Annotated in this window: 50 protein-coding genes and 1 tRNA gene; 42 read left to right on the plus strand and 9 right to left on the minus strand. The window is 64.9% G+C overall.

Annotation, left to right across the window (positions count from 1 at the left end; genetic code table 11):
* Positions 1–325 precede the first annotated feature (325 nt).
* The 3 genes from BMX57_RS18000 (at position 326) to BMX57_RS18010 (ending at position 3,551) form a co-directional block, all read left to right on the plus strand.
* On the plus strand, positions 326–805 hold the full coding sequence (locus tag BMX57_RS18000) for an Lrp/AsnC family transcriptional regulator (protein ID WP_092370578.1): 480 nt from the start codon (positions 326–328) through the stop codon (positions 803–805).
* A 138-nt stretch (positions 806–943) separates the two neighbouring features.
* Entirely contained in the window at positions 944–2,401 is a 1,458-nt protein-coding gene (locus tag BMX57_RS18005) for an NAD-dependent succinate-semialdehyde dehydrogenase (RefSeq protein WP_092370581.1), read from the plus strand.
* 208 nt (positions 2,402–2,609) lie between these two features.
* Positions 2,610–3,551 carry a response regulator gene (locus BMX57_RS18010; RefSeq protein ID WP_092370584.1) on the plus strand — a complete coding sequence of 314 codons (942 nt, stop codon included), beginning with the start codon at positions 2,610–2,612 and terminating at the stop codon, positions 3,549–3,551.
* Positions 3,552–3,835: 284 nt separating this feature from the next.
* On the opposite strand, the gene BMX57_RS18015 is transcribed toward BMX57_RS18010, so the two are convergent.
* Positions 3,836–5,233, minus strand: a complete 1,398-nt coding sequence (locus BMX57_RS18015; RefSeq protein ID WP_092370586.1) for a sensor histidine kinase — start codon at positions 5,231–5,233, stop codon at positions 3,836–3,838.
* Between the two features lie 200 nt (positions 5,234–5,433).
* On the opposite strand from BMX57_RS18015, the gene BMX57_RS18020 reads away from it, so the two are divergent.
* Both BMX57_RS18020 and BMX57_RS18025 read left to right on the plus strand, forming a co-directional pair.
* Positions 5,434–6,561, plus strand: coding sequence for a response regulator (locus tag BMX57_RS18020; protein WP_092370589.1), 1,128 nt, complete (start codon positions 5,434–5,436; stop codon positions 6,559–6,561).
* A gap of 349 nt (positions 6,562–6,910) precedes the next feature.
* Positions 6,911–8,284 (plus strand): cytochrome P450, encoded by a 1,374-nt coding sequence (locus BMX57_RS18025; RefSeq protein WP_229724282.1) that lies wholly within the window; start codon positions 6,911–6,913, stop codon positions 8,282–8,284.
* A gap of 16 nt (positions 8,285–8,300) precedes the next feature.
* Here BMX57_RS18025 and BMX57_RS18030 read toward each other — a convergent pair whose 3' ends face one another.
* The 3 genes from BMX57_RS18030 to BMX57_RS18040 all read right to left on the minus strand — a co-directional run bounded on the left by BMX57_RS18030 (position 8,301) and on the right by BMX57_RS18040 (position 11,377).
* Positions 8,301–8,552, minus strand: coding sequence for a hypothetical protein (locus tag BMX57_RS18030; RefSeq protein WP_092370592.1), 252 nt, complete (start codon positions 8,550–8,552; stop codon positions 8,301–8,303).
* A gap of 308 nt (positions 8,553–8,860) precedes the next feature.
* A complete protein-coding gene (locus BMX57_RS18035; RefSeq protein WP_092370595.1) occupies positions 8,861–9,610 on the minus strand; it encodes an acyl-homoserine-lactone synthase in 750 nt (249 codons plus the stop codon).
* Positions 9,611–9,787: 177 nt separating this feature from the next.
* Positions 9,788–11,377, minus strand: coding sequence for a GMC family oxidoreductase (locus tag BMX57_RS18040; protein ID WP_092370598.1), 1,590 nt, complete (start codon positions 11,375–11,377; stop codon positions 9,788–9,790).
* 166 nt (positions 11,378–11,543) lie between these two features.
* On the opposite strand from BMX57_RS18040, the gene BMX57_RS18045 reads away from it, so the two are divergent.
* A complete protein-coding gene (locus tag BMX57_RS18045) occupies positions 11,544–13,334 on the plus strand; it encodes a caspase family protein (RefSeq protein WP_092370601.1) in 1,791 nt (596 codons plus the stop codon).
* A 48-nt stretch (positions 13,335–13,382) separates the two neighbouring features.
* Here the strand turns inward: BMX57_RS18045 and BMX57_RS18050 are convergent, their stop codons facing one another.
* The 3 genes from BMX57_RS18050 to BMX57_RS18060 are packed head-to-tail and all read right to left on the minus strand — an operon-like array spanning position 13,383 to position 15,846.
* Entirely contained in the window at positions 13,383–14,309 is a 927-nt protein-coding gene (locus BMX57_RS18050; protein ID WP_092370604.1) for a hypothetical protein, read from the minus strand.
* On the minus strand, positions 14,306–14,776 hold the full coding sequence (locus BMX57_RS18055) for a hypothetical protein (RefSeq protein ID WP_229724283.1): 471 nt from the start codon (positions 14,774–14,776) through the stop codon (positions 14,306–14,308). Before BMX57_RS18055 ends, BMX57_RS18050 begins: the two co-directional genes overlap by 4 nt.
* Positions 14,773–15,846, minus strand: a complete 1,074-nt coding sequence (locus BMX57_RS18060; RefSeq protein ID WP_229724284.1) for a glycosyltransferase — start codon at positions 15,844–15,846, stop codon at positions 14,773–14,775. Before BMX57_RS18060 ends, BMX57_RS18055 begins: the two co-directional genes overlap by 4 nt.
* Here BMX57_RS18060 and BMX57_RS20490 point away from each other — a divergent pair.
* The 32 genes from BMX57_RS20490 to BMX57_RS18220 all read left to right on the plus strand — a co-directional run bounded on the left by BMX57_RS20490 (position 15,827) and on the right by BMX57_RS18220 (position 48,351).
* On the plus strand, positions 15,827–16,303 hold the full coding sequence (locus BMX57_RS20490) for a hypothetical protein (RefSeq protein WP_143057944.1): 477 nt from the start codon (positions 15,827–15,829) through the stop codon (positions 16,301–16,303). The genes BMX57_RS18060 and BMX57_RS20490 overlap by 20 nt on opposite strands.
* A gap of 28 nt (positions 16,304–16,331) precedes the next feature.
* On the plus strand, positions 16,332–19,232 hold the full coding sequence (locus BMX57_RS18070; RefSeq protein WP_229724285.1) for a caspase family protein: 2,901 nt from the start codon (positions 16,332–16,334) through the stop codon (positions 19,230–19,232).
* 10 nt (positions 19,233–19,242) lie between these two features.
* Complete coding sequence (locus BMX57_RS18075; RefSeq protein WP_092370613.1) at positions 19,243–19,707, plus strand: hypothetical protein; 465 nt, start codon at positions 19,243–19,245, stop codon at positions 19,705–19,707.
* Positions 19,692–21,950, plus strand: a complete 2,259-nt coding sequence (locus BMX57_RS18080) for a glycosyltransferase family protein (RefSeq protein ID WP_229724286.1) — start codon at positions 19,692–19,694, stop codon at positions 21,948–21,950. The genes BMX57_RS18075 and BMX57_RS18080 overlap by 16 nt, the downstream gene beginning before the upstream one ends.
* Before the next feature lie 311 nt (positions 21,951–22,261).
* On the plus strand, positions 22,262–23,581 hold the full coding sequence (locus BMX57_RS18085; protein WP_092370616.1) for an ABC transporter substrate-binding protein: 1,320 nt from the start codon (positions 22,262–22,264) through the stop codon (positions 23,579–23,581).
* A gap of 115 nt (positions 23,582–23,696) precedes the next feature.
* Positions 23,697–24,644: a carbohydrate ABC transporter permease gene (locus BMX57_RS18090; RefSeq protein ID WP_092370619.1), complete on the plus strand. Its 948-nt coding sequence runs from the start codon at positions 23,697–23,699 to the stop codon at positions 24,642–24,644.
* Positions 24,641–25,579, plus strand: coding sequence for a carbohydrate ABC transporter permease (locus BMX57_RS18095; RefSeq protein ID WP_092370623.1), 939 nt, complete (start codon positions 24,641–24,643; stop codon positions 25,577–25,579). Before BMX57_RS18090 ends, BMX57_RS18095 begins: the two co-directional genes overlap by 4 nt.
* On the plus strand, positions 25,576–25,887 hold the full coding sequence (locus tag BMX57_RS18100; protein WP_092370626.1) for a hypothetical protein: 312 nt from the start codon (positions 25,576–25,578) through the stop codon (positions 25,885–25,887). Before BMX57_RS18095 ends, BMX57_RS18100 begins: the two co-directional genes overlap by 4 nt.
* Positions 25,887–26,984, plus strand: a complete 1,098-nt coding sequence (locus tag BMX57_RS18105) for an ABC transporter ATP-binding protein (protein ID WP_092370629.1) — start codon at positions 25,887–25,889, stop codon at positions 26,982–26,984. The genes BMX57_RS18100 and BMX57_RS18105 overlap by 1 nt, the downstream gene beginning before the upstream one ends.
* Positions 26,977–27,975: an ABC transporter ATP-binding protein gene (locus tag BMX57_RS18110; protein WP_092370632.1), complete on the plus strand. Its 999-nt coding sequence runs from the start codon at positions 26,977–26,979 to the stop codon at positions 27,973–27,975. The genes BMX57_RS18105 and BMX57_RS18110 overlap by 8 nt, the downstream gene beginning before the upstream one ends.
* Positions 27,976–27,989: 14 nt before the next feature.
* Positions 27,990–29,612, plus strand: coding sequence for a dihydroxyacetone kinase subunit DhaK (locus tag BMX57_RS18115; protein ID WP_092370635.1), 1,623 nt, complete (start codon positions 27,990–27,992; stop codon positions 29,610–29,612).
* A gap of 4 nt (positions 29,613–29,616) precedes the next feature.
* Complete coding sequence (locus BMX57_RS18120) at positions 29,617–30,672, plus strand: LacI family DNA-binding transcriptional regulator (RefSeq protein ID WP_229724287.1); 1,056 nt, start codon at positions 29,617–29,619, stop codon at positions 30,670–30,672.
* 23 nt (positions 30,673–30,695) lie between these two features.
* Positions 30,696–31,751, plus strand: coding sequence for a sugar phosphate isomerase/epimerase family protein (locus tag BMX57_RS18125; RefSeq protein ID WP_092370638.1), 1,056 nt, complete (start codon positions 30,696–30,698; stop codon positions 31,749–31,751).
* On the plus strand, positions 31,751–32,593 hold the full coding sequence (locus tag BMX57_RS18130; protein ID WP_092370641.1) for a sugar phosphate isomerase/epimerase family protein: 843 nt from the start codon (positions 31,751–31,753) through the stop codon (positions 32,591–32,593). The genes BMX57_RS18125 and BMX57_RS18130 overlap by 1 nt, the downstream gene beginning before the upstream one ends.
* 25 nt (positions 32,594–32,618) lie before the next feature.
* On the plus strand, positions 32,619–33,749 hold the full coding sequence (locus tag BMX57_RS18135) for a Gfo/Idh/MocA family protein (RefSeq protein WP_092370644.1): 1,131 nt from the start codon (positions 32,619–32,621) through the stop codon (positions 33,747–33,749).
* Entirely contained in the window at positions 33,749–35,188 is a 1,440-nt protein-coding gene (xylB, locus tag BMX57_RS18140) for a xylulokinase (RefSeq protein WP_092370647.1), read from the plus strand. Before BMX57_RS18135 ends, xylB begins: the two co-directional genes overlap by 1 nt.
* Positions 35,185–36,486 carry a xylose isomerase gene (gene xylA, locus BMX57_RS18145; RefSeq protein ID WP_092370650.1) on the plus strand — a complete coding sequence of 434 codons (1,302 nt, stop codon included), beginning with the start codon at positions 35,185–35,187 and terminating at the stop codon, positions 36,484–36,486. The genes xylB and xylA overlap by 4 nt, the downstream gene beginning before the upstream one ends.
* Positions 36,487–36,507: 21 nt before the next feature.
* Positions 36,508–37,281: an MOSC domain-containing protein gene (locus BMX57_RS18150; RefSeq protein ID WP_092370653.1), complete on the plus strand. Its 774-nt coding sequence runs from the start codon at positions 36,508–36,510 to the stop codon at positions 37,279–37,281.
* A 206-nt stretch (positions 37,282–37,487) separates the two neighbouring features.
* Positions 37,488–38,960, plus strand: a complete 1,473-nt coding sequence (locus BMX57_RS18155; protein WP_092370656.1) for an NAD(P)-binding domain-containing protein — start codon at positions 37,488–37,490, stop codon at positions 38,958–38,960.
* Positions 38,957–39,436, plus strand: a complete 480-nt coding sequence (locus BMX57_RS18160) for a hypothetical protein (RefSeq protein ID WP_092370659.1) — start codon at positions 38,957–38,959, stop codon at positions 39,434–39,436. The genes BMX57_RS18155 and BMX57_RS18160 overlap by 4 nt, the downstream gene beginning before the upstream one ends.
* Positions 39,433–40,020 (plus strand): peroxidase-related enzyme, encoded by a 588-nt coding sequence (locus tag BMX57_RS18165; RefSeq protein WP_092370661.1) that lies wholly within the window; start codon positions 39,433–39,435, stop codon positions 40,018–40,020. Before BMX57_RS18160 ends, BMX57_RS18165 begins: the two co-directional genes overlap by 4 nt.
* A complete protein-coding gene (locus tag BMX57_RS18170; RefSeq protein WP_092370664.1) occupies positions 40,017–41,123 on the plus strand; it encodes an NAD/NADP-dependent octopine/nopaline dehydrogenase family protein in 1,107 nt (368 codons plus the stop codon). Before BMX57_RS18165 ends, BMX57_RS18170 begins: the two co-directional genes overlap by 4 nt.
* A 47-nt stretch (positions 41,124–41,170) precedes the next feature.
* Positions 41,171–42,277, plus strand: coding sequence for an ABC transporter substrate-binding protein (locus BMX57_RS18175; protein WP_092370667.1), 1,107 nt, complete (start codon positions 41,171–41,173; stop codon positions 42,275–42,277).
* Positions 42,278–42,352: 75 nt separating this feature from the next.
* A complete protein-coding gene (locus BMX57_RS18180; RefSeq protein ID WP_092370670.1) occupies positions 42,353–43,339 on the plus strand; it encodes an ABC transporter permease in 987 nt (328 codons plus the stop codon).
* The gene (locus BMX57_RS18185; RefSeq protein WP_092370673.1) at positions 43,336–44,124 is read left to right on the plus strand and encodes an ABC transporter permease; all 789 of its coding nucleotides are present in this window, start codon (positions 43,336–43,338) and stop codon (positions 44,122–44,124) included. The genes BMX57_RS18180 and BMX57_RS18185 overlap by 4 nt, the downstream gene beginning before the upstream one ends.
* Positions 44,124–45,206, plus strand: a complete 1,083-nt coding sequence (locus BMX57_RS18190) for an ABC transporter ATP-binding protein (protein WP_092370676.1) — start codon at positions 44,124–44,126, stop codon at positions 45,204–45,206. Before BMX57_RS18185 ends, BMX57_RS18190 begins: the two co-directional genes overlap by 1 nt.
* 25 nt (positions 45,207–45,231) lie before the next feature.
* Positions 45,232–46,122, plus strand: a complete 891-nt coding sequence (locus tag BMX57_RS18195) for a carbon-nitrogen hydrolase family protein (RefSeq protein WP_092370679.1) — start codon at positions 45,232–45,234, stop codon at positions 46,120–46,122.
* 70 nt (positions 46,123–46,192) lie between these two features.
* Positions 46,193–46,411, plus strand: a complete 219-nt coding sequence (gene infA, locus BMX57_RS18200) for a translation initiation factor IF-1 (protein ID WP_005620785.1) — start codon at positions 46,193–46,195, stop codon at positions 46,409–46,411.
* Between the two features lie 10 nt (positions 46,412–46,421).
* Complete coding sequence (locus BMX57_RS18205) at positions 46,422–47,000, plus strand: Maf family protein (RefSeq protein ID WP_092370682.1); 579 nt, start codon at positions 46,422–46,424, stop codon at positions 46,998–47,000.
* Positions 46,997–48,019, plus strand: coding sequence for a ribonuclease E/G (locus BMX57_RS18210; RefSeq protein WP_092370685.1), 1,023 nt, complete (start codon positions 46,997–46,999; stop codon positions 48,017–48,019). The genes BMX57_RS18205 and BMX57_RS18210 overlap by 4 nt, the downstream gene beginning before the upstream one ends.
* Positions 48,016–48,198 carry a DNA gyrase inhibitor YacG gene (locus BMX57_RS18215; RefSeq protein WP_092370688.1) on the plus strand — a complete coding sequence of 61 codons (183 nt, stop codon included), beginning with the start codon at positions 48,016–48,018 and terminating at the stop codon, positions 48,196–48,198. The genes BMX57_RS18210 and BMX57_RS18215 overlap by 4 nt, the downstream gene beginning before the upstream one ends.
* Before the next feature lie 78 nt (positions 48,199–48,276).
* Positions 48,277–48,351 (plus strand) — tRNA-Phe (locus tag BMX57_RS18220).
* 66 nt (positions 48,352–48,417) lie between these two features.
* On the opposite strand, the gene BMX57_RS18225 is transcribed toward BMX57_RS18220, so the two are convergent.
* Together BMX57_RS18225 and BMX57_RS18230 are read right to left on the minus strand one after the other, a co-directional pair.
* Positions 48,418–49,596, minus strand: coding sequence for a tyrosine-type recombinase/integrase (locus tag BMX57_RS18225; protein WP_092370691.1), 1,179 nt, complete (start codon positions 49,594–49,596; stop codon positions 48,418–48,420).
* Positions 49,597–49,607: 11 nt separating this feature from the next.
* The gene (locus BMX57_RS18230) at positions 49,608–50,147 is read right to left on the minus strand and encodes a hypothetical protein (RefSeq protein ID WP_143057945.1); all 540 of its coding nucleotides are present in this window, start codon (positions 50,145–50,147) and stop codon (positions 49,608–49,610) included.
* Between the two features lie 125 nt (positions 50,148–50,272).
* Here BMX57_RS18230 and BMX57_RS18235 point away from each other — a divergent pair, with 125 nt between their 5' ends.
* From BMX57_RS18235 to BMX57_RS18245, 4 genes are all read left to right on the plus strand, one after another.
* On the plus strand, positions 50,273–50,521 hold the full coding sequence (locus BMX57_RS18235; RefSeq protein ID WP_092370697.1) for a helix-turn-helix transcriptional regulator: 249 nt from the start codon (positions 50,273–50,275) through the stop codon (positions 50,519–50,521).
* Positions 50,522–50,531: 10 nt separating this feature from the next.
* A complete protein-coding gene (locus BMX57_RS21120) occupies positions 50,532–51,038 on the plus strand; it encodes a helix-turn-helix domain-containing protein (RefSeq protein WP_177175495.1) in 507 nt (168 codons plus the stop codon).
* Positions 51,013–52,089, plus strand: coding sequence for a site-specific integrase (locus BMX57_RS18240; RefSeq protein WP_177175496.1), 1,077 nt, complete (start codon positions 51,013–51,015; stop codon positions 52,087–52,089). Before BMX57_RS21120 ends, BMX57_RS18240 begins: the two co-directional genes overlap by 26 nt.
* Before the next feature lie 83 nt (positions 52,090–52,172).
* Entirely contained in the window at positions 52,173–56,987 is a 4,815-nt protein-coding gene (locus tag BMX57_RS18245; protein WP_092370703.1) for a DEAD/DEAH box helicase, read from the plus strand.
* The last annotated feature ends 50 nt before the right edge of the window (positions 56,988–57,037 follow it).

A 57,037-nucleotide genomic window follows, 5' to 3' on the forward strand; every position in this document is an offset into this window, starting at 1 on the left:
CGTCCATTTTGCCGTCCAGTCCTCTGCCTAATCTCGACAGCAGGACTCGCACAGACAGCCTCAGAGCGGCAGGAGGGGATCGGCGAGGCGCTTACTCATCAGTCGTCCAACTTCAAGCTGAACCGCGCCGCTGCTCTGGCCGGGTGGCGCGGCCTCTGCGTTGAATAAGGGACAGCCATCCTGTCCTTTGCGAGACTGGTTCGCATTCGTCTGGCAGCACCACCAATGAAATCGGATCGTTGATGTCGGTTTGCGTCGGCTACGCGCGCCGAGGCAACCATCCGACCAGATTGACAAACGCGCCGCCGCGCTGAACAAGCGTGGAATGCAACCACCCCGCCTGGACGACAGAGACATCGCCATCCTGGCCACGCTGTGCCGCGAGGGGCGCATCGCCAAGACCCAGCTTGCCGCGCGCGTGAACCTTTCGCCCACGCCCTGCTGGGAACGGATGACGCGCCTTGAAAAGGCGGGCCTGATCCGTGGCTACCGCGCCGAGATCGACCTGGAGAGGCTGGGCCCGCATGTGCAGGTCTTTGTCACCGTCGAACTGGAAAGTCACCGCGCCGAGAATTTCCGGACCTTCGAGCGGACAATGGATCGGCTGGACGAGGTCACGGGCTGCTGGGCCATCGGCGGCGGCTATGATTACCTCATGCAGGTGGTCGTGCGCGATGTCGCCGCGTTTCAGGAGTTGATGGACGGTCTGCTGGAGCGTCGCGCCGGCGTCCGCCGCTATTTCAGCTATATCGTCACCAAGCCGGTCAAGACCGTGCCGCCTGCGCTGGCCTTGTTGCGGGGCTAGCGCCGGCCGCCGCCTAAACCCCGAGAAACCCTCGGCCCGGGATCCCCGGAACAGAGAGATCCTCTGCGTTGCGGGGCGAGGAAAGAGGGTAACTCTGCCTCCGCCATGTCAGGATGCGCGGCAAAGGAGGGCCGAAGAATGAACGATCTGTCGAACTTGGCCAGGGTCGGGATCACCGATGCCGATTTGCTGCAGACCGAGGGCGATTTCGCCGGGCAGGGCCGGCTGGCCGTGCGCGACCCGGCCAGCGGCGATCTGGTGGCGCAGGTGGCGATGAGCGATGCACGGGGCGCCCGGGCCGCCGTGGACGCCGCGGACGGAGCCTTTCCCGCCTGGTCGACGATGCTGCCGCAGGACCGCGCCGCGTTGCTGCACCGCTGGCACAGCCTGATCGTCGAGGCGGGCGAGGACCTGGCGCGGATCATGGTGGCCGAGCAGGGCAAGCCGATCGGCGAGGCACGGGGCGAGATCGACTATGCCGCGAGCTTCGTCCGGTTCTATGCCGAGGAGGCGCTGCGGCCGAATATCGAAGGGGTCACCAGCCATCTGCCGGATGCCGAGATGGAGCTGTGGCGCGAGCCCGTGGGCGTTGCCGCGCTGATCACGCCGTGGAACTTCCCCACCGCGATGATCACCCGAAAGGCCGCCGCCGCGCTGGCCGCCGGCTGCACCGTGGTGATCCATCCCTCGGCCGAGACGCCGCTGTCGGCGCTGGCGCTGGCCGAATTGGCGCGCCGCGCGGGCTTCCCCGAGGGGGTGGTGAACACGGTGGTGGGCGACGCGGCCACCATCGTCGGCGAGTGGACGGCCGACGCGCGCGTGCGTGCGCTGTCCTTTACCGGATCGACCGAGATCGGGCGGCTGCTCTACCGCCAGTCGTCCGATACGATCAAGCGGCTGGTGATGGAACTGGGCGGGCATGCGCCATTCATCGTCTTCCAGGGCGCCGATCTGGATCGCGCGGTGTCCGAGGCGGTGAAGGCCAAGTTCGCGACCTCGGGTCAGGACTGCCTGGGGGCCAACCGCTTCTATATCCAGCGCCCGGTCTATGACGAGTTCTGCGCCCGGTTCACCAAGGCGGTCGGTGATCTGACGCTGGGACGGGGCCTGGACGATCCCGATATCGGCCCGCTGATCAATGAACGTGCGGTGGCCAAGCAGCTCGCGCATGTGGAGGATGCCGTCGAACAGGGCGCCCGGCTGCTGACCGGAGGATGCGCCGACACGGCGCTGGGGCCGCTCTTTTTCCGCCCGGCCGTGCTGGCCGATGTGCCCGATACCGCGGCGATCATGTCGGAGGAGACCTTCGGACCGGTCGCGCCCTTGACGCCCTTCGACACCGAGGAGGAGGTCGTCGCCCGTGCCAACGACACCGAATACGGGCTGGTCGCCTATCTGCACAGCAGCGATCCGCGGCGGATCTATCGAATGACCCGGTCCCTGCAATTCGGGATGGTCGCGGTGAACCGCACAAAGGTCACGGGCGCGCCGATCCCCTTTGGCGGGGTCAAGCAGTCCGGCCTCGGCCGCGAGGGCGCGCGCCAGGGGCTGGAGGCGTTCACCGACATCAAGTATGTCTGCCGGGATTGGGGCTGAACCCTCACGCCGTGCCGGTGGCGGAAGGGCGCCAGGTTCGGCTTTTCGGCGTGTTCAGGTTGGCAAAACAACAAGAACACGCCATGAATTCGCCTTGTTTTTCGGACATCTTGGAAACTGATGTTAACCTTTCCGCGTAATATGCGGAGCAAATCCCGCGCCCGGTTCCAGCCGGACCGGCGCAGAGTCAATAACGCGGTGACCGACAATGAGACTACTTGCGGTAGACGACGACGCCAGCATCCTTGAACTGCTGAAGCATATCCTGTCGGCCTTCGGGTACGACGATGTGACCACCGCCCGCAGCGGTCCGGACGCCCTTGCGATCATAGCCCAGGCAGAGCGGCCGTTCGATTGCCTGCTTCTGGATGTCCAGATGCCCGAAATGAACGGGATCACGCTCTGCGAGGAGATCCGGACGCTGCCGGACTACCAATTCACGCCGATCATCATGCTGACCGCAATGGTGCAGAAACACTATATCGACGAGGCGTTCGAGGTAGGGGCGTCGGACTATGTGACGAAACCCTTCGACTTCGAGGACCTCAAGCAGCGCCTGTCCGACGCCCATCGCATGGCGGCCGAGCGCCGGGCCTCGATCGAGGCCGTGACCGGCATGGACGAGACGGCATGCCTGGCCACCGATTTCCCAAGCCTGGTGTCCAACGGGCCGGTTCCCGCAAAGGGAATGGCCGGTTTCTTCGGTCTGCCCGAGTTCGAGAATTACGCGTTCCAGATCTCGACGACACACCCGCTGACATCCTCGGTGGTGGCGGTCAAGGCCGAGAACCTGGACAAGACCCTGGGCGCCGGCGACCTGGACGGTGCGCGGCAGTTCGTGTCGTCGGTCGGCACGGCCCTGCTGGACAGCTCGCAGGCGATGTGCCGTTTCGTCAGCTACTGGGGCAACGGCGTCTTCGTTTTGACCCGCGAAGCCGGCAAGGCACTTGACGCCAATGCGCTCGCGGATGAACTGAAGCAGCGCTCTGCCGCGGCACGCGGCGCATCCAACGGTGCCGTGCGCGCGGTCGGGTTCCGCGTCGGCGAGGAAGTCGCCCTGAACGCGGGCACCAAGCTCGAGGCGATCTATCTGATCGAGAAGACCGTCGAGTCCGTGGAAGAGCCCGCGGCGGAGCCTCTGGCCGTCTGATCCCGACCACCCGTTTTTTGACAGACCTGCAGCAGGCACCAACATGGCGCCTGCTGCAGGTCTTTTGGTCTGAGCGACGGCCGTGCGTGATCCGTCAACGACGGGGTCGCGGCGTCGCGGTGCGAAGTTGCGCGGCACAGACATCTCCCATGAGCGGTCAACTCAGGGAACCTCGGTTCTTGATACCCGCCTCATACGGCGCGCCACCGGTGGCTGGCCGGTCCGAATGTCCATGATGAATTGAGACGTGCCCAACCTTGTGGACCGCCTTGGCCCGCGACCGGCTACGCCGCCCCGGAATCACGCTGTTCGGACGTATCCAGCACCGGCAATTCGATGTAGAACTCGGTGCCCGATCCGACGCGGCTGGTGTAGTCGATCAGGCCGCCCAGGCTCTCGATGATCTCCTTGGAGATGTTCATGCCCAGCCCGGTGCCACCGGCGTGGCGCTCGTCCGAGGAATCCACCTGTGTGAAGCGGTCGAAGACCGTCTCCTTCGAGCCTTCGGGAATCCCGATGCCATTGTCCCTGACATAGATGCGGACGCGATCGCCCTGCTGCTGGTGGCCGACGATCACCTGCCCGCTGTCGAACGAGAATTTCACCGCATTCGAGATCATGTTCGCCAGAACCTGCATGAGGCGCGAGGAATCGCCCATGACAAAAACGGGCTCCTGCTCTGCCTCAGCATCCGTACCGATCTCGACATTATGGGCGGTAGCATACCCCAGGTTGCTGCCCACCGCCTCCCTTACCAGCTCGCCGACTTCGATCGTCTCGCGGCGGTTGACCAGCTCTCCGGCCTCGATCTTCTGCAGGTCCAGAAGGTCGTTGATCAGCGACGACAGGCGCTTGCTGTTCTTTCCCGCCATGTCCAGAAGCCCCTCCATCCGTTCCGGCACCTCGCCCAGCGCGCCGGAATTGATCAGGTCGATGGACCCCTTGATGGATGTGAGCGGCGTCCGAAGTTCGTGGCTGACGGTGGAGACGAATTGCGACTTGGCGATATAGGCGGCCTTGGTCCGCTCATGTTCCTCCCGCAGCTTCTCCAGCTGCGCAAGGTTTGTCTTGTAGAGCTTGAGGAAGACGAAAGAGCAGTCGATGAGGAAGTACATGACGAACACGACGGTGAAGAAGTGCAGCCAGAGGTCGGGCGACGGGTCCGGCCACTCCGTCCACAGGTCCTTGACCACGATCAGCATGAACGAGACCGCGTACATGGCCAGCCTGAGCGCCAGTGCCCAGACCAGCTGATGGTTGTTCATTGCCGCGAACAGCGCGGCGGCGAACAGGAAGAACAGCGGGGTGAAATACGCGCCGGCCGGTTGCTGGAAAGCCACGGAAACCGCGTAGATGCAGATCGCGCCGGAACTCAGAACGGTGTTCAGCAGGATCCAGATCAGGTTGACGGTGACGGCCTGCCGCTCGTGGCTCCTCAGGCCGGCGACGCGGCGGGCCAGCATGAGGTCCTGGACCTCGCACAGCAGGATCGTGATGTAGAACACCAGGGCCTGGAACGGATCGAAGAAGAAGGCCGTGAGCACGGTGACGGCCAAGAAGATCGCCTGACGCTGCCACAGGAGCTCGAAGCTCATGGCAGTGTAATCCTTCATGTTCTTCAGCAGCCGGTCTTCGGGGATGTCGATCACCGGTTCCGGCTGCGGCAAGTCATAGACCGTCATACTCACATCTGCACTGTTCGAGGCGCCTGCGCCCTTCTACCGCCGCTTTGAGGAAGCAGTAGGCCGCGATTGCGTTCACAATTTGGCACGCCCCGCCAAAAGCCGCCCGGTCAGAAAACACAACTCCTTCATTGCCGCTCCCATTTTTGGACACACTGGCCGCGCATCCTGTCGCGGCTGCCATTTGCCGGGGATACGCAATGCCGAAACAGTTCTGGTCGAGGAAAGATCGTGCAGGTTCCGACCGGTCCGCAGGCGGCACGGCCGTGCTGCGCGTTCTGGTCGTGGATGACGACCCTGGCATTCTGCAACTCCTGGAGGCCACCTTGCGCGCCTTCGGCGGCTACGAGGTGCAGACCGCCAGGAACGCCGATGCCGCGCTTGAGGTCGTGGCGGCGCAGGTCGAGCCTTTCGACGGCGTGTTCCTGGACATCCAGATGCCCGGATGCTCGGGGATCGTGCTGTGCGGTCGACTGAGGCAGATGCGCGGCTATGCCGACATTCCAATCATCATGCTGACGGCGATGAGCGAACAGAAATACCTCAACCAGGCCTTTGCCCTGGGCGCCAGCGATTACATCACCAAGCCGTTCGAGTTGAACACGTTGCGGATGAGGTTTGCCAGGGAACGACGCAACGGGCGCGTTCACGGGATAAACGCGGATCGACCGCACGATGGCGCGCAGGGCGATGGGTCACGCGAAGACCCGCGCTGCCTGTCCGAGGCCTTTCCCGTCGCCGGCTTCGAGAGGTGTGTCCGGAAAGAGGCGTTCGAGAACCTCGTCTTTCAGTCATCCGGCCTGGGGCGGGGGCTGCTGAATGTCCGAGCGGTCAAGCTCATCCGGCCCGACATCTTCTTCTCCCGGCTCAGTGCCAGGGGATTCCGGCACCTCATGGACGACCTGGCACTTGCGGTGTCGATCGCCACGGAAAGCAGCGGCGATCTGATCACCCATTGCGGCAACGGCATTTTCCTGTGCCTCGGCACCGGCCCCAGCGACCTGGACCCGGCGGCGCTTGCGGTGATGCTGCAGTCGAACGCCAGGATGCAGGCGGCCGCGGATCGTGCCGGCCTGTCCTGCCGCGTCGCGGTCGGCCGGCAGGTGCCGCTGGCGGGCCTTGACCGCACCAATGTCCTGTTCGGGCTGGAACAGGCCGTGACCCTGGTGGAAGAGGCCGAGGCCCGCGCGGACGGGTGGGCCAACTACGCCGACTGGAAGGACTCCGCGCAATCCCGCGGCCGCGAGCAGTCGCGACTGGAGCAGCGGGCCTATGAGCGGATGCTGCGCGAACTCATGTCGGGCGACGAGCGACCGGACGCGCCCTGACGCCGGATCCCGGAGCTGCGTGAGCGCCGTCTGGTGCTTTGCGGCAACAAAGTGGCACGAATCTGGCCTTTGAAGGGCGGCAATGCTGCGCTGCCCCCTTGCGTTGCCCCCGATAATCATTGTGTTATCGCCCCAAAGTTGCGCCGTGTCCCGAAAACAGGACAAAAAGAAACCCGGCGTGTGTCGCGTGTCAGTGCATCAACGTAAAAGCGACTTTCTCGGGCAGGATCGTGATTGCAGTAGCCATGCATGACTTCCTCCATCGGACAAGAGCGGCCGGCCCGTCCGTTGTGCCGATGACGCGCGTGGCCGCGTCGCGATCAGTGCCCGGCCGAATGGGATCGAAACCTTGAAACACAGCCCCCTCCAGCCGGCTCGGTCCGACGAGATCCCGAAGCAGCCCATCACGCCGGTTTCGGCACAGCTTGCGGAGAAACCCGTCAGCCTGATCGGTTTCGCGAAATCCGCCGGTCGGAACATGCTGGAGGTCATACCGGCCGAAACGCTGCGCCAGACCTATGTTCGCGGACCGCTCAACATCCACTATATCTGTGACCCCGAGATCATCACCGAGTTGCTGGTCGGGGCGGGCCGGTCCTTTCCCAAGGCCAAGTTCACCAAGGACATCATCGGCTCGGCGGTGGGCAACGGCCTGATCCTGTCCGAAGGCGAGAAGTGGCGCAAGCAGCGCCGGCGGTATTCCCCGTTGTTCGCGGCGCGGAATATCTCGGCACTGGCGGGGTATTTCGCCGAGACCGGGATGGAAGTCGCCGAGTCGCTCGCGGCGCAACAAGGGCCGGTGGACGTATCGCAGATCGCGCCGGCGTCGACGCTTGCCAATATCTCGCGGGTGATCTTCTCGGGCAATGAAGAGGTCAGTTCGGAGCAGATCCGGACCGGGCTGATCGCCTATTTCGAGTATATCTCGAAGCTGTCGCTGTTCGACCTGATGGGATTGCCGAAATGGCTGCCCAGGGTGAAGTGGCTCAGAAGCAAGGCGCCCGTGACCGACATGCGCGAGCTGGCCCGGCAGGTGATCGACCAGCGCCGCAGCGAGAACCGGGCCGAGGCGCGGGACTTCCTCGATTTCATGATCGAGGCGCTGGATGCGGATTTCGAGGATCCCGAGACGACGATCGACAACCTGCTGACCTTTGTGGTCGCGGGGCATGAAACCTCGGCGAATGCATTGGCGTGGGGATACTACCTGCTGGCCCTGGACCAGGACATGCAAGAGCGGATCCGCCACGAGATCCGGTCGGTTCGCCCCGAGGGCGGCATCGCCTTCGACGACCTGCAGCAGATGCCCCTGCTTCGGGCGCATATCAAGGAAACGCTGCGTCTCTATCCCTCGGCCGCGTTCTTTGCCCGCGATGCCGCCAGCACGGTGACCGTCAAGGGGATTACCTTCGAGAAGGGCGATGCCCTGTTCTTTCCGGTCTATTCCCTGCACCGGAATGCCGCGTTGTGGGATGAGCCTGACCAATATGATCCGAGCCGGTTCATGGGGGAGCCGCCGCAGCGCGGGCAGTATATCCCCTTTGGCGCCGGCCCCAGGATCTGCATCGGCGCGCAATACGCGGAAACCGAAATCATGGTGTTGATGGCGTCGGTGCTGCGCGATGTCCGGTTCTCGCTGTCCTCGGCCGCGATACCCACCCCGGTTCTGACATTCACCATGCGCACCAGCGGCCCGCTGATCCTGGAGACCGAGCGGGCCTGATCGGCGCCGGGCGACCCTATTTCCGGCGCAGGCAATTCCTGTCGCCGAACATTTCGGACATCACGGTTTCGAACAGGTTTTCGCGGGATCGCTGGCCGGCGGCCGGCGCATCATCGCAATCAGGGCGTGACGCAATCTGCGTATCCGGCTGACGCTCGGCCTTCTGTGGCGGGGTGCCCTTGGCATCGGGCCGCCGTGCGCCGCGAGGCCGGGCACCGATGTCGTGTTGCTCGCGATGAACGGGCGTTGCCTCCAAAATCTCGCGCATGAAATACCTTTCCCGCACATGGCGCAGTATGCCGCCCTCTTGACGTAAGGGCAATCTCAAGCCGCTCGGGACAGAGCGGTCGGTTTTCGCGTTTTCGGACACGCAGGGCGCGTCCGTTCCTAGCGGGGAAGGTAGAGATCAACTGCGTCGAAACCGCGGCGGGAAAGCCGCGTTTCCCGTTGAATTCCGTCATTTTCTGGACGATTTTCGGGCGCTTGACTTGGAGGGGCCGTAGCGGTCGCCTGGGCCGGCCCCGACAATCAAATGCAGGTTTTTGCGGCGCGGCAGGGCCGGTCAGCAACGGGGGCTCAGGACGCCGGCTTGTTGATGTTGAACAGGACCGACTGGCTGTAGCCCCCGTCGACAGGAAACTTCGCCCCGGTGGGGGTGGCCTTGACGTTCAGGCGCCGCGCCCATCTTGCCCAGACCGCCGAGACGATGCCGAGGATCTGCGACGCCCCGGCCTCCTTCGCCGCTGTGGTCATGCCGTTGAACAGCGCGTGCTGGATGGCCGCGCGGCGCACGGCGGGCACCTTGTCGGTCACGAAGAAGCGGGTGGCTTCCCAGACCTTCTGGTTCACGGGGGCCTCGAAGAACAGGATGTCGGTCGGCAGATCCTGAAGCAGCCCGCGCTGGGCATCGCGCAGCATGTAGCTGTAGCACCCGCAACTTGCCGTGGTCGGCAGCAGGCGGACACCGCCCAGAACCTCGCCGAATTCATGCAGCACGACCCAGCGGCAGGCGGGCGTGTCGTACTGGTCGAACTCCATGCCGTCGGCCTCGGACACGTTCCAGTTCAGACGGTCGATGAAGATCGACTTGCGCGCCTCCATGTATTTGGTCAGCAGGGTGCCGCGCTCGTGCTGGTTGCGGAAACTGAGAGTAGTGATCTTGATGTCACCGACTGCCGCGGCGCGTGCGTTTCCGAAACGGTTGAGCAGCGCAAGTTTGCGCCGCGGCGTGAAATCACGCGCTATCGACCCGCCGTTGGCGGGTTCCAGATCCGGAAAAATCGTCGATGCCGGAGTGATTTGCGCCCGCCTGGCAGACTGGTTCATTAACCGCTCTCATTTTTGCCACAGTATTGCCAAGGTTTCGTGAACCAAGTCCAGACCGAAACGCGACTCGCTTCAAACGTGTGCGTTTTCGGTCACTTTCTCAAGCGCTTTCTGCGCCCGGTCGCGGGGAAGTTCACGCAGGGGTTGGATGATACTTCGTTTGCGTCGCGCGGGCTGTCACCGATCGGGCGACTTGATGAAATCGGCGCAGCGTTCGGCGATCATGATCGTCGCGGCATTGGTGTTGGATGAGATCAGCGACGGCATGACCGACGCGTCGCAGATGCGCAGCCCGTCGATGCCTTTGAACCGCAGTTGCAGGTCCACAACCGCCGCCTCGTCGCTGCCCATCCTGCAGGTGCCGACCGGGTGGTGATCGGTCTTGGCGGTGCGACAGGCATAGTCGATCAGCGCGGCGTCGGTCCCGACGCCACAACCCGGCAGAACCTCGCGCGCGACATAGGGCGCAAGTGCCGGCTGGCCCATGATGGCCCGCGCCATGCGAAGCCCGCGCAGAGCGTTGTCGCGGTCGCGCGGATCGCTCCAGTAGTTCGGGTCGATCAGGGGCGGCGCGCCGGGATCGGGCGCGGACAAGCGGACCGTGCCGCGCGAAAAGGGCCGCGTCACCGCCGAGTTGAGCGTGACGCCTGCGTTGCGCAGCTTTTCGACACCGGCCTCTATCCCCGAGCCGAGGCCGAGGTGGAATTGAATGCCGGGCTCGGTGTCGCCCTCCGCCAGCGGCGCAAAACCCCCGGTCTCGAACAGGCTCGAAGCCGCGGGCCCGGTCCTGGTCAGCAGATACCGCAACCCGGCCAGTGCGGCACGGAACGGAGAGGCATAGGTGTCATAGGTATGCGGGCCGGTGCATTCCCAGATCGTGAACAGGTCCAGGTGGTCCTGCAAGTTGGCGCCCACCGATCCGTTGTCATGGACGACCTCAATTCCCAGTTCGGCCAAATGTGCCCCGGGTCCGATCCCTGACTGCATGAGCAGCTTGGGCGAACCGATCGCGCCTGCGGACAGGATGACCTCTCGCCGTGCCTTGAGCTGGTGTCGTTGTCCGCCCTCGGTGATCTCGACGCCCGTGGCCCGGCCATCCGTAACCAGAATCCGCGCTACACGGCAGTTCATCCGGACCTTCAGGTTGGCCCGATGCAGCGCGGGCCGCAGAAAGGCGCTGGCGGTGGAGGCCCGGCGCGCCTCTCGCTGCGTCAATTGGTAGTATCCGACCCCGAACTGAGATCCCCCGGCCAGATCGGGGTTGCGGGGCAGGCCATACTCTTCCGCGGCCGAAAGGAAGGCATCGCAGATCGGCAGGGGCGCCGCCGGATCGGAGACGCCCATCGGGCCGTCGGCGCCGTGGAATTCGTCGGCGCCGCGGCTGTTGCGCTCGGACTTGCGGAAGTAGGGCAGGACATCCCGATAGGTCCAGCCGGGGCAGCCTTCCTGGTTGGCCCAGCGGTCATAGTCCGCCGCGGTGCCGCGCGTGTAGATCTGTGCGTTGATCGAGGATCCGCCGCCGATCACCCGGGCCTGGGTATAGGTCAGGACGCGGTTGCCCAGGTGGGTCTGAGGCACCGTGGACCATCCCCAGCTGCCGATGCCCTTGGTCATCTTCGCGAACCCGGCAGGGATGGCGTAGAAAGGGTGGCGGTCTCGCCCGCCGGACTCGAGAAGCAATATGCGCGCATCGGGCATCTCGCTCAGCCGGGCGGCCAGGACGCAGCCGGCCGATCCGCCGCCGATGATGATATAGTCGAAGTCCATGCCGCCCCGAACGCCGCCTCGTCGAAGGCTACATCACCCGCCCTTGGACCTGTCAATCTCCCCGGCCAGCTCCGTGTACACAAAAGGCGTGATCGCCCGCTGCTTGTGTCGTACAACCTTTGCGTCGGCACATTGTGTCCGGTCCATGCGGTAAGGGAGCGTTGTCATGTTTCGAACCGGCCGTCGAATGCTCGGCGCGATGTTCCTTCTGCTGGTCTGCGCGGGAGCAGTCGGGGCGGAAACCCGCAAGGCGTTCCTTGTGGGCAACGGCGCCTACATACATGCAGGCAATCTCAAGAACCCCTCCGCGGACGTGCGGTTGATCGGCCAGGTGCTGGAGGGCCTGGACTTCGAGGTGGACCTGCACGAGGACCTGACCCGAGCCGAGATCGGCCAGAAGCTGTCGCAGTTCCTCGACACCAGCGCCGAGGCGGATGTCACGTTCGTCTACCTGGCCGGTCACGGCATGCAATACGAAGGCCGCAACTACTTTCTGGGCACTGACGCCAAGCTGGCGACCGAGTTCGACATCCTGTCGGAGACCACGCCGATCGATTCCGTCATCAGGGCGGTCCAGACCCGGTCGCGCGCGCTGCTGGTCTTTATCGACGCCTGTCGCGACAACCCGCTTGCCAATGCGTTCTACACCAACAACTTTTCCGAAAGCCGCGCATTGCAGACCCGGGGCCTTGTTCCGCTGACCACGCCCGCGCAGGGAGCGATGGTCGTGTTTTCCGCCTCGCCGGGTCAGGTCGCCTATGACGGGACGGGCTCGAACTCGCCCTTCGCGGCCTCGCTGGCCCGGCATCTGGATACGCCGAATTCCGAGATCCTGAGCGTCATGAAACGGGTCATCGGCGACGTGAAGCTGGAGACCGAGGACAAGCAGACACCGATCATCAACAACGATCTGGCCACCGAGGTCTATCTGAAGATCGGCGAGGGCGAGGCCGGACAGAGCCTGGCCTTTCAGCGCGAACAGGCGCTGTTCGACGCGGCCAGCGACATGAACTCGCGGCGCGCCTGGTCGGTGTTCCTCGAACGCTTTCCCGACAGCCAGTTCGCCGACCTGGCGCGGCAGGAACGCGACACGCTGGCACGATCCGAAAACATTGTCGTCGCAAATCTGGCAACCGCCCAGAACGAACGGGGCGCCGAGACCGAAACGCTGGGTTTGACACTGCCGGACGTGCGCCTGATCCAGACCAAGCTGGGAACGCTGGGCTATGAGGCCGGGCTGGCCGATGGCGTAATGGGCGAGGCCACCCGGAAGGCGATCGCCGATTTCCAGCAGGCCAACCAACTGCCATCGACGGGCGTGATGACCGAATTCACCGCCCGCGCGATGGGAATCGAGCTGTCGGGAATGGAGGTCAGCGCGGTGCCGATCTACTCGTCGCTCGACGCAAGGAACTGGAGCCCGTCAGCCCTGGCGCAGGTCGAGTCCGACCCGAGGCTGATCCGCGCGGCCGAGGTTTTGAAGGATTGGGAGATCCTGTATGGCTGGTATGACGACCATCTCTATATCGGCGTCCTGGGATGGCGGATGAAATGGCCCGACGCGCAGGCCCTGGCCGAGCGTGCCGGCGGTTATCTGGCGGTGCTGGGAACCGAAGAGGAGAACCGGTTCGCCTATGAGCTGGTCAGCCGCGACGACCGGTTCTGGACGGTCAGCAATGCCGGGCAGGGGCGGCACAGCTATGGCCCGACCTTCGGCCTCTACCAGAAAGAGGAAGGCCGCGAGCCGGATGGCGGCTGGAGCTGGGTGAACGGCCAGCCGGTCTCGTTCACGAACTGGGCCTATGGCAACCCCAACAACGGCGTCGATTACGACAGCGAATACGCGACCTTCTATCGCTGGACCAGGGACGTGGAACTTGAGAAATTCACCGGTGACGAGTGGAACGATGTCGACCTGCCTCGAACCGGCCGGGCCTTCATCATGGAAATCGAGTGACGGACTCGCGCCCCACTGCGGATCGTCGGGCAGGTGCCTTGCCGCCGGTCACACGACCCGCATGGCGCCATAGGCCCGGTGGCCGCGATAGTTCGATTTGAACCAGGTCGATGCCGGCGCGTCCAACTCGTCCAGATCCAAGCCAAGCGCGGCGTTGAGGCGTTCGCGTAATTCCTGCGACCGCGTCGCCCGCGCCCGGGCATCGGAATAGGTCGGGGCGACGTCGCGGTCCCAGAACCGGCGGATCCAGCCATAATCGGCAACTCTTGCCACCGGGAACCCGTCCAGCGCCGCTTTGGCGCAGCCCAGCCGCGCGCCGAAGATCGCCCAGTCGCCGCGCGGAACATCGGCCCCGACCATGCACCACACCTTGAGGCGTTCGAGGTTGCGAGCCCCCACATGCTCGCGCAGTGCCTCGGCGCGGGGCAGGTCGGGATGGACCTCATAGGCGATCTTGCCGTCCGCGAGGTTCAGCTTCACGCCCTCGCGGAACCCGGCCCGGAACGCCTGGTAATCCGATCCGGTTATCGCGATTTCGGACAGCGGCCGGTTCACCTGGTAATAGGGAACGGTCCAGCAGAAATCGACGGCCGCGTACGCGTTTGCTGCGTTTTCATGTGTCTGAAGGGTGCGCAGAATGCTGCGCGGCCAGATCTTGACCCCGCCATTGCCATAGCGCAGGCCGTTCACCCCGTTGCGCGCGCTGAAGGAAAAGACCCGCGCCCGGTCGCGCGGGGCGATGTCGAAACGCGCCGACAGGAATGTCGGGTCCAGCAGCACGTTGTCGGCGTCGATCGTGACGACATGCGGCGTGATCGCGACCTCGCCCGCGCGTCGGTGCGCGGCGTCGAACCCCTTGACCCCATGCACGCGCAGGCAGCGCGGAACGTCCCTGCGGACCCGTTCGAAATTCTCGTCGGCATTTGGCTCGTCGAAGCTGAGGAACACCACATCGCAGGCGGCAAGATCGATCATGGCGCGTCCCAGTCGGCGTTCAGACCCAGGTTGATGATCGCTGCGGGACGCCACTTGTCCCGCAGCAAGCGGCGGCGCGCGGCAAGATAGGCGGCCCAGTCCAGATCCTCGGCAAAGGGTCTGTTTCCGGCAACATTGGGAAGCGTGTCATAGGCCAGACCTTCCTCGACCAGGCCGCGGAAATCCAGCAGGTCGACCACGAGAACCGGCACCATCCGCTTGGTTGCGGCGATGTCGCGCACGCTGTCCAGGTGGCCAGAGATCGCAGTCCAGTCCAGCCCGGTCACATCCACCAGCAGGATCGACAGAAAGCGGTCCTCGCGCAGGAGGCCGGTGACCTGTGGGCTGTCTGAGTTGAACGGCCAGGCGGCCTCGAAGGCATTGGCGGGGCCGTCCTCGGTCTCTCCGGTCTCCGTGTCGCCCGGCGGGGTCGCAGGCTCGGGTGGTTTTCGCCGCCCGATCCTCATCGTGCCAGCACGCGGGCAGGGCGGGGCAGGGATGCCAGCTCGGTAAAGAGCGACCGCCAAGCCGCGCCGATGGCGGTCCAGTCCCGGGCGCGGGCCGCCTTTGCCGCCACCGCGCCGCGTACCGCCCAGGCGTCCGGCCCTTCCGCCAGCGCCTCCCGCAGTGCGTGGGCCAGAGCGCCGGGCTGTCGGGGATCGTAGAGCAGGCCGGTTGCCGGCTCAGACACCGCGTCGCGCAGCCCCGGCGTGTCTCTTCCAAGGATGCCGCGCCCAAGGGTTTGCGCCAGGATCGCCGATCCCGATGTGAGCGACCGCATATAGGGCAGAACGACAAGATCCGACGCCGCATGAACGCGGGCCAGATCCTCGTGCGTGGCAAAGCCGAACCGGGCGACAAGGCGCGGTTCGTCGGGAACCTCCCACCCCTCGATATCCGAGGCGCGGTGGCCTGCCAGGATCAGCCGGTCGTCATCTCCCGCGACTTGCAGGAACGCGGCGACCAATTCGGCGGGCGACTTGTAGGCCCGAATCTGGCCCGGCAGCAGCGCGACCATTCCCGCCGCATCCAGCCCGAGCGCCTTTCGGGCAGCGCCCCGCTCGAAGACCGGATAGACGCCGTCATAGTTTCCATGCGGGATGATCCGGACCTTTCGCATCGGCACCGCGTGCTGCTCCATCGCCGCGGCCAGGGCGGCAAGAGAGTGAACATGCACGATATCCGCCAGGTCCAGCAGCCCGGTGCGGACCTGCTCTGCCGCCGCCCGGTGGCGCTCGTCATGTGGTGTCAGGTTGTGCAGGGTCCAGACAATCCGCCCGCCCCTGTCGCGATAAGACGACAGCGCGTCGAGAAGGCGCTCGGCCGAGACGTCACCTTCCACGAAGGCGGCGGATTCCCAATGCATGTGCAGAATGCTGCCCGCGTCGCCGGCACCCGCTCCGGTCACAAGCCTGTCGGGATCGGGGATCGGCGTGGCGACGACCGATGGCCCGAGCGAGCCGTAGAGCAAGTCCTGATAGGGGTTGAAGTCCCGGTAGTCGGGAAAGAACCGCACCATGACCGAAGCTGGCGACACTGCCTGGAACATGCCGGAAGAATGGCATGCCGACCGAAAGTTGACGAGGCATTTTTCGGCCGACACCCGGTCACGTTTGTTGACGGGGCTTGCCGCAGGGACCTATGGTGGAGGTTGTATGAAAGGGATCACCATGCGTGGATGGATCGCCGGCCAGATCGTGGCACTAGTCGGAGCGTTGGGCGTGTCGGGTATGGCGCGCGCGCAGGCCCCCGACAGCAGCGCCTTCACTTCCCAGGCACAGGCGGAAAACTACCTGCGCGAGAATCCGACCGGTCCGCTGGCCAAGGCGGCCTTTCTTGCCATCGTAGAATTCCAGTTGGCGCGGCAGAATCCCGGCTTCTCCCGCGTGGACATCGCCAGGGGTGTGAACCTCAAGGCGGCTTCGGGGTCCCCGGCCGGCGCCGGCGAGGCGAATGCTGGCAATGACCGAGATGGCGGTGGGGATCTTTACTAGGCGCCAGCCTTCGGCACGACCCGGGCGCTTGTCTGGGCGATTCTGGACGGTCTGCGCCATCTCAATTCCCCTGGCCGTGCTGTCTGTCCCCGCTCTGGCCCAGGATGCGGACGATCCATCGGGCGCGTCGCGCGTTGCGCTGGTGATCGGCAATTCCGCCTATCAGAACGTCACTCCGCTGCCCAATCCCGCAAATGACGCCGAGCTGATCGCCGAAAAGCTGTGGGAATCGGGGTTCGAGGTGATCGAAAGCATCGATTCCGACCGCGAGACCATGCTGGCCGACCTGGCGACCTTCCGCAGCCGCCTGCGCGAGGGGAGCGAGGCGCTGTTCTTCTATGCCGGTCACGGGGTGCAGGTCGGCGGGCGGAACTACCTGCTGCCGGTCTCGGTCGCGCCCGCATCGCCCGAGGATCTGCGCGCGCAATCGGTGGATGCGCAGTTGTTCGTGGACATCATGGATGCGTCCGGCGCGCGGCTGAACATCGTGCTTCTGGATGCCTGCAGGAACAATCCCTTCACCGAGATCGACAGCGAGGATGCCGAGGACATCGCCACTCGCGCGATCACCGTCGGCCAGTCGCGGCAGGAGGTCGAGCGCGGCCTGACGCTCCTGTCCGAGGCCTCCTCGGGCGGGCTGGCCGAGATGACGGCGGGCGACAGCGAGACCATGATCAGCTTCGCCACGGCCCCGGGTGCGGTGGCCTTTGACGGCACCGGCAGGCACAGCCCCTACACCGCGTCCATCGCCGAGAACATGGACGAGCCGGGCGTGGAGCTGGCCGAACTGTTCCGCCGGGTCCGTGGCGGCGTGCGCGAGCGGACCGACGGGCTGCAGATCGCCTGGACCACCAGCACGCTGGAAAACCCGTTCTACTTCAAGCCGGATACCGATGATCTGCGCGGGTCGACGACCGGCCTCGGGGTCGAGGGGGATACGCTGGGCGGGTTGCCGCCCCGGCGCATCGTCGACCGGACCTTCTGGCGGGCGATCCGCGACACGGACCGGCTGGATGCCTTCGAGGCCTATCTTAGAACCCGGCCCGACGGCGCCTTTGTCGACGAGGCCGTGGCGCGGATTGCGGCGCTGGGCGGAGATCCGGATGCGGTGCTTGCCACTGATCCCGCCTTGCCTGACCTGTCCGCGCAGGCCCAGGTCGGGCAGACCGCCTCCAAGGCCGATGTGATCGAACGGCTGGACCGCGACGTGCATGCGGTTCCCATCGGTGTCGGCCCGCGCGACCTCGACCTGCCCGCGACGGCCTCGGATGGCTGGGTCTATGTCTCTCGTACGCCACGCCTGGGCGAGGTCCGCGGTGCCGATGGCTCGGTGATCGACCAGGGCAGCGTGCATTACATGCAGCCCGGCGATGTTCCCGAATTCGAACCCTTTGTCGGATCGAATGGCGGGCTGGAGGCCCTGGAGGGTCTTGCCCTGGGACAGGACGGCGCGACCGATCCCGTCGGGGTCGAGATCGAGGTCTATGTCGATGCCTGCGACATGCTGGCCGGCAACCCCTATGACAGTGAACGCGTGACGGCTGGCACGCGGCAGTTCATCCTCGACCGGAATTTCGACGCCGCCATCGTGGCCTGCGAACTGGCGGTGGACCGGCAGCCCGAGGTCGTGCGGTTCTGGGCGCAGCTGGCCCGCGCCTACCGTGCCGCGGGCCGCTATGAGGAGGCGCGCGAGTGGCAGGTGAAGGCGGTCGAGGCCGGATATGTCAACGCGATGGTCTACTTGGGCCAGATGCACCTGGACGGGCAGGCCGTGGCGCAGGATTTCGCCCGGGCCTACGAGTTGTTCGAAGCGGCGGAAGAGGCCGGCGACATTGCCGCGCTCACAGCACTGGCCTGGGTGCATCGCGCCGGTGTCGGCGTCCCGCAGGATTATGCCGTTGCGCGCGGGTTCTACGAACAGGGCGCGGCGCGGCGGAACGACTGGGCGATGACGAACCTGGCGGAGTTCTACCAGAAGGGCCTGGGCGTCGAGCGCAGCCCGGAACTGGCCGAGCGCTGGTATCTGCAGGCCGCCAATTCCGGTGAGTTGACCGCGCAGACGCGGCTTGCGCGGATGTATCAGGATGGCGACGGGATCCCGCAGGATTTTGACAAGGCGCGGTTCTGGTTCGAGACCGCGGCCTCGCGCGGGGTGCCCAACGGGCTCACGCGGCTGGGCATCATGTACGAGCAGGGGCAGGGCACGGCCACGGATGTCGAAGCGGCGGCCAGGCTCTATGTGCGGGCCGCGCGGGCCGGGGATGGCGAGGCGTATTTCCGGCTGGGCCGTCTTTATGCCTCGCGGACGCCACTGTTCGACGATCCCGCCCGCGCGGCGCTGCTGTTGGAGCGGGCGATCGAGAAACGTGTCTATGGCGCCGAACGGGAACTGGCCAAGCTGCATGAAACCGGCCGTGGCGTGCCCAAGGACATGGCCCGCGCCCGCGATCTCTATGCCGCTGCGGCCGAGGGCAACCCCTGGGCCGCGCGCGACGCCGGGCGCGCCTTTGCCTCGGATGACGGGGTCGAGCCGGATTTCGCGCGGGCCGCGGAGTGGTATCGTAGGGCCGTCGAGGGCGGCGTGCCCTGGGCGGCCTGGGACCTGGCCAAGCTGACCGAGGCGGGGCGCGGCGTCGACCGGGACAGGGTCGGGGCGCTGGTGCTCTATGCCACGGCGCTGGGCCTGTCCGACGACCAGAACCTCGCCCGGCTGGTTGGCGAGGCTACCGCCGGTTATGATGATGTCGCGTTCGTGACCGCCGCGCAACGCCTCTTGGCCGCGTCGGGCGATTTCGCGGGTGCGGCCGATGGCGTCCTGGGTCCCGGCACCCGGCAGGCCTTGGCCGAGGCGGTGGCGGCCCGGAACGCCGGGCTGCCGCCCGAGCCCGTGACCATCGAAACTCTCGCCGCGTTGGCAGCCCCCAGATAGGAGACCAGACATGACACGCAGACGCATCTCCGCTTCGGCCCTTGTGCTGCCATTGATGGTGGCGGCCTGTGCCGAACCCTTGCCGCCGGTCTCGGCCTCCGACGAGATTACCCGCCTCAGGTCGCTGGGGTATTCTGTCTCTGCCCGCGGCGCAGGGGGTGATACCACGGTTCTGCGCTATTCCGGGCCGATCAACGCGTCGGTGGCCTGCGGGCAGCAGGGCCAGTACCGCACGCTGTCGCCGCGGGTCGCGGCCAGCAGCGGTGCGGTCCAGGATTTCAGGCTCAATGCCTATCTGATCCTGTCGGCTGGCGATGACGGTGTCATCAGCGGCGCCGAACGGGACGGCCTCTACGTGGTCAGCAAGATCACCCGTCCCTCGGCGCGCGCGGCGGCCTCCGAGGTGGAAACCATCACCTTCGAGCCCGGCGAGCGCGGCACCTTCCCCTCGGGCCTTTCGTGCCGGGCAACCTGACCGCCGGATCGCGGCATGTCATCGCTGACATAGCGGTCGTCGCCGATAGCCGTGTCGGTGATGTGGCCGCGCCCTGTCATGCCGCCGCGGTGCGTGCGCTGACCGAGGCGGGCTATGGTGTCATTGTCGTTCCTGTCCTCGCCGACACGATCCGCGCCGACCCCTACCGGATGGACCCCGCCATGCGGGACCTGTTGCAATCCGGCGCAGTCCGGCGCGTGGCCTCCGGGGCATCGGTCGAATGTACGCTGGCACTGGCGTTCGACGCCCGCCTGTTCGCTGCCACGCCCGAGGCCGCGCCGCGGATCCGCGCCAGTCACCGGCTTGTCACCGTCGAGCGCCCGGCGGCCCTGGCGTCTCTGGACCGGCCCGCGTTGGAGCGGGTGAGGGCACGGGCGGAAACCCTGCTGGGAGGGCCCGTCATCTGGTGTCCGACCTCGATCACCGCGCGGGACGCTCTTGTCCATGTCGCGCCGGACTGGCCCGTAACGGAACAGGACTGGCACTCGGTTGCCCCGGACCTGTCGCATGTGCGACCCGACGCGGCAGAGCGGGCGAGGCCGACCATCGGCCGCGCCCGTATCGCGCGGGCGCGGCCGGCCGCGGCCTGGCCCAGGGCGTTCCTGGCGACCCCGTTTGTCACCCTCAGGGAACGGGGCGGCGACACCGACGACGCGCCGCAATGGCCGCAGGCCGCGCCGCTGGAGCGGTGGCCGGACAGTGCGATTTCCCTGGCCGATTTCTTCGCAAGGCTGGATCTGCTGGCCAATCCGGACATCGCCCGCGATGACCCGCTGCCGGTCGAGGCGTTGATGGCCCTGTCCGCCGGCGTGGTGCCGTGCCTGCCGGAAAGCTACCGCGATCTGTTTCGCGGTGCTGCCGTCTATGGCACTGACGCGGAACTGGTCCGGGCAATCATCGACCTGAAGATGGATCCCGACCTGATGGGCGCGGCGCGGCAAAGCGGGGCGGCCCTGTTGCGGGAAGTCTTTGCGCCGGATCATTTCGTGGCACGCGTCGAGGCGCTGATCGGGCCGCCCGCGATGCAGCCCTTTGCCCCGGCGGTGCATGCCGAGCCGTCGGCGCGCGTGCTCTTCTACTCGACCAACGGCATCGGAATGGGCCACCTGACCCGGCAGCTGGCCGTGGCGCGGCGGTTGCCGGAACGGGTGCAGCCGGTCTTTGTCAGCCATTCCCGCGCCGTGGCCATCGTGCGCGGGTTGGGGTTCGTGGCCGAGCATTTGCCGTATCACGCGGCCTATGGCCAGGCGCGGGCGCATTGGAATGTCCATCTGTCGCAGGCGCTGACCGCCGCCTTTGCGTTCTACCGGCCGCAGGCCATCGTGTTTGACGGCAACGTGCCCTTCAGGGGATTGCTGGAGGCACTGTCGAACCGGCCCGGTATGGCATCGGTCTGGATCCGCCGGGCGATGTGGGGGCCGGGCCGGGATCTCGAGGCGCTGGACCGCGCCCGGGCGTTCGACCTTGTGATCGAGCCGCGGGATCCGGCCTGGTCCCGCGACACCGGGCCGACCGTTGCGCGCGAGGCGGATGTGCGCCTGGTGCCGCCGGTCCGCATCCTGGATCGCGACGAAATGCCAAGCCGGGCCGAGGCCTGCGCTGCGCTGGGCCTGGACCCTGCCGCGACCAACCTGCTGGTCGCCACCGGGTCGGGCAACAATTTCGACATGGCCGCCGTTACAAGACGCGTCATCGAGAGGCTGCAGGGCCGCGCCGGGCTGGGGCTGGCCGTCGCCGAATGGCAGATCGCGCAGGACCGGATGGAACTGCCACAGGGTGTCGCGCGCCTGACCGGGTTCCCGTTCGCACAATACCTGCCGGCCTTCGACGCGGCCGTCGCGACCCCCGGCTACAACACGTTCTGCGAGCATCTGGCGTGTGGCCTGCCGACGCTCTGGCTGCCCAACGAGCATGCCCAGATGGACCGCCAGATCGATCGTGCGCGGTTCGCCGTCGAGTCCCGCATCGGCCTCATGCTGCGCCACGACGCGCCCTTCGGCGTGAGCGAGGCGCTTGACCGGTTGCTCGACCCCGATCAACGGGCCGGCATGGCCGAGGCCGGCACCACGCTGGCGGCAACATGCATGACCCGCAACGGGGCAGGCGATATCGCGGATATCGTCGCCGACCTCGCCGTGTCGACCATTGCGCGGCTGCATGCGGCGGACGGGACCGAGCATGCAAACCCACCGATCCAGCCTGCAGCGGCACCGGCCGGTTGACGCCGCTTTGCCGGCGTTCGACGGGGCGGGCGATTCCGGCATCCAGATTCGCACCCGCCACGCCGCAAGGGCTGTCCGAGTCCGTCGGGGAATCAACTTGGGCGGGCAGGGTGAATGATTCGCCCGGGCGAAGAAGTGTATCAATGGAAAGCCGTTAATCTGTTATATTTCAGGTAACTGGGGGTCAAAATTAAACCACATTGTAACCAAAATGATGTTCGTACCTCAGGAATTTCTTGACCTGATGTACGTAACTCACCTAGCGTTTCGCCAAGGGCGCGTGGGAGATGCGTCCAGACAGGGAGGACGTTATGAAGAAGCTGAATGCCGCCGCCATCGGTGCGGTGCTGATGGGCTCTGTGAGCGCGCCGACGCTGGCCGCCGCAGAGAACCTGACACTTTGCTGGGCCGCCTGGGATCCGGCGAATGCCTTGGTCGAACTGTCCAAGGAATTCGAGGCCGAGTCCGGCCATACGATGAATTTCGAATTCGTGCCCTGGCCCAATTTCGCGGACCGGATGCTGAACGAGCTGAACTCGGGCGGCAAGCTCTGCGACCTCCTGATCGGCGACAGCCAGTGGATCGGCGGCGGTGCCGAGAACGGGCATTACGTCAAGCTGAACGACTTCTTCGACGCCGAAGGCATCAGCATGGACGATTTCGCCCCTGCGACGGTCTATGCCTATTCCACGTGGCCCAAGGGCACGCCCAACTACTATGCGCTGCCGGCGATGGGCGACGCGAACGCCTGGTTCTATCGCAGGGACTGGTTCGAGCGCGACGACATCAAGGCTGCCTACAAGGAAGCCACGGGCCAGGAGCTGCGCGAGCCGCAATCGCAGAAGGAAATGCTGCAGATCGCGCAATTCTTCCAGGAGCGCGAGATCGACGGCAAGACCGTCTATGGCGCCGCGATCTTCACCGAGCGCGGCTCGGAGGGGATCACGATGGGTGTCACCTCGGCCCTGTACCCGTGGGGGTTCAAGTACGAGAACACGCCGGGATCCTACGACATGGACGGTGCGGTGAACTCGCCCGAGGCGGTCGAGGCGCTGGAATTCTACAAGGAGTTCTACGAGACTGCGACGCCGCCGGGATACACCAATTCCTACATGGGCGAGTCGCTGGACGCGTTCAAATCCGGCCAGGTCGCGATGGCGATGAACTGGTTCGCGTTCTTCCCGGGCCTCTATGCAGATCCGAATACCGGCGGCGACAAGATCGGCTTTTTCGTGAACCCGCCGCAGAACCAGGAAGGTTCGACCCTGGGCGGGCAGGGCATTTCGGTCGTGTCCTATTCCGACAAGCAGGACGCCGCGCTGGAATACATCAAGTGGTTCGCCCAGCCCGAGGTGCAGGCCAAGTGGTGGGAGCTTGGCGGCTACTCGGCGCATAACTCGGTTCTGAACGACCCAGGCTTCACCGACAGCGCGCCATTTGCCGGCGACTTCCTCGAGGCGATGGGCGCGGTGCAGGATTTCTGGCAGGAGCCGGCCTATGCCGAGTTGCTGCTGGCCATGCAGAAGCGCGTCCACGACTACGTGGTGGCCGATCAGGGCACTGCGCAGGAGGCCCTCGACAAGCTGATCGAGGACTGGACGGAAGTCTTCGAGGACGAAGGCAAGCTCTGAGCCATGTCTTCCGGTCGGGTCCGGACGTCCGGGCCCGACACCCCATCCGGCGCGCGGCGGTTCAAGCCGATGAACGCCGTCCGCATCCGAAATCGGACCAGACCGGGCAGGACCAATGTCAAACGGCACAATGGATCGCGTTGCTTCGGCAACCCCCCCTCGAGTTGCGCGCAAGGTCCGGGGCCTGTCGGATCGCGCGATCGCCTGGATCTTCGTGGCCCCCACGATCTTTCTGCTGCTGGCGATCAACATCTTTCCGCTGATCTGGACGATCCAGCTGAGCTTTACCGACTACAAGGCCAACCGCATCGGTCGCGAGGTCAAGAATATCGGCCTGCGCAATTACGAGCGCATCCTGACCGACACCGATATCTGGCTGAACATGCAGGCCACGGCGCATTTCCTGTTCTGGACGATCTTCTTCCAGGTGCTGATCGGGTTCACGCTGGCCTGGTTGATCAACCGAAAATTCAAAGGCAACGACCTGTGGACCACCATCATCGTTCTGCCGATGATGCTGTCGCCGGCGGTGGTCGGGAATTTCTGGAAATTCCTGTACCAACCGCAGATCGGGCTGTTCAACTACATCGTCGCCTTCTTCACCGGCAAGGAGCCGTCGAGCTTCGAGATGCTGGGGTCGGTGCAGTTGGCGCCCTGGTCGATCGTGATCGTCGACACCTGGATGTGGACGCCTTTCGTGATGCTGATCTGCCTCGCCGGGCTGCGCTCGATACCGGATTACATCTACGAGGCCGCCGAGATCGACCGCGCGTCGAAGCTCCGGCAGTTTTTTACCATAACCATTCCGATGGTGCTGCCCTTCCTGATGCTGGCGGTGCTGTTCCGGGGCATCGAGAATTTCAAGATGTTCGACCTGGTGGTGCAGCTGACCGGCGGCGGGCCCGGATCGACGACCGAGCTGACCTCGATCAACCTCAAGCGTGAGGCGTTCGAAAAGTGGCGCACCGGCTATGCCTCGGCCTATGCGATCATCCTGTTCGTGACGGTGTTCGGGCTGGCCAGCATCTACGTGAAGGCCCTCAACAAGGTGAAAGAGAGATGAGCAGCTTTTCCATCACCGAACCGTCGGGCCGGTCCAAGTGGTTCGCCGGCACGCTGGTCGTCCTCTATGCGCTGATCACCATGGTGCCGCTGGTCTGGATCATGCTGACCGGGTTCAAGTCGCCGGCCGACGCCATCAGCTATCCGCCCAAGGTGGTGTTCGACCCCACGCTGGAAGGCTACGTCAACCTGTTCACCACACGCACGCGCCAGACCCAGGACTTCCTGGCCGAAAACCCGCCCGTGACCTGGGCCGACGAGATCGTCCGCCAGTATGACATGGTGATCGTCGGGCCGTCGAAATTCGGCGAGCGCTTCATGAACTCGGTCATCATCGGGTTCGGCTCGACCTTTCTGTCGGTCTTTCTGGGCACGCTGGCGGCCTATGCGTTCAGCCGCTTCAAGATCCCGCTGGCCGACGACCTGCTGTTCTTCATCCTCAGCACGCGGATGATGCCACCCATCGCCGTCGCCATCCCGATCTTCCTGATGTATCGGCAGCTGGGGCTGTCGGACACCCATCTGGGCATGATCCTGCTCTACACCGCGGTCAATATCAGCCTGGCGGTGTGGCTGCTCAAGGGTTTCATCGACGAGATCCCGCGCGAATACGAAGAGGCGGCGCTGATCGACGGCTACACGCGGTTCCAGGCGTTCTACAAGGTGGTCCTGCCGCAGGCGGCGACGGGCATCGCCTCGACCGCGATCTTCTGCCTGATCTTCGCCTGGAACGAATATGCCTTCGCTGTGCTGCTGACCTCGGCCACGGCGCAGACGGCGCCACCCTTCATTCCGACCATCATCGGCATCGGCGGCCTGGACTGGCCCGCGGTGGCCGCCGGCGCCACGATCTTCCTGCTGCCGGTCATGGTCTTCACCATCCTGCTGCGCAAGCACCTGCTGCGCGGGATCACATTCGGAGCGGTGCGGAAATGAGCAACTCGCCATTTGACCCCGACAAGAGCCTGACCGAGGCCCAGCTGGAACGCGAGCGCGCCGGTGCTCCCAGGCCCGTCGTCGAAGACACCAGCGGCGATCCCGACGAAGGTTATCGCGCCCATCCCGCCGCGCGCATCTTCGTGCGCGGCCCGTGGGAGATGGCCGCCACCATCATCATCGCGGTGGGGGTGTTCATGCTGATGCAGCCCTTCGTGATGTGGGCCTACACCTATTCCTTCTTCGTGACGCTGATCGGGACGGTGATGTTCATCGTTGTCAGCCACTTTCCCGAGGGGCGCGACTGATGGCCGAGATCGTGATCCGGAACGTGCGCAAGGAGTTCGGCGATTTCGTCGCCGTCCGCGAAAGCTCGTTCACCATCGAGGATGGCGAGTTCTTCATGCTGCTGGGGCCGTCGGGCTGCGGCAAGACGACGACGCTGAGAATGATCGCGGGGCTGGAGCTGCCGACTTCGGGCGAGATCTATCTCGACGGCGAGGAGATCAGCCAGCGCCCGCCCTCGCAGAGGGACATCGCCTTCGTGTTCCAGATGTTCGCGCTCTACCCGCATTTGAACGTGCGCAAGAATATCTCGTATCCGCTGGTCTCGCAGGGGATGCCCCGGGCGCAGGTGCGCGAGAAGGTGGCCGAGGTGGCGCGGATCCTGGGGATCGAGGACATTCTCAACCGGCCGGTGGGCGGCCTCTCGGGCGGCGACCGGCAGCGCGTGGCGCTGGGGCGGGCCATCGTGCGCGAGCCCAAGGCCTTCATGATGGACGAGCCCCTGGGCGCGCTGGACGCCGAGTTCCGCGAGCACATGGCCGAGGAGCTGCGCGCCCTGCATGACCGGATGGGGGCCACGACCGTCTATGTCACCCATGATCAGCTCGAGGCGATGCAGATGGGCGACAAGATCGTGGTGATGAACAATGCCGTGGTCGAGCAGTTCGGCCCGCCGCAGGAGATCTATGACAAGCCCGCGACCATGTTCGTGGCCGATTTCATCGGCTCGCCGCCGATGAACTTCCTGGATTTCTCGGGCAAGCTCGCGCCCGGAGCCAGCCGCGTCAAACTGAACGGCCAGGCCTTTGACGTGCCCGCGCTGCGCGAGGGCGCGCAGGGCGACCTGGTCTTTGGCGTCCGGCCCGAGCATGTGCGGCTGTCCGACGATGGCGCCTATCGCGGCAAGGTTCTGGCTACCGAGTATCTGGGCACGACCCAGATCCTGACCATCGAAACGCCCAACGGCGTGCTCAAGGCGCGGACCGGCGCGGAAAAGCCGGTCCGGGTCGGCGACACGCCGGCGCTGAGCTTTGTCGGCGAGACGGTGTCGCTCTTCGAGCGCAACAGCGGGCGGGCGCTGCGATCGGCGCTGAACGAGGGGGTGCTGGCCGATGGCTGACGTGCAGCTGAGAAACGTGTCCAAGGCGTTCGGCCGCACCCGCGCGGTGATCGACATGGACCTGACGGTGCCCGACGGCTCTTTTGTCGTGTTGCTGGGGCCGACCGGCGCGGGCAAGACCACGACGCTGCGCCTGATCGCGGGGCTGGAAAAGGCCGATGCCGGGGATATCGAGATCGGAGGACGCCGGGTGAACACCGACACGCCCGCGCAGCGCGATGTGGCGATGGTGTTCCAGCAATACTCGCTCTACCCGCATATGAGCGTGCGCGACAACCTGGCCTTTCCGCTGCGCTCGCCGATCCTGAACACGCCCGAGGCCGAGATTACCCGCAAGGTGCAGGAGGTGGCCGAGGTTCTGCACATCCCGCACAAGCTGGACAACAAGGCCACGGAGCTGTCGGGCGGCGAGATGCAGCGGGTCTCGATCGGCCGGGCGCTGGTGCGGGATCCCGCGATCTACCTGATGGACGAGCCGCTCAGCTCGCTGGACGCCAAGCTGCGGGCCGATCTGCGGATCGAGCTGAAGCGGATCCATGCCGAGCTGGCCGCGACCCTGCTCTATGTGACGCATGACCAGATCGAGGCGATGACGATGGCCAGCCATGTGGGCGTCCTCGACCGGGGCCGGCTGGTGCAGTTCGGCACCCCGCGCGAGATCTACGAGAACCCGCGCACGACCTATGTAGCAGCACGGCTGGGCCAGCCGCGGATCAACCTTCTGCCTGTCGGCCTGCTGGGCGAGGCGGCGCCGGAGGGCGCGCAGCGCGTGGGCCTGCGGCCCGAGAATATCCGCCACGGGGCGGGGCGGGACGCCACCGTGGTGCGCGTCGAGCACCTGGGCGACCAGACCCGGCTGCATCTGAAGTTGGCGGATCACGATGTGATCACCCTGGCCGATCCCCATACCCCGCTGTCACCGGGCGAGACCATCCAGATCGCCGCCCACAACCCGCTGTTCTTCGACGCCCGGGGCGCACGCATCACCTGAGGGAGCAACTTGTCATGGCGCAGTTTGTGAATCGAAAGGACGACCTGGTCAAAGAGGCCATCGACGGCCTGCTGGCCTGTTCCGGCGGGGCCTTGGCGCGGCTGGACGGCTATCCGCATATCAAGGTCGTCTACCGGGCCGATTGGGACCGGTCGCGGGTTGCGCTGATTTCCGGCGGCGGATCGGGGCACGAGCCGGCTCATGCCGGGTTCGTCGGGCCGGGCATGCTGACCGCCGCGGTCTGTGGTGAGATCTTCGCCTCGCCCTCGGTCGACGCGGTTCTGGCCGGGATCCTGGCCGTCACCGGCCCCGAGGGCTGCCTGCTGATCGTCAAGAATTATACCGGCGACCGGTTGAACTTCGGCCTGGCGGCGGAGCGCGCCCGCGCGCTGGGACGCAAGGTCGAGATGGTGGTTGTCGATGACGACATCGCGCTGCCGGACCTGCCGCAGCCGCGCGGCGTCGCCGGCACGCTTTTCGTGCACAAGATTGCAGGCGCGCTGGCCGAGTCCGGCAAGCCGCTGGAGGAGGTGGCCGCGGCGGCGCGGCGGGTGATCACCAGCGTGGCCTCAATCGGCAAGAGCCTCGACACCTGCACCGTACCCGGCTCACCCAAGGAGAGCCGCATTCCCGCCGGCAAGGCCGAGCTGGGCCTGGGCATCCACGGCGAGCCGGGTGTCGAGCAGGTCGATTTCTCGGGCGCGGCCGACGCGATGCGGATCGTGCTGGACAAGTTGCGGCCCCATGCCGCTGGCGGCTCCTGCGTCGCGCTGGTCAACAACCTCGGATCCACCACCCCGCTTGAGATGTCGGTGCTGTGCCATGCGCTGGCGGGCGCGGGGATCGCCTCGCATGTCATCGGGCCGGCGCCGATGATGACTTCGCTGGACATGCACGGCTTCTCCGTGTCGCTGCTGCCGGCCGAGCCGGCGGAGTTGGACGCCCTGGCCGCACCGGTACCGATGGCCGCCTGGCCGGGGCTGCACCCGCTGGGCGCGGTGCAGGCCACGCCGCTGCCCGATGGCCTGACCCCGATCGAGCCCATTCCGTCGGCCAACGACCGCACCCGCGCGACGATCGAGCATGTCGCCGACCTGCTGATCGGGGCGGAGACCGCCTTGAACGAACTGGACGCGAAATCCGGCGATGGCGATACCGGCAGCACCCTGGCCACCGCCGCTCGGGCGCTCAAAGGCAGCCTCGACCGGATGCCGCTGGCCGATCTGACACAGCTCTTCCCGGCGCTGGGCAACGAGTTGAGCCAGACGATGGGCGGATCCTCGGGCGTGATCCTGGCGATTTATTTCAATGCCGCCGGCGATGCCTGCGCCAATGGCGCCACTGTCGAGGGCGCGTTGCGCGAGGGCCTGCGCCGCGTGAGCGAGGTCGGCGGTGCGCAACCCGGGGACCGGACCATGATCGACGCGCTGGCGCCGGCGCTGGAGGCGCTGGAGCGCGGCCTGGTCGAGGCGTCGGCGGCAGCGCGCGCAGGGGCCGACGCGACGGCCGATATCCACACGGCCAAGGCGGGCCGAGCGGCCTATGTGCCGTCTGACAACCTCAGGGGCCACAACGATCCCGGCGCCGAGGCCGTGGCGCTGGTCTTCGAAGGTCTGGCCAGCGCGCCAAGAGGGTAAGAGATTGCGCGACCGCCATCTGACATCCGAGAAGAAGCCCACGGTCAACGACATCGCCCGGGTCGCCGGGGTGTCGCTTGCCACCGTGGACAGGGTGTTGAACGCGCGTCCCGGCGTGCGGTCGGTGACCATCGAAAAGGTCAACGAGGCGATTGCCGAACTGGGCTATGTGCGCGACACGGCGGCAGCGAATCTCGCCCGCAAAAGGCTTTACCGGCTGTTGTTCATCCTGCCGGACACAGCCAATGAATTCGTGGTCGCCCTGAAGGCCGCCATCGCCGAGCAGGGCGCGAAACTGCATCACCAGCGCACGACGCTGGATGCGCTGTCGGTTCCGCCCTTCGATCCGCAGGCCATCGTCGACGCGCTGGACGGGCTGGATGCCGCGCGCATCGACGGCGTGGCGGTGTTCGGACCCGAGACGCCTTCGGTCCGTGACGCGGTGCGGCGCACCCGCGCGCGCGGCATCGCCGTGGTCGCCTTCGTCTCGGACCTGCCCAGTTCCGACCGGGACCATTTCGTCGGCATCGACAACATCGCGGCGGGGCGGACGGCGGCCAAGCTGATGGGGCGGTTCGTGCGCGGCAAGGGACGGATCCTGGTCATCACCGGCTCGCGCCTGGCGCGGGACCACCTGGAACGGCGCACCGGGTTCGACGCGGTGATGAGCCGCGAGTTTCCCCATCTGGAGGTGATGGCCTCGATCGAGGGGCGTGACGATCCCGATCTGATCCGGCAGATGCTGCCCGACGTGTTCGACGCCTATCCCGACATCCGCGGCATCTACTCGTCGGCGGCCGGAAATCCCGGCCTGATCCGGTTTCTCGACGCGGCCGGCCCGCATGACGACCTGGTGGTGATCGCGCATGAATTGACCGCCGCGTCGCGCGCGGCGCTGGAGCGCGGTGTGTTCGACGCGATCATCTCGCAGGACACCGGGCACCTGGTGCGGTCGGCCACGCGGCTGCTGAAGGCCACCGCCGACCGGGTGCCCTTCGACGACACCCAGGAACGCATACGCATCGACATCTACCTGCGGGAGAACATGCCCGCGGCCTAACCTGATTTTGGGAGGATCAGACCATGAAGACCATCAAGGGACCGGCGCTTTTCCTGGCGCAGTTCGCCGGCGACGACGCGCCGTTCAATTCCTGGGACGCGATCACGAAATGGGCCGCCGATTGCGGCTACAAGGGCGTACAACTGCCCAGCTGGGACGGACGGCTGTTCGATCTGGCCAAGGCCGCCGAAAGCAAGACCTATTGCGACGAGATCAAGGGCCAGGCCGCTTCCAACGGGGTCGAGGTGACGGAACTGTCGACCCACCTGCAGGGACAGCTGGTCGCGGTGCATCCCGCCTATGACGCCGCGTTCGACGGGTTCGCCGACCCGTCGGTGCATGGCAATCCCAAGGCGCGGCAGGAATGGGCGGTGGATCAGGTGCACAAGGCGATTTCGGCCTCGGCCAACATGGGCATCCGCGATCACGTCACCTTCTCGGGCGCGCTGGCCTGGCCCTATGTCTATCCGTGGCCGCAGCGTCCGGCCGGGCTGATCGAAACGGCCTTTGACGAACTGGCTGCGCGCTGGCGCCCGCTGCTGGACCATGCCGAGGAAAACGGCGTGAACATCTGCTACGAGATCCATCCCGGCGAGGATCTGCACGACGGCGTCACCTTCGAGATGTTTCTGGAGCGGGTCGACAACCACGCGCGCTGCAACATGCTCTACGATCCCAGCCACTACGTCCTGCAATGCCTCGATTACCTTGACAATATCGACATCTACAAGGACCGCATCAAGATGTTCCACGTCAAGGATGCCGAGTTCAATCCGACGGGGCGGCAGGGCGTCTATTCCGGTTACCAGTCCTGGGTCGATCGCGCCGGGCGGTTCCGCTCGCTGGGGGACGGGCAGGTCGATTTCGGCGCCGTGTTCTCGAAGATGGCGGCAATCGATTTCGACGGCTGGGCGGTTGTCGAATGGGAATGCTGCCTGAAACACCCCGAGGACGGCGCGCGCGAGGGCGCGCAGTTCGTCTCGGACCACATCATCCGCGTCACCGAGCGCGCGTTTGACGATTTCGCCGATGGCGGCACCGACGAGGCCGCCAACCGCAAAATGCTGGGGATCGGGTGATGCTGGCCGGCTTCAACCTGCTTTTGTGGACCACGCATCTGACCGACGATCTGCTGGGGCAATGCGCGGCGATCAAGGCGGCGGGCTATGACGGGGTCGAGGTTCCGGTCTTCGAGGGCGATCCGGCGCATTATGCTTCACTCGCCCGCAAGCTGGACGATCTGGGCCTGCGGCGCACGGCCGTGGGCGTGGTGCAGTCGCCCGAAGCCAATCCGATGGCCGCCGAGGCCCGCCACCGACAGGCGGGCGTCGATCACCTGAACTGGATGGTCGATTGCTGCGCGGCACTGGGCGCCGAGGTGTTGTGCGGGCCGTTCCACCAGCCGCTCGCGACGTTCTCCGGCACCGGGCCCACCGGGCAGGAGCTGGCGCATCTGGCCGAGGCGCATCGCGCGATGGCCGCCCATGCCGAGGGCAGTGGCGTGGCGCTTTCGGTCGAGCCGCTGAACCGGTTCGAGTGCTATGCCCTGAACACGCTGGAGCAGTCCTCGGACCTGGTGGCGGCGGTGGGGGCCGAGGGCTACGGCTGCCTCTTCGACACGTTCCACGCCAATATCGAGGAGAAGGACGTGGGCGCGGCCATCCACGCTGCCGGATCGGCCATCAACCATGTCCATTTCTCCGAGAACGACCGCGGCACGCCCGGCGCCGGCCATGTCGATTTTGCCGAGGCCAGTGCCGCGCTCAAGGCGGTCGGCTATGACGGCTGGATCGTGATCGAGGCCTTCGGCCAGGCCCTGCCGGATCTCGCGGCGGCGACGCGGGTCTGGCGCCCGCTTTTCGGCCACGAGGACGAGGTCGTCGCGGCCGGAATCGACGTAATTCGCAGAAACTGGGGCTGACACGGCCCGAACCGGAGGATCACGGATGTCACGGATCAGATTGGGAATGGTGGGCGGCGGCAACGACGCCTTCATCGGCGGCGTTCACCGCATCGCCTCGCGCATCGACGACAGGTACGAGCTGGTGGCCGGTGCGCTCAGCTCGACGCCCGAAAAGTCGCGGGCCAGCGGCGAGGCGCTGGGCCTGCCGCGGGTCTATGACGACTACAAGCAGATGGCGCAGCGCGAGGCGCGGCGCAAGGACGGGATCGAGGCGGTGTCGATCGTCACCCCGAACCATGTCCACTACCAGGCGGCACGCGAGTTTCTCAAGCGCGGCATCCACGTGATCTGCGACAAGCCGCTGACCTCGACCCTGGCGGATGCCAAGAAACTGGTGAAGGCGGCGGAATCGTCGGATGCGCTGTTCATCCTGACCCACAACTACACCGGTTATCCGATGGTCCGGCAGGCCCGTGGCATGGTCGCCGGCGGCGAGATCGGCGCCGTGCGCGTCGTGCAGGTCGAATACCCGCAGGACTGGCTCAGCGTCGAGCAGGATTTCAAGCAGGCGGCCTGGCGCACCGACCCGAACCAGTCGGGCGCGGGGGGATCGACCGGCGATATCGGCACGCATGCCTTCAACCTGGCCTGTTTCGTGACCGGTCTCGAGGTCGAGAGCCTGTGTGCCGACATCCAGGCCTTTGTTCCTGGGCGCCAGGTGGACGACAATGCCCATGTGATGCTGCGTTTCTCCGGCGGTGCGCGCGGGATGCTGTGGTGCAGCCAGGTCGCGCCGGGCAACGAGAACGCGCTCAAGCTGCGGGTCTATGGCGAGAAGGGCGGCCTGGAATGGGCGCAGGAGGATCCAAACTACCTCTGGTTCACGCCGTTCGGCGAGCCCAAACGCCTGATCACCCGCAACGGCGCCGGCGCCGGAGAGGCTGCGGCCCGTGTCAGCCGGGTGCCGCCGGGCCACCCCGAGGGTTATCTGGAGGGGTTCGCCAACATCTATTCCGAAGCGGCCGAGGCGATCGTCGCCGCCCGTGACGGCCGGCCTGCGCCGGACGGTGTGCTTTATCCCACGATCTCGGACGGGTTGAAGGGGGTGCAATTCGTCTCGGCCTGCGTGAAGTCCTCGGGCCGCGATGCGGCCTGGGTCAGGCTGGACCACTGATGTTCCTGGGGCTGGATCTGGGCACCTCGGGTGTCAAGGCGCTGCTGGTGGGCGAGGATCAATCCGTCGTCGGCGATGCCAGCGCAGACCTCACCGTGGCGCGCCCACATGCCGGATGGTCCGAACAGGATCCGGCCGACTGGCTTGCGGCGACGCGACAGGCGCTGGCCGCTCTTTCCGCGGAGCATGACCTTTCCGCGGTCCGCGGGATCGGCCTTTCCGGCCAGATGCATGGCGCCACGTTGCTGGATGCTTCCGACAGGGTGCTGCGGCCCTGCATCCTGTGGAATGACACCCGCGCCCATGCCGAGGCCGCGCGTCTCGATAGCGATCCGCAATTTCGCGCGCTGACCGGCAATATCGTCTTTCCCGGCTTCACCGCGCCGAAACTGCTGTGGTGCCGGGAGCATGAGCCCGAGGTCTTTGCGCAGGTGGCCAAAGTCTTGCTGCCCAAGGATTACCTGCGCCTGTGGCTGACCGGCGAGCACGTATCCGAGATGTCGGATGCCGCCGGGACCAGTTGGCTCGACACCGGGCGGCGCGAATGGTCGGATGCGCTGCTCGCGGCCACCGGCCTGGGGCGCGATCACATGCCGGCGCTGGTCGAAGGCAGCGAGGCCTCGGGCGGATTGCGCCCAGAGGTCGCCTCGGATCTGGGCCTTCCCGCCGGTATCCCGGTCGCCGGGGGCGCCGGCGACAATGCCGCCTCGGCCGTGGGCGCGGGGGTCGTCCGGGCGGGCGACGGTTTCGTGTCGCTGGGCACATCCGGCGTACTCTTTGCCGCCAATGACGGCTATGCGCCCGACCCCGAATCCGCCCTTCACACGTTCTGCCATGCGCTGCCCGGGCGCTGGCACCAGATGGGGGTGATCCTCTCGGCAACCGACGCGCTGGCCTGGTTCGGTCGGTTGGTCGGCGCGGACCCGGCGGCACTGACCGGATCCCTGGGGGCGCTTCAGCCCCCGGGGCGGAGCATGTTCCTGCCCTATCTGGGCGGCGAGCGGACGCCGCATAACGACGCGCGGATCCGGGCGACATTCCTCGGGCTGGAGCATGCCACCGACACCGCCGCCGCGACCCGCGCGGTGCTCGAAGGGGTCGCGTTCGCCTTTCGCGACAGCCTGGAGGCCATGCACGCGACGGGAACCAGGATTCCGCGTGTGATCGCGCTGGGCGGCGGGGCGCGGTCGGATTACTGGCTTAATGTCATCGCCACGGTCCTGGGCCTGCCCGTCGACATTCCCCGCAAGGGCGAGTTCGGCGCGGCCTTCGGCGCCGCGCGCCTGGGAATGATGGCCGCAGAACAGGGCGGGGCAGAGCTTGCCACGCCCCCCGAGATCGCCCGGCAGATCGCCCCCGACACGGCGCTGACCGATGCCTTCGACGACGCCTATCACCGCTATCGCACCGCCTATGGCGCACTCAAGGAGCTGTCATGACAGAGTTTTTCAAAGGTATCCCGCCGATCCGATACGAGGGTCCCGACAGCGGCAACGAGTTCGCCTACCGTCACTACGACCCCGACGAGAAGGTCATGGGCAAGCGGCTGGAGGACCATCTGCGCTTTGCCGTCGCGTGGTGGCACAGTTTCGCCTGGCCCGGCGGCGACCCCTTTGGCGGGCAGACCTTCGACCGGCCCTGGTTCGGCGACACGATGGAGCTTGCGCGGATGAAGGCGGACGTGGCGTTCGAGCTGTTTGCGCTGCTGGGCCAGCCCTTTTTCTGCTTCCACGATGCCGATGTGCGCCCCGAAGGCGCGGATTTCGCCGAGACGACCCGCAACCTGGAGGAGATCGTCGACTATATCGGCGCCAAGATCGAGGCCGGCGGCCCCCGGCTGCTCTGGGGCACGGCCAACCTGTTCACGCACAGGCGGTTCATGTCCGGCGCGGCCACCAACCCGGATCCGGATGTGTTCGCCTATTCGGCGGCCACGGTAAAGACCTGCATGGACGCCACGCACCGGCTGGGCGGCGAGAACTATGTCCTGTGGGGCGGGCGCGAGGGGTATGAGACCCTTCTGAACACCGACCTGCGGCGCGAGCGGGACCAGGCCGGGCGGTTCCTGCAAATGGTCGTCGACTACAAGCACAAGATCGGGTTCAAGGGCGCAATCCTGGTCGAACCCAAGCCGCAGGAGCCGACCAAGCACCAGTATGATTACGACGTGGCCACGGTCTACGGCTTTCTTCAGGAATTCGGCCTGGAGACCGAAGTTAAGATGAACATCGAACAGGGCCACGCGATCCTGGCCGGCCATTCCTTTGAGCATGAACTGGCGATGGCGGCGGGGTTCGGTATCCTGGGATCCATCGACATGAACCGGAACGACTATCAGTCGGGCTGGGACACCGACCAGTTTCCCAACAACGTGCCCGAGGTGGCGCTGGCCTATTACGAGATCCTCAGGGCAGGGGGCTTCACCACCGGCGGCACGAATTTCGACGCCAAGCTGCGCCGGCAGTCGCTGGGTCCCGCGGACCTGGTGCTGGCGCATGTGGGCGCGATGGATGTCTGCGCGCGCGGGCTCAAGGCGGCGGCGCGGATGCTGCAGGATGGCGCGCTGGAACGGGCGCGCGAGGAACGCTATGCCGGATGGCAGAGCAGCTCGGCAAAGGCCCTGCTGCAAGGCGGGCTGGAGGCGTGTTTCGATCACGTCACCCGGAACGCCCTTGCGCCCGAGCCGCGATCCGGCGGGCAGGAGAGGCTGGAGAACCTGGTCAACAGGTTCGTCTGAGCGCAAACCGGCGGGGCCGTCATGCAGGCAGAGATCCGAGAGCTGTTCCACTACCCGGTCAAGGGCCTGAGCGCGCAGTCCCTGGAGGTGGTGGACCTGCTGCCGGGGCAGGGGTTTCCGCTGGACCGGGCCTTTGGCTTTGCCCGGCCCGGCAGCGGCTTCGACCCGCAGAACCCCAGGCCGCTTCCCAAGTCGAAATTCGTGGTCCTGGCGCAGGAGGCGGCGTTGGCCCGGTTGCGCACGCGATATGACCCGGACGAGATGCGGCTGATGATCGGCAGGAGCGGGGAGGAGGTGTCATTCGACATCGCAACGCCCGAAGGTCGGCATGCCGCCTCCGCCTGGCTGGCCGAGGATCTGGGCCTGCCGGCGGATATGGCGCCCACGCTGCATTCGGCCGGGCCGCACAAGTTCACCGATGTCTCGGTCGTGTCGCCATCGCTGATGAACGCCGTCTCGCTGATCAACCTCGACAGCGTGGCGGACCTTGCCGCGCGGACGGGGCAGGATCTCAGCCCGGCGCGGTTTCGTGCCAACATCCTGTTTTCCGGCCTGCCGCCCTTTGCCGAGCTTGACTGGATCGGGCGCATATTGGCCATCGGCTCCGTCCGGCTGGAGGTCGTGATGCGCACCAAGCGCTGCCCTGCGACCGAGGTGAACCCCCGGACGGCGGAGCGCGACATCGACGTCCCCGCGCTGCTGAAAGGGCAGTTCGGCCATTCCGACATGGGCGTCTATGCCGAGGTCCGGCAGGGCGGGCGGATCCGCAGGGGCGACGGCCTGACGCTTGTCTGATCGGCGCCGGAGCACTGCCTTCCCTTAGGGCAAGGCATTGTCACCGGTGACAGACCTGCTAGACATGAAACCGAGCAATTCAGACATTTCCGCCGGGGGTTTCGGGACCGCGTTTCCGACAAAGGCTGCGGAAATACGGGCGGCACCCGCTTGTCCCGCGCAACTTGCTCGACGCCGAAACGACACTTCAGGCCGGGAACCGCCGAATGCAACATGACGCCACCAACAGGATCGACGGCAAGGGGCTGCCGGCACTCGAATCCCGGCTGCAAGAGGATCTGGAACACCTGTGCTATCCGGGCAAGGCCTGGGTGCCGCAGCGCGAGGGGATCACCGACATCGTCATCATCGGCGGCGGCATGTGCGGGATGCTGGCCTGGCTAGCGCTCAGGACGGGCGGGATGCACAATGTCCGCGTGCTGGACCGCAGCGGAGAGGGGCGCGAGGGGCCGTGGCTGAGCTATGCGCGGATGGAGACGCTGCGCTCGCCGAAGGCGCTGACGGGGCCGGCCTATGGGCTGGGTCCGCTGACCTTCCAGGCCTGGTATCGCGCGCAGTTCGGATCCGACGCCTGGGAGGCGCTCGACAAGATCCCGCGTCCGATGTGGATGGACTACCTGAAGTGGTACCGGAGAGTCCTTGATATCCCGGTCGAAAACGGCGTTTCGGTGGATCGCGTCGAGCCCGAGGGCGACCTGCTGCGGCTGACCCTGTCGGGAGCGCAAAGCGGCACCGTCCTGACCCGCAAGCTGATCTTCGCCACCGGGCGCGACGGCACCGGCGGGCCGAACATCCCCGATTTCGTCTCAGGCCTGCCGCGTCACCTGTGGGCGCACAGCGCCGACGAGATCGACTTTGCCGCGCTGGCCAGCAAGCGGGTTGCGGTGATCGGTGTCGGCGCGTCGGCGGTGGACAATGCGGCCGAGGCGCTGGAACACGGCGCCGCCGAGGTCCGCCACCTGGTGCGCCGCCGCGAGATGCCCACGATCAACAAGATGATGGGTATCGGCAGTTTCGGGTTTACCGCCGGGTATGCAGCGCTTCCCGATGAATGGCGCTGGCGTTTCATGCAATACAGCTTTGCCACCCAGACACCGCCGCCGCACGGCTCGACCCTGCGGGTGAGCCGGCACCCGAACGCGCATTTCCACTTCGGCAAGGCGACGACACGCATCGAGACCGAGGGCGACAGCGCGCGCATCCACTTTGCGGACGGCACATCCTATCTGGCGGATTTCGTGATCCTGGGCACCGGTTTCGTCATCGACCCGATGGCGCGCACCGAGTTCGGCGAAGCGGCCGGCGACATCCTGCTGTGGAAGGACGTCTATACCCCGCCGCCGGGCGAGGCATCGCGGGATCTGGCGCATTTTCCCTATCTCAACTCCGATTTCACCTTTCGCGAGCGGGAACCGGGGCAGGCGCCGTGGCTGGGCAATGTCTATTGCTTCAACTACGGCGCATCGGCCAGCATGGGCAAGGTCAGCGGCGACATACCGGGCATCAGTGACGGCGCGGCCTGGCTGGCCCGCGCGCTGGCGGCAACGCTTTACCAAGAGGATATCGAGACGCATTGGCAGGGCATGCAGGACTATGACACGCCCGAGCTGGACGGCAGCGAATGGGAGCCGACGGACCTGGATGCCGCGGCGCAAGAGCGGAAAGGCAAGGTGGCATGAGCGCGCTGGAGACGACTGCGCTGGCCGTCGCCGGGATCACCGGCGGCACGGTGGCCGAGGCCGCCGCCGACCGCGCCAACATCTTCGAGATGACCGATGCTGCCGAGGCCGCGGTACTGCGGCCGCTCTATGCGGGCGGGTTTTCCCACGAATTGCGCGCGGCGCTGGCGGCCCGCGTGGCGCGCCAGGCCGGGGACGCGGCGCTGGCCGATCACTATCTGCACGCGGCCGGGGACATGGCCGCGCTGGCCGATCCCGATGAGACCGGCGCGGCACAGGGCCTGGCCGGGGTGGTCGCCTTTTGCGACAAGGCCGCGAACGCCACGAAAGACATCGCGCCAGAGGACATCTCGACATTGCAGGACGCCGGCCTGTCCGATGCCGATATCGTCCGGCTGTGTGAACTGGCCGCCTTTCTCGCCTATCAGCTGCGGGTCGTCGCCGGTCTACGGCTGATGCGGGGCGGTTCGGCATGAGCCGCGTGGTGCGCAAATTCACCCGCTCGGTGCCGCAATGGCAGCCGCGCGTGACCCCGGTGAACCTGGCCGAGGCCACGCCCGAGCAGCTGGAGGCGCTCCAGGTCACGCCGTCGAACACCAAAGTGTCCGACTATGTGCTGACCCTGGCCCATGACGTGGAAAGCCTCGCCGTGCGCTCGCCGCTCTTCAACGCGATCATGTACGATCCCGGCGGCATGTCGCGGGCCGAGCGGGAACTGGGCGCGCTGGCCGCCTCGATGGTCAACCGCTGCATCTATTGCGCGGCGGTTCATGCAGACCGCCACGCCAAGCTGGAGAAGGACACAGCCGTCACCGATGCGCTGTTCGACAAGGGGGGCGAGGCCGAGCTGGGCCCGCGGAACCGGGCGATCTTCGATTTTGCGCGCAAGCTGTCCGAGGCCCCGCCCGAGGCGACGCCGGAGGACATGCAGATGCTGCGCGATGCCGGGCTGGCGGAGGCGGAGATCCTGGACCTGATCCTGTCTTCGGCGCTCTTTGGCTGGGCCAACCGGCTGATGCACGTGCTGGGTGATCCGGTCCGGCAGGAGGCCGAGGCATGAGCGGGCCCAAGCGCATCGGCATCGCGGGCGCAGGCTCGATCGCGTTCGGCACCGCGGCGCTTCTGGCTGACCGCGGACATGACCCGATGCTCTGGTCGCCCTCGGGCGCGGGCACCGCCGCGCTGGATGGCGCGCCGCTGACCGCCACCGGCGCGGTCGAGGCCCGTTTCGCGCCCCGCATCGCCGGTTCGGCGGCGCAGCTGGCGGCCGAGAACGACGTGCTGCTGATCGCGCTGCCGGCCTACGGGCACAAGATGGTGCTGGATGCCCTGGCGCCGCATGTCCGGGCAGGGCAGCATGTCATCATCTCGTCCCATGCCTCGCTGGGCGCGGTCTATCTGGCGCAGGCGCTGGCCGCGCGCGGCGTTGCTGCGCCGATCACCGCCTGGGGCACCACCGTTGTCACCGGCCGGCGCCAGGACGGCGCTGCGGTCCAGGTCAACACGCTGCGCGCCCGGGTCGACAGCTGCACGGTGCCCGAGAGCGAGACCGAGAGCGCCCTGACACTCTGCCGCGATCTCTTCGGCGACAGGTTCCAGCCGCGTGACGGGCTGCTGGCGATCTCGCTGTCCAATCTCAACCCGCAGAACCACATGGGGATCGCCCTGGGCAACATCACCCGCATGGAACGCGGCGAGGTCTGGAGCCAGGGCCAGAACGTGACGCCCAAGGTGGGCCGCCTGCTGGAACAGCTGGACCTGGAACGGCTGGCCATCGCCGAGGCGCTTGGCCTGGAGGTCAAGACGATCTTCGAGCATTTCCACCTGAGCTTCCACGTGCCGGTGGCATCGATCTCGGAGATGAACCAGCAGATGCACGCGCGAGGCAATGGCGGCACCGGCCCCGCCACCGCCGACAGCCGTTACGTCACCGAGGACGTGCCCTACGGGTTGCATCTGACCGCCGTGCTGGGCCGGCTGGCGGGCCGCACCGCAACCCTGCACGAGGCGGGGATCGCGATCTTCTCGGCCATGTATGGCCGCGATTTCGCGTCCGAGAACGCCCTTCTGGCCGCCCTGCGGCTCGATCGATTCACGCTTGAGGATCTGCAGCGGGCCGCCCGTACCGGGCTGCTGCGGGCGGCACCGCACCCGGTGTCCTGAACAACAAGAGATACGGACCAGACTGAACCAGCAAGGAGACCCGCAAGATGACCAAACTGACACTCAACCGACGCCGTTTCATGGGCACCGCCGCGATGACCGGGGTGGCGCTGGCAAGCCCCGCCTATCTGCGCCGCGCCAATGCCGCGGGCGACGAGGTCAACATCTGGACCTACAACGATTTCGTGCCCGAGGCGTTCAAGAAGCAGTTCGAGGCCGATACCGGCATCAAGGTCAATGTGCGCCTGGTCGACGACCAGGGCAAGCAGTTCAACCTGCTGGCCGCCGAGGCGCCGAACCCGACCGTGGACATCATGACCGTGGCCGGCCACCGCTTCCTGCAATTCATCGACAGCGAGCTTCTGGCCCCGCTCGACACCGACCGGCTGTCGAACTGGGGCAACATCAACCCGACCTTCTCGGAAAGCGACTGGGCGACGATCAACGGCAACAAATGGGGCGCGCCAATCCTGTCGGGGATGGAGGTGCTGTCCTACAACACCGATCTGGTCACAGCCGAGGAGGCGCAGTCCTGGGACACGCTGTTTTCGGAGAAATACAAGGGCCAGACCGCCTATATCATCCAGGACATGATGTCGATCGTGATGCTGATGAAGGGCTATGACGGCAACATGGTCGCCTATATGGACGACCCCGATAAGGCCGCGGCCATCGTCGAGGAGGCCAAGCAGTTCCTGATCGAGAAGAAGCCTCTGGTGCGCAAGTATTACGACAGCGGCGCCGAGTTCCAGCAGATGATGGTCAACCAGGACATCGCGCTGGGCCATTCCTGGAACGGACCGGCGGCGGCCCTGATCAACGACGGCTTCCCGCTGGCGATGACCATACCGCGCGAAGGCAGCTATGGCTTCGTCTACACGTTCAACATCGCCAACAACGCGCCGAACGCCGACAACGCCTATGCGTTCCTCGACGCGATTTTGGCCTCGCCCGAGATCGGCGCGTCGATGACCAAGGCGTCGGGCTTCATCTCGACCTACAAGGGCGCGTCGGAATACCTGACCGACCTGGAGAGGAAGTCGACGTCGTTCAGCGAGGAGGAGCTGGCCAACCTGCAGTTCTTCCGCGCCGAGGCCAACGAGCTGAAGTACGGCCTGGTCGACCCGGCGGTCGAGGCGATCAAGGCGGCCTGATCCGGTTTTTCTGACAATCCGCCCGCCGGTCTCCGGCGGGCGGGACGGTTTTTCGTCCCGGCAAGAGGAGAAAGCATGAGCTCCGACGCATCCGCGCGCAAGGATCCCTCCGGACTTGCCGGTCAACCTGGCGGGCTGACCGCCTGGGGGCGCCTGGTGGCCTGGGGTCCGTATCGGGCGCTGGCCGATTTCACCACCGCATCGCCGCGGCGGCAATTCGTCATCCTGGCCGCGTTTCCCATACTTTGGGTGCTGACCCAGCACCTGGGACCGATGCTGCAGATGCTGCGCGTCAGCCTGACCGACGCCTATCCGGTGGCCCAGGGCGTCGAGCAGAGCTTCACCCTCGACAACTACCTGCGCTTCTTCGGCGACAGGATCTTCTGGATGCCGTTCTTCCGGACGCTCGCCTTTGCCGGGGTGTTCACTTTCTGCACGCTGATCCTGACCTATCCGGTGGCCTATTTCCTGGCCCGTCACGTCAGCCGCAGGAACCAGATGCTGATGCTCCTGCTGCTGCTGGTGCCGTTCTGGGTGGGCGAGATCGTGCGCACCTATGCGATCATGATCCTGCTGGGCAATACCGGCGCGGTGAACCTGGTGCTGAAATGGCTGGGCCTGATCGATCGGCCGATCCCGTTCATGTATACCAGTTTCTCGATGGGGGTCGGTATCGTCTACCTCACCGCGCTTTACATGCTGCTGCCGCTCTACTCGGCGCTGGAGAAGCTTCCCAAGAGCTACAACGAGGCCGCGGCAGACCTCGGGGCCGGGGCCTGGACGCGGTTCCGCCGGGTGACGCTGCCGCTGACGCTGGAGGGGATTTCCTCGGGCTGCACGCTGGTCTTTCTGATCTCGACGGGGTTCTACGCGACACCGGTGCTGCTGGGCGGGCCCTCGACCACCGTCTTTGCCGAGACCATCGCCGGCTTCTTCCACGTCGCCGGCGACGAGTGGCCGACCGGTGCCGCCTTTGCCACGATCATGTTCCTGGCCGCGCTGCTGATCACCGGCGTGTTCCAGCGCGTCATGCGCGGCTTGCGAAAGGGAGATACCGGATGATCCGCGGCAACCGCATTTTCCTGTCCTGCGCCTATTGGGCCTTCGTGCTCTATGTCTTCGTGCCGCTGATCCTGATGGTGATGATGGGTTTCAAGGACAGCAAGTTCATCGGCTTTCCGATCCGCTCCTGGACGCTGGACTGGTATTCGGGCGTCTTTGCCGATGCCGAGGTGCTGTCCACTTTCGGCTATTCCATCGCCATCGCAGTGCTTTCGACCATCGCCTCGGTCGTGGTCGGAACCTGGATCGCGGTGCTGCTGGAGCGCAGCCGGTTCAAGGGTTGGGGGGTGATGTTCGGCCTGACCGTCCTGCCGGCGCTGGTGCCGGGCATCATCTCGGCCATCGCCTTTCGCATCTATGCCCGTTACCTCGGGATCGAGCCCGGCATGGGCGCGATCATCTGGGCGCATGCGGTGCACAACGTGCCCTTCGTCGTGCTGGTAGTGATGGCGCGGCTGTCGACCCTGCCGAAAAGCCAGATCGAGGCGGCGCGCGACCTGGGCGCCGATCCGCTGGTGGCCTTCCTGCGGATCACGCTGCCCTACCTGGTGCCGGCGATCCTGGGGGCGAGCATCTTCTGCCTGCTGCTCAGCTTCGACGACTTCGTGCGTTCGTTCTTCCTCGGCGGATATGACCCGACCCTGCCGGTGCTGATCTTCGCCAAGCTCAAGTCCGGCATGTCGCCCGAGATCAACGCGATTGCCACCGTGGCGCTGGTTCTGACTGCCGCGATCGGCATCTGGGCCGAAAGGTTCACCCGCCGCGCGAACAAGGATACCAATTGATGACCCAAGATCCCCTGGTCCGGATCGACCAGATCACCAAGACCTTCGGCGAGACCGTCGCGCTGGAGAACCTGACCCTGGATATCGCGCGCGGCGAGTTCGTCACCTTCCTCGGCCCGTCGGGCTGCGGCAAGTCGACCACCTTGCGCATCCTCGGCGGGTTCGAGCAGCCCGACAGCGGCCGCGTGATCCTCGACGGGACGGACGTGACCCGCCAGCCGCCCGAAAAACGCCATGTGAACATGGTGTTCCAGGACTATGCGCTATTCCCGCATATGACGGTCCGGCAGAACATCTCGTTTGCGCTGGAGCTCAAGGGGATGGACAGGGCCGCGATCCGCGCGCGCCAGGACGAGATCATGGATTTCCTCGAACTCGGCGCCTATGGCGACCGCTATCCGGGCCAGCTTTCGGGCGGGCAGCGGCAGCGCGTGGCCCTGGCCCGCGCGCTGGCGCCCGACCCGGCGCTGCTGCTTCTGGACGAGCCGCTGGCGGCGCTCGACGCCAAGCTGCGCGGTCAGGTCCAGCAGGAGCTGAAATCGATCCAGCGGCGCACGCACAAGACGTTCTTCTTCGTGACCCACGACCAGGAAGAGGCGCTGACCATGTCCGACCGCATCGTGGTGATGAATGACGGCCGCGTGGAACAGGACGGCACGCCCGAAGAGCTCTATTTCCACCCCACCAGCCGGTTCGTGGCCGAGTTCATCGGCGAGACGAACCTGATCTCGGGCGAAATGCGCGGGCGCGAGGGGGATGCGGTGGTGATGGACTGGTTCGGCCAGACCCTGCGCGGCCATGCCTCGGGCACGACGCCCCGGCCCGGTGAGACGATCACCGCCTCGCTGCGCCTGGAAAAGCTGGGTTTTCACAACGCCCGACCCGAAACCGGCAATGCGGTCCAGGGGCGCGTCGTGCGCAAGACCTTCCTCGGCAGCCGGATGGCCGTCGACCTGGCCGTCGAAGAGGCGCAGGGCGCGACCCTGCGGGCCTTCGTCGATGCCGAGACCGGTCAGGCGGTCGGGTCCGATCCGGTCTGGCTGGGCTGGGACAGCGACAGCATGGCCGTGTTGCGCGACTGATCGGACGGGCAAATCGGAGCACAGCATGAAGATCGCCACCGCCGCCTATCCGCTCGACTGGCTCGACAGCTGGGCGCAATACGAGGACAAGATCGCACGCTGGGTGTCGGATGCCGCCGGGCAGGGGGCGGACCTGCTGGTCTTTCCCGAATACGGCGCGATGGAGCTGGCCACCCTGGCGGGCGCGGACGCCGCCGGCGATCTGGAACGGTCGATCCACGCCGTGTCGGACCGGATGGCCGATGCCGCGGGTCTGCACCGGAGGCTGGCCGCCGAGCATCGCGTGCATATCCTGGGCGCGTCAGCACCCGTGGCCGTGCCGCAGGGCCGCCCTGTGAACCGCGCCGAAATCTACACGCCGGACAGCCGCCAGGATCACCAGGACAAGCAGATCATGACCCGGTTCGAGCGCGAGACCTGGGAGATCGCGCCCGGCGGTCCGCTCAAGCTCTTCGACACGACGTTGGGGCGGATCGGCGTGCTGATCTGCTATGACGTCGAATTCCCGCTGCTGGGACGGGCGCTGACGCAGGCGGACCTGATCCTGGTGCCGTCCTGCACCGAGGCCTTGTCGGGCTACTGGCGGGTGCGCATCGGCGCGATGGCGCGCGCGCTGGAGAACCAGTGCGTGACGGTCATGGCCTCGGTCGTGGGCAAGGCGGACTGGTCCGAGGCCGTGGACACCAACACCGGATGCGGTGGCGTGTTCGGCCCGCCCGACACCGGCTTCCCCCAGACTGGCGTTCTGGCCGAGGGAGAGTTGAACCGGCCCGGCTGGACTTATGCCGAACTCGACCCCGCGGCCATCGCCCATGTCCGGGCCGATGGGGTCGTGCTGAACCGGGCGCACTGGAGCGAGCAGGACCCGCGCGCCGCATCCGTCACAAATTCCTCGCTTCTGTCAGAAGGGCCTTGAAAAAAAGGCCGGATGGGACCATTTAAGCGCACGTCCCGCAATGTGCGGGTGAATCTGTTATGGAGACAACATGGCCAAGGAAGATACGCTCGAATTTCCCGGTGTCGTGAAGGAGCTCCTGCCGAATGCGACGTTCAGGGTCGAGCTGGAAAACGGCCATGAGATCATCGCACATACGGCAGGCAAGATGCGCAAGAACCGCATCCGCGTCCTTGCCGGCGACCGTGTTCAGGTCGAGATGACCCCCTATGATCTGACCAAGGGTCGGATCAACTATCGCTTCAAGTAACGCCCGTTTCATGGCGTTCATCCTGGGATCGGGCAGCCCGCGCCGGCTGGACCTGCTGGCGCAGCTTGGCGTCAGGCCGGATTCCGTGCAACCACCCGACATCGACGAGACGCCGCACAAGGGCGAGTTGCCGCGCCCCTATTGCGCCCGGATCGCCCGGGAAAAGGCGCGGGCGGTTCCGTCGGGTCCGGACGACATCGTGCTTTGCGCCGACACCACCGTGGCCCTGGGCCGCCGCATCCTGGGCAAGCCCGCCGATGCCGCCGCCGCGGCCGAGTTCCTCTTCGCCCTGTCCGGTCGCCGCCACCGGGTCATCACCTCGGTCGCCCTGCGCAAGGGCGATGCCATATGGCAGCGCGACGTGATCAGCCAGGTCAAGCTCAAGCGACTGTCGGATGTCGAGGTCAACGCCTATCTGGCCACCGGCGATTGGCAGGGCAAGGCGGGCGCCTATGGCATCCAGGGACCGGCCGGGGCCTTCGTGCCGTGGATCTCGGGGTCGTTCACCGCAATCGTCGGCCTGCCGCTGGCCGAGACCGCTGGCCTGCTTCAGGCGGCGGGCTATCCGCTTTATCGCGAGGCGTCATGAAGGGCCGCACGATCATCCTGGACCACTACGAGGGCCGCGAGGCCGCCGCGCTGATGGTCGACGGCCGGCTGGACGACCTGCTGATCGCCGCCGACGCGCCCGCGCCGGGAACCATCTATCGCGCCCGCGCCGACCGGCCGGTCAAGGGGCAGGGCGGCATGTTCCTGTCGACGCCCGACGGCGCCGCATTTCTGCGCCAGGTCAAGGGGTTGCGCCCGGGCGCGCCGCTGCTGGTACAGGTCACCGGCCATGCCGAGCCGGGCAAGGCCCTGCCGGTGACGGCCAAGCTGCTGTTCAAGAGCCGCTATGCCATCGTCACGCCCGACGCCCCCGGCCTGAACGTCTCGCGCACGATCCGTGACGAGGACGAGCGCGACCGATTGCTGGAGATCGCACATGAAGCGATGGGTGGTCGCGGCATGGGCCTGATCCTGCGCTCGGCCTGCGCCGGGGCGGACGGGGACGAGGTTGCCCGGGATATCGAGGCGATGGTCGATCTGGCCGCGCAGGTGCTGGATGATCCCGGATCGGCGCCGGAGAAGCTGCTGGATGGCGACGGCCCGCATGCGCAGGCCTGGCGGGACTGGACGGATCCGGCCGAGGTTGTGACGCAGGCCGGCGGGTTCGAAACCCACGGCGTGCTGGATACGCTCGAAACTGTCCGCGGGATATCGGAACCTCTGTCCGGCGGCGCCCATCTCTATGTCGAGGCCACCCGCGCGCTGGTCGCGGTGGATGTGAACACCGGAGCCGACACCTCGCTGGCGGCGGGGCTGAAGGCCAACCTGGCCTGCGCGCGCGAACTGCCCCGCGCGCTGCGCCTGCGTGGGCTGGGCGGGCAGATCACGCTGGACCTGGCACCGATGGCCAAGAAGGACCGTCGCGGGTTCGAAACCGCCCTGCGCGCCGCGTTTCGCGCCGACGCCATCGAGACCACCCTGGCGGGATGGACGCCCTTGGGCCACTACGAACTGCAACGCCAGCGCAGCCGGTTGCCGCTGTCGGAGGCTCTCGCATGAGCTGCCCGATCTGCGGCGAGCAGACCGCACAACGCTGGCGCCCATTCTGCTCGCGCCGCTGCGCCGACCTCGACCTGGCCCGCTGGCTGAACGGATCCTACACGCTGGAACCGGTCGAACCCGGCCCTGACGAACTGCCCGACAACAGCCCGGATCCCGACCCGTCGCGGCGCCACTAAAAAAGTGCGCAAAACCTCTGGACACCGCCATTTCCCCGGCCTAGAAGGCCCCCACCCAGCGGCCAAGCCCGCTCCCGTGCCCGGGTAGCTCAGGGGTAGAGCAGTGGATTGAAAATCCTCGTGTCGGTGGTTCGATTCCGCCCCCGGGCACCATAAAAATCAATAACTTAGACCCCATCCGGCTTGGTGCACTTAAGTGCACGTGTAATTCGTGTGTAATCACGCCGAACTTTTCGGCTTTAACTTGCGGATGTTGTCTTCCTGGGTGCCGCTGACCCGCCCTTCCAACCGATCCATTGCAGCTTCGATGTGCGACCCGCTTTGATGCGCGTAGCGCGCAACCATGGACAACGTCTTGTGACCGGAAATGCGCTGGACTGTGGGCAGGTCGACGCCCGCCTGAACCAGATGCGTCACCGCCGTATGGCGAAGCGTGTGAGGGGTGATCTGGTCGGGATCGAGCCCAGCGCGTTCAGCGGATCGGCGAAACGCCTTGCGAATAGTGTGGACGTGCCCGGTGGCGCTTCCCGGAGAGGGGAACATCCATTCGCAGCCCGGCGGCAACATGTCTATGCGTTTTCCTAAATACACTGCCAGCTCGCGTGTAATTGGTTGCTCACGCGACCCCGCCTTAGCCTGTGGAACCCAGATCACTCGCTTCCTGACGTCGACATCTTCACGTCGGATCGCAAGAATCTCCGCATGGCGCATCCCTGTGTGCAATCCAACCATGACGAAGGCATGGATGTTTTCGTTGTGATCCGATGCCGCAGCTTCCAGAAGTGCTACGCACTGCTCATCAGTCAGATAGACAATCCTTTGGTTGTCTTCCTTGAAGCGCACGATCTTGACGGGCTTGCTCTTGATCCACTTCCACTCAACAGCTTGGTTCAGTAGGTGGGAAAGGGTGGCCAGCTCCCGGTTCACCGTCGCCTTCGCTGCGCCTGCTGATCGACGGGTTTTCTTGTATCGCTCGACGTCGAAGGATTCGATGGCACTCAACGGCTTTTCCGCCAAGAACGGGACCAAGTGCTGTTTCAATTGGCGCTTCTTGATGTCGATGTTCTTGCCATCACTGTCGCGGAGCCTCTGGACGTATCGGGTCGCGGCTTCCTGAAAGCTCAATGGCGTCTTGCGTCCATCGGGCAGCTCCAAACGCAGACGCCTTGCGTCAGTTCTGGCCTGGGCAATGAAGTCTTCCGCCTGCTGCCGAGTCACTCCCTCAGATTCCCGACCGATCACGCGATGAATGCGCCGACGGTCCACCATGATATTGACGGAAAAGACGCCATCACCATTGGCGTCACGGCGAAATGTAATCCCATGTTCGGAAAGGCTGTCACCAACCTTCAAGGTCCGGATAGCAGGACGTGTCAGCTTGGAGAATCTGGTAGCCATTGTGGAGAACCTCAGAAAGGAATTTCGTCGTCGTCAATGTCGCGGGTTGCGGGTGGCCGAACACGGGGCAGAGTGTTCGAGTCTTTCTCGCCAGTCGCGACCGCGAGTAAATCTTCCCAATACTTATCCACCCTGTCGCGGATTATGTCGTCCAAGCTGACTTGATAGCGCCAGACATCCCCTCGCCACTGGCCGCGCCAAAAAAATCCGTTTTCTTCAATCAATGCCCAAATGTGTTGTTCTTCGAATGTCATCAATTCTGGTGCGATGATCCCAAGGGACACGAGCCGTTGGCTTTCCCGGACGTGCCAAAGAACATCCGCCTTTTCGCCGAATGTATCTGGCTGATCTTGACCGGTGTCGCGCCATTTGTTGATGGCCTGTGTCTGGATTTGTTCAGCGAGAGTGGCCTCGATGAACGACGATTTCGTTCGACGCTGTGATCGGGCTGCCAATTCGCACAGGTAATTTAGGCGTGGATCAAGCCGAATCGAGACTGTCTCCGTCCTGCCCAATTTCGATCCAGAGCCTTTAGAAGCCTTGATTGTCATGATGTCCTCGTGTCGAAACGTTCCGCTGTGATCCATTTTGCACGTTATGTATTGAGTTTCAATACATGTCTTGCTCTTCTTTCTGTGTACTTACCGGCAAAACCTAAAGAGCAAGGAAACAAACCATGAAAATCAATACTGACACGCAGCGCGTCTTCATGCACCCGGATGGACGAATGGACCGCAAGAACGCCGCCCGCTACCTTGGCTGCTCGCCGAAAACCCTCGCCGATTGGGCAATGAAAGGCCAAGGACCGCAATATGTGCTGCTGGGTGGACGTGCCTTCTACTTCCTCGAAGACCTGCAATCCTGGATTGCCGCCGCACCTCGTCTTGCGGGAACCGGCGGTCGTGACATGCGGGCGGGCGACTAGGGCCGCCACAATGCCAGGATCAAAGAACCCGGACCGCAGGCGCATCCGTATCCTGTGTACCTATTCTGTACCTGAAGTAGCAGCGCTTCTCGAAGTTCACGTTCACACTGTTCGCCGTTGGCTGAAGAGCGGGTTGGGTTCAATCGATGGCCAGAGCCCAACCCTGATCCACGGCGCAGAACTTCGCAGATACCTGGACGCCAGAGCCAGAGGCAAGAAGCAAAAGTGCGGTCCAGATGAAATGTACTGCCTTTCATGCCGAGCACCTCGCCTGCCAATCTTGGGCTCTGTCCACATTGGCGATCTCAATGAGAAAACGGTTCGTCTGGTTGGGGCTTGCTGCACATGTGGCAGAAAAATCTGCCGCGCAGGGAGCGTTTCACGACTGCAAGAATACACCGCGTCATTCGGGCCACTCCAGAGGCGGACCCCAAGCCTAAAGGGGAGCAGCATTCCCCTCTTGGATGGTGACTCAAAGGAGCAAGACGAAAATGGACAAGTTCAACGCGGGAAATGAACGGATCAAGCGTGACTACGCTGAGTTCCTGTGCGAAGCGGATCAAAAGTCAGAAGCCACCGTGCGCGGGGTCGAAAAAGCGATCCTGCGCTTTGAGGAATACACCGGTTACTGCGACTTTGGGCGCTTCAATCGCGAACAGGCAAAAGGTTTCAGGGCGGCGCTGTCCGCTCCTGCCGACGAAAGTACACGTCTAGGAAACTCGACCGTTCTTTCGACCTTGAAAGCGGTGCAACGGTTTTTCCGTTGGTTGTCAGTGCAGCCTGGGTTCAAGTCCAAGATCGACACCAACGCTATCGCCTACTTCAACCTCTCCGAAAAGGACATACGCGCGGCTACATCTTCGCCTTCGAAGCCCTCACCGACCATGGATCAATTGAAGCGCGCACTAGGGTCGATGCCTTCGGAAAGCATTCTGGAAAAACGTAATCGCGCCGTATTTGCCCTTCTAATGATGACCGGCATCCGTGACAATGCTGCCGCCTCCTTGCGGCTGGGCCATGTCGACATCGACCGGCAGATGATCGTGCAGGACCCGAAAACCGTCCGCACGAAGAACAGCAAGCTGATCGAGTCGGTGCTGTTGCCGCTTGGGCCTGAGATTGAAGGCGTTCTGTTCTCCTGGGTTGGCTACCTGCGTGACGAACTCCGGTGGCAGCCTGACGATCCCCTTTTCCCTCAATCGCGGCAACGGATTGACCCCCAAAGGGGACCGGTTGTGGATGGAATTAAACGTCAAGTGTGGTCCAATTCCCAGCCTATTCGACAGATTTTCAAGCGGGCGTTCACCGGAGCTGGGCTCCCCTACTTTACCCCGCACCGTGTAAGAAACACCGTCGTCGAGTACGCGTACCTCACTTGCCGAACACCCGAAGAGTTCAAAGCTTTCAGCCAGAACCTTGGCCACGAAAGCGTCGTGACGACACTCTCCAGCTATGGTCAAATCCCACTCGCTCGACAGCGCGAGCTGATCCGCAACGCTGGCAAGAGCCGAGACCTGGATGCGAAGCTGGAACGGCTCCTCGAAGTTCTTGATCGGAGCGAAGACTAGCAGCGAATTCTGGGCATCCCACCACTTGCGGCTGGAGAGGTCTGAGTGATCTAACGGGTGAAGACACCACAGCGGGTATGGGTATGGGTCACAAGCAGATTGATAGAGTTCTTTCACAATTTCGGGAACTATCCAGCGACGAGCGCGGCAAGGGCAGGCTGTTTGAGCGGCTGATTGCAAACTACTTGGTCCGGGACCCTCAGTATTCCGATCTCTTGGAACATGTTTGGCTCTGGGAAGAATGGCCAGACCGCTGGGGTGCTGACGTGGGCATTGACCTCGTGGCCCGTGAAAAGGCGACTGGCGACTACTGGGCGATCCAGTGCAAGTTCTTCGATCCAAGTCACACGATCCAGAAAGCCGACATTGATTCCTTTCTGTCTGCATCAGGAAAACAGTTCACTTCGAATGACGGCAGCAAGCAGTTCGCGCGCCGTATTCTCGTGTCGACCACTGATAAATGGAACAGGAACGCGGAAAGCGCCATCGAAGGGCAGACCATTCCCGTTTCCCGTATAAGCCTTGCCGATCTGGCGGGAAGCCCGATTGACTGGACGGAATTCAGCCTCTCGCGCCCTGACCTGATCCGCCTTCGCCCCAAGAAAACGCCGCGACCCCATCAGGAAGAGGCAATCGCCGCTGTGATCGAGGGCTTCCAGACCGAAGATCGCGGCAAGATGATCATGGCGTGCGGCACGGGGAAGACATTCACGTCCCTGCGCCTTGCCGAAACGATTGTGCCTGAAGGCGGGCGCATCCTGTTCCTGGCCCCTTCGATCTCGCTTGTGTCGCAGACCCTGCGGGAATGGACGGCGCAAGCGCATGATCCGATCCACGCCTTTGTCGTCTGTTCCGACAGCAAGGTGGGCCGCGACGAAGAGGACCTGCGCACGCACGATCTGGCCTACCCCGCGACCACGGACTCGCGGAAACTGGCGAATGCTGCGCAAGCCCTGACACATGGGCGGCGCGTTGTCGTGTTCTCCACCTATCAGTCGATTCAGGTCGTGTCCGACGCCCAGCGCGCTGGGCTTGGCGAATTCGACCTGATCATCTGCGACGAAGCGCACCGGACAACCGGCCTGACCCTTCCGGGCGAAGACCCCTCCGATTTCGTGAAGGTGCATGACGACAGCATCGTGAAGGGCAAGAGACGCCTCTACATGACCGCAACGCCGCGTATCTATGCCGATGCATCCAAGGCCAAAGCGGATCAGAACGATGCCGTCCTGTATTCTATGGACGAACTCGACACCTTTGGCCCCGAATTCTACCGGCTGGGCTTCGGCAAGGCCGTCGAACGCGATCTTCTGTCGGAATACAAGGTGCTGATCGTCGCCGTCGAACAGGACAAGATGAGCGCCGTGGCGAACAGCTACAACCGCGCCTACAAACTCGACGAAAAGAAAGCTATCGACATCAACTTCGCCACCAAGATCGTGGGAAGCTGGAAGGGCCTGTCCAAGAAAGGGCTGGTCCTGGTGGATGAGGACGGCGAACAAGAAGACCTGACCGAAGACACCGAACCGATGCGCCGCGCCGTCGCCTTCTCGCGGTCCATCAAGTCGTCCAAGGCGATGACGGAAACCTTCGGGCGCTTGGCCGAACTCTATGCCGAGACCTATCAACCCGATGACGTGCCGGGCATGATCGACTGCCAGCTTGACCACGTCGACGGCACGATGAACGCCTTGCGACGGTCATCGGCGCTCGAATGGCTGAAGGACAACCCAGGTTCCGGCAATTGCCGGATTCTGTCGAACGCGCGCTGCCTCTCCGAAGGGATCGACGTGCCCGCGCTCGACTCGGTGGTGTTCTTCGATACCCGCGAGTCCATTGTCGACATCGTGCAATCGGTCGGGCGCGTCATGCGCAAGGCGGAAGGCAAGAAATACGGCTACATCATCCTGCCGGTCTGTATGCCGTCCAAGAACGTGGCCGATTACAACAGCTACATCGAAAGCGATCCGCAGTTCCGCAGCATCTGGAAGGTGATCAAGGCCCTGCGTGCCCATGACGAGTCCCTCGTCGACGAAGCCGAGTTCCGCCGCAAGGTCAAAGTCGTCTCGGGCGACGACAAATCCGGCGAGGGTGAAGGCGGCGGCGAAGGGGGCGACAGCCTGCCTCTCGATTTCCCGGCCCTGCCAATCGACGCGATCAGCGAAGCGGTCTATGCCGCGATCCCCAAGAAACTGGGCGACCGCGAATATTGGAGCGAATGGGCCAAATCCATCGGTCCCGTGGCCGAACGGCTGATCACCCGCATCAAGGCGATGATCGACGGCAACCCTGACGTGGCCGAAGAATTCGCCCGCTTCCTGAAGGGGCTGCAAGACACGCTCAATCCCGCCGTCTCGCAGGACGAAGCCATTGAAATGCTGGCCCAGCATGTCCTGACGATGCCGGTTTTTCAGGCGCTTTTCGAGGGCACGGATTTCCCGGCGCACAACGCCGTGGGTAAGGCGCTGGAAGCCATCGTTCACAAACTCGACGCGGGGTCCGTCGACAGCGAAACCGAAAGCCTCGAACGCTTCTACGACAACGTGCGCGAACGCATCAGCCTGGCGAAAAGCGACAAGTCGAAACAGGACATCATCCGCAACCTCTACGACACGTTCTTCAACAACGCCTTCCCGCGCATGGCCGAACGGCTGGGCATCGTCTATACACCCGTTCAGGTCGTCGACTTCATCCTGCGGTCCGCCGATGCCGCGCTGCGCCGTCACTTCCGGCAATCGCTGTCCAGCGAGGGCGTGCAAATCCTCGACCCCTTCACCGGCACCGGCACCTTCCTTGTGCGGCTGATCCAGTCGGGGCTGATCCCGCCCGAGGCGCTGGTGCGCAAATATGCGGGCGAGTTGCACGCGAACGAACTGGTCCTGCTCGCCTATTACATCGCCACGGTGAATATCGAGACGGCGTATCACGGCATCACCGGCACCTATCGCCCGTTTGACGGGATGATCCTGATCGACACCTTCCAGATGACCGAAGACGGCGACATGGTTGACAAGGTCGTGCTGCCGGAAAACAACGAACGCGCCGAACGGCAGCTTGCCCAGCCCATTCAGGTGATCGTGGGCAACCCGCCCTATTCTGCGCAACAGGACAGCGAGAACGACAACAACAAGAACCTCGCCTACCCGACGCTGGACGACAAGATCAGGACAACCTACGCGGCCAAATCGAACGCCAAACTGCTCAAGAACCTCTATGACAGCTACATCCGCGCGATCCGCTGGGCGTCTGACCGTATCGCGGATCGCGGCATCGTCGCCTATGTTACGAACGGATCGTTCCTTGAGGCGAACAATATGGACGGGCTGCGACTGAGCCTAACCGAAGAATTCAGCCATTTGTATGTCTTCAACCTGCGAGGCGATCAGCGGACCTCCGGTGAGAAATCCCAAAGTGAAGGCGGCAAGATTTTCGGTTCAGGTTCCCGCACCCCGGTTGCCATCACAATCATGGTGAAGGACCCGGCTCACGAAGGTCCCTGTCAGTTGCATTATCACGATATTGGCGACTACCTCAGCCAAGAGGAAAAGCTGGCCATCATCGAAGACTTCGCAAGTCTGGAAGCTGTGCCGTGGCGACGGCTGCGCCCGAACGCCGAAGGGGATTGGGCAAATCAACGTGATCCTGCTTTCGACGCATTCGTTCCCTTGGGCGAGAAGGATAGCGCTAAAGCGAATGTGCTTTTCGACCTGTATTCGCTGGGCGTTGTTACAAGCCGGGATCAATGGGCCTATGATTTCTCGGAACCGAAACTTGCATCGAAAATGCGAGGCATGATCGCCGCCTATGAAGCGGAACGCCAGCGATACGCCCGTGTCTGCGCGGGGCTTCAGAAAGGCGACAGACCGGAGATTGAAGAGGTTGTGGATACCGACCCCAGAAAAATTAGCTGGTCACGCGCTCTGAAAGCTGACGCGACCCGCGACAAGCCCGTTCAGTTCAGGGGTGAGGCTATCGTGCAAAGTGCATATCGCCCCTTCAATCGGCAATGGTTCTATTTCGACCGTCGAATGAACGAAATGGTCTATCAACAGCCCAAGCTGTTCCCGACGCCGCGACATGGTAACATCGTGATTTCCAGCACGGGCGTTGCGGATCGCAAGGGCTATTCCGCCCTGGTCACGGATCATGTGCCCAATATGCACTTGACCGACACCGGGCAATGCTTCCCGCTCTACTGGTACGAACACGTCGACGAAAACGAGGATCGGCCACAGGGCGAAATGTTTGCGGATCGCCCCACGCCCGACGCAGACGGCTACATCCGCCGCGATGCGATTTCCGACTGGGCGCTGGGCGCATATCGCAGTCGGTATGAGGACGACAGCATCACCAAGGAAGACATCTTCTGGTATGTCTACGGCATCCTGCATTCCCCCGAATACAAGGATCGCTTTGCCTCCGACCTGAAAAAGATGGTCCCCCGCATCCCCTTCGCCGCCGATTTCCGCGCCTTCAGCAACGCAGGCCATGAATTGGGCCAGTGGCACCTGAACTACGAAACCGTGGAGCCTTACCCGCTGGAAGAGGAATCGGGACGTCTGGTCATGGAAGATGCCGACTACCGCGTTCACAAGATGGTCTTTGGCAAGGGTAGCGGCGGCAAGGACAAATCCGTGATCGTCTACAACCCGCACCTGACTCTGAAGGGTATCCCGCTGGAAGCCTACGGCTATGTGGTAAACGGCAAATCGGCGCTTGAATGGGTGATGGAGCGGTATAAGGTCAGTATACACAAGGCCAGCCAGATTAAGAATGACCCGAACGACTGGTCCGACGATCCGCACTACATCGTTGATTTGGTCAAACGTGTGACCCGCGTGAGCGTGGAAACGGTGCGGATCGTCTCGTGCCTGCCGCCACTGAACGAACAGGAGTGATCAACTTGGGCCGGAAACCGAAATGAAAATCAAACCCTCTGAACCCGGTA

It is taken from the genome of Cribrihabitans marinus (genome assembly GCF_900109035.1).
Taxonomy (GTDB): domain Bacteria; phylum Pseudomonadota; class Alphaproteobacteria; order Rhodobacterales; family Rhodobacteraceae; genus Cribrihabitans; species Cribrihabitans marinus.

What these genes read in the sequence shown, in the direction of transcription:
- BMX57_RS18000 (WP_092370578.1), top strand. Translation starts at nt 326, where the DNA reads ATGCAACCACCCCGCCTGGACGACAGAGACATCGCCATCCTGGCCACG.
- BMX57_RS18005 (WP_092370581.1), top strand. Translation starts at nt 944, where the DNA reads ATGAACGATCTGTCGAACTTGGCCAGGGTCGGGATCACCGATGCCGAT.
- BMX57_RS18010 (WP_092370584.1), top strand. Translation starts at nt 2,610, where the DNA reads ATGAGACTACTTGCGGTAGACGACGACGCCAGCATCCTTGAACTGCTG.
- BMX57_RS18015 (WP_092370586.1), bottom strand. Translation starts at nt 5,233, where the DNA reads ATGACGGTCTATGACTTGCCGCAGCCGGAACCGGTGATCGACATCCCC.
- BMX57_RS18020 (WP_092370589.1), top strand. Translation starts at nt 5,434, where the DNA reads ATGCCGAAACAGTTCTGGTCGAGGAAAGATCGTGCAGGTTCCGACCGG.
- BMX57_RS18030 (WP_092370592.1), bottom strand. Translation starts at nt 8,552, where the DNA reads ATGCGCGAGATTTTGGAGGCAACGCCCGTTCATCGCGAGCAACACGAC.
- BMX57_RS18035 (WP_092370595.1), bottom strand. Translation starts at nt 9,610, where the DNA reads ATGAACCAGTCTGCCAGGCGGGCGCAAATCACTCCGGCATCGACGATT.
- BMX57_RS18040 (WP_092370598.1), bottom strand. Translation starts at nt 11,377, where the DNA reads ATGGACTTCGACTATATCATCATCGGCGGCGGATCGGCCGGCTGCGTC.
- BMX57_RS18045 (WP_092370601.1), top strand. Translation starts at nt 11,544, where the DNA reads ATGTTTCGAACCGGCCGTCGAATGCTCGGCGCGATGTTCCTTCTGCTG.
- BMX57_RS18050 (WP_092370604.1), bottom strand. Translation starts at nt 14,309, where the DNA reads ATGATCGATCTTGCCGCCTGCGATGTGGTGTTCCTCAGCTTCGACGAG.
- BMX57_RS18055 (WP_229724283.1), bottom strand. Translation starts at nt 14,776, where the DNA reads ATGAGGATCGGGCGGCGAAAACCACCCGAGCCTGCGACCCCGCCGGGC.
- BMX57_RS20490 (WP_143057944.1), top strand. Translation starts at nt 15,827, where the DNA reads ATGACCGAAGCTGGCGACACTGCCTGGAACATGCCGGAAGAATGGCAT.
- BMX57_RS18075 (WP_092370613.1), top strand. Translation starts at nt 19,243, where the DNA reads ATGACACGCAGACGCATCTCCGCTTCGGCCCTTGTGCTGCCATTGATG.
- BMX57_RS18085 (WP_092370616.1), top strand. Translation starts at nt 22,262, where the DNA reads ATGAAGAAGCTGAATGCCGCCGCCATCGGTGCGGTGCTGATGGGCTCT.
- BMX57_RS18090 (WP_092370619.1), top strand. Translation starts at nt 23,697, where the DNA reads ATGTCAAACGGCACAATGGATCGCGTTGCTTCGGCAACCCCCCCTCGA.
- BMX57_RS18095 (WP_092370623.1), top strand. Translation starts at nt 24,641, where the DNA reads ATGAGCAGCTTTTCCATCACCGAACCGTCGGGCCGGTCCAAGTGGTTC.
- BMX57_RS18100 (WP_092370626.1), top strand. Translation starts at nt 25,576, where the DNA reads ATGAGCAACTCGCCATTTGACCCCGACAAGAGCCTGACCGAGGCCCAG.
- BMX57_RS18105 (WP_092370629.1), top strand. Translation starts at nt 25,887, where the DNA reads ATGGCCGAGATCGTGATCCGGAACGTGCGCAAGGAGTTCGGCGATTTC.
- BMX57_RS18110 (WP_092370632.1), top strand. Translation starts at nt 26,977, where the DNA reads ATGGCTGACGTGCAGCTGAGAAACGTGTCCAAGGCGTTCGGCCGCACC.
- BMX57_RS18115 (WP_092370635.1), top strand. Translation starts at nt 27,990, where the DNA reads ATGGCGCAGTTTGTGAATCGAAAGGACGACCTGGTCAAAGAGGCCATC.
- BMX57_RS18125 (WP_092370638.1), top strand. Translation starts at nt 30,696, where the DNA reads ATGAAGACCATCAAGGGACCGGCGCTTTTCCTGGCGCAGTTCGCCGGC.
- BMX57_RS18130 (WP_092370641.1), top strand. Translation starts at nt 31,751, where the DNA reads ATGCTGGCCGGCTTCAACCTGCTTTTGTGGACCACGCATCTGACCGAC.
- BMX57_RS18135 (WP_092370644.1), top strand. Translation starts at nt 32,619, where the DNA reads ATGTCACGGATCAGATTGGGAATGGTGGGCGGCGGCAACGACGCCTTC.
- xylB (WP_092370647.1), top strand. Translation starts at nt 33,749, where the DNA reads ATGTTCCTGGGGCTGGATCTGGGCACCTCGGGTGTCAAGGCGCTGCTG.
- xylA (WP_092370650.1), top strand. Translation starts at nt 35,185, where the DNA reads ATGACAGAGTTTTTCAAAGGTATCCCGCCGATCCGATACGAGGGTCCC.
- BMX57_RS18150 (WP_092370653.1), top strand. Translation starts at nt 36,508, where the DNA reads ATGCAGGCAGAGATCCGAGAGCTGTTCCACTACCCGGTCAAGGGCCTG.
- BMX57_RS18155 (WP_092370656.1), top strand. Translation starts at nt 37,488, where the DNA reads ATGCAACATGACGCCACCAACAGGATCGACGGCAAGGGGCTGCCGGCA.
- BMX57_RS18160 (WP_092370659.1), top strand. Translation starts at nt 38,957, where the DNA reads ATGAGCGCGCTGGAGACGACTGCGCTGGCCGTCGCCGGGATCACCGGC.
- BMX57_RS18165 (WP_092370661.1), top strand. Translation starts at nt 39,433, where the DNA reads ATGAGCCGCGTGGTGCGCAAATTCACCCGCTCGGTGCCGCAATGGCAG.
- BMX57_RS18170 (WP_092370664.1), top strand. Translation starts at nt 40,017, where the DNA reads ATGAGCGGGCCCAAGCGCATCGGCATCGCGGGCGCAGGCTCGATCGCG.
- BMX57_RS18175 (WP_092370667.1), top strand. Translation starts at nt 41,171, where the DNA reads ATGACCAAACTGACACTCAACCGACGCCGTTTCATGGGCACCGCCGCG.
- BMX57_RS18180 (WP_092370670.1), top strand. Translation starts at nt 42,353, where the DNA reads ATGAGCTCCGACGCATCCGCGCGCAAGGATCCCTCCGGACTTGCCGGT.
- BMX57_RS18185 (WP_092370673.1), top strand. Translation starts at nt 43,336, where the DNA reads ATGATCCGCGGCAACCGCATTTTCCTGTCCTGCGCCTATTGGGCCTTC.
- BMX57_RS18190 (WP_092370676.1), top strand. Translation starts at nt 44,124, where the DNA reads ATGACCCAAGATCCCCTGGTCCGGATCGACCAGATCACCAAGACCTTC.
- BMX57_RS18195 (WP_092370679.1), top strand. Translation starts at nt 45,232, where the DNA reads ATGAAGATCGCCACCGCCGCCTATCCGCTCGACTGGCTCGACAGCTGG.
- infA (WP_005620785.1), top strand. Translation starts at nt 46,193, where the DNA reads ATGGCCAAGGAAGATACGCTCGAATTTCCCGGTGTCGTGAAGGAGCTC.
- BMX57_RS18205 (WP_092370682.1), top strand. Translation starts at nt 46,422, where the DNA reads ATGGCGTTCATCCTGGGATCGGGCAGCCCGCGCCGGCTGGACCTGCTG.
- BMX57_RS18210 (WP_092370685.1), top strand. Translation starts at nt 46,997, where the DNA reads ATGAAGGGCCGCACGATCATCCTGGACCACTACGAGGGCCGCGAGGCC.
- BMX57_RS18215 (WP_092370688.1), top strand. Translation starts at nt 48,016, where the DNA reads ATGAGCTGCCCGATCTGCGGCGAGCAGACCGCACAACGCTGGCGCCCA.
- BMX57_RS18225 (WP_092370691.1), bottom strand. Translation starts at nt 49,596, where the DNA reads ATGGCTACCAGATTCTCCAAGCTGACACGTCCTGCTATCCGGACCTTG.
- BMX57_RS18230 (WP_143057945.1), bottom strand. Translation starts at nt 50,147, where the DNA reads ATGACAATCAAGGCTTCTAAAGGCTCTGGATCGAAATTGGGCAGGACG.
- BMX57_RS18235 (WP_092370697.1), top strand. Translation starts at nt 50,273, where the DNA reads ATGAAAATCAATACTGACACGCAGCGCGTCTTCATGCACCCGGATGGA.
- BMX57_RS21120 (WP_177175495.1), top strand. Translation starts at nt 50,532, where the DNA reads ATGCCAGGATCAAAGAACCCGGACCGCAGGCGCATCCGTATCCTGTGT.
- BMX57_RS18240 (WP_177175496.1), top strand. Translation starts at nt 51,013, where the DNA reads ATGGACAAGTTCAACGCGGGAAATGAACGGATCAAGCGTGACTACGCT.
- BMX57_RS18245 (WP_092370703.1), top strand. Translation starts at nt 52,173, where the DNA reads ATGGGTCACAAGCAGATTGATAGAGTTCTTTCACAATTTCGGGAACTA.